We start from the raw sequence: 57,671 nt of genomic DNA, 5'->3' as shown, positions 1-57,671 counted from the left end.
GCAGTTTTTGATTCCGTAAACTTTCATATTTTTAATATTTAACACTTAGGTATTAGCTAATGGCTAAGCCCTACAGCTTTAACTACAGTTATTTATTAAAATTTGTCATTGTCAATTCCAAGCCTACCGTTACGAAACTCTTAATTGCTTCCACGGAATGTGCAATAAGTGCCGGTAAGTCGGCTTTTTCTTCTTGATCGAATGGTCCTAAAACATAATCTATTTGCCGCCCCTTTGGGTAGTTATCACCAATACCAAAGCGCAAACGTGGGTATTGCTGTCCTCCACAAAGGGCTTCGATATTTTTGAGTCCGTTATGTCCGGCAGCACTCCCTTTCGGTTTGATACGAACGCTTCCAAAAGGTATAGCTAAGTCATCCACAATAACCAAAACATTGGAAATAGGTATTTTAAGCTCATGCATCCAATACTTAACGGCCTTTCCACTCAAGTTCATATAAGTAGTGGGCTTAATGACATGAACGGTTCTACCCTTATGTTTAAATTCCGAATAAAAAGCATATTTCAAGGTAGAATACCCGGCACCAAATTCTTTTACGAGTTCATCCGCTACCATAAACCCTATATTATGTCTTGTGTCCGCGTATTCCTGCCCGATATTACCTAAACCAACGATTAAATATTTCATTTTTACCCTATAAAAAAAGCATCCGATGCTGATCACCGGATGCTTTTGGTAAATTCTTAAAAAGATTTTTATTTTTTACCAGCTTTAGCAGCTTCCTGTTCAGCTTGTTTTAATGCACGCGACATAATTACTGAAACGATCGTATCATCAGCATTGTTAAGGATTTTAGCATTCTTAACTTCCACCGCACCGACACGTACTGACTTACCTACTTCTAATGACTCCAAGCTTACTTCAATCACTTGAGGCATATCTTTAGGTAAGGCTTTTACACGTAATTTACGCAATTTCTGAACCAACTTACCTCCCATTTTTACACCGGGTGATGTGCCTGTCAAGGCAATAGGAATATTCATTGATACAGCTTTATCATCACTTAAAGCCAAAAAGTCAACGTGAATAATTTGATCCGTAAGCGGATGATATTGTGCTTCTTGAACGATTGCTTGATACTTCTTTCCGCTAATTTCAAGATCTACGAAATTAACTTCAGGTGTATAAATCAAAGGTTTCAAATCAGCTGCGGACACAGCGAAGTGATATTGTTCACCACCTCCGTAAAGAACAGCAGGCACCTTACCGGCGTAGCGTAATTCTTTTGCGTCTCTTTTCCCTACGTTCTCTCTAGGAGAACCGCTAATAGCAATTGATTTCATTTATTTGTATTTATTAATTTTTTATACGTCTAGAATATAATGATATACTCCGTTTTTCAAGGCTGCAAAGATAGAAAAAATTTTGATCGATTATCTATTTTGATCAAAAATTTTGAACAGATCACTTATTGATCCGTGCTCATTGATGTTTGTTATCGCACGTGCAAATAAGTCAGCCGTCGATAACACCTTGATTTTGCTGCTCTCTCCCTTTAAAGGAATTGTATCGGTAACGATCAATTCGCTTAATACCGAGTTCTCTACCGTCTCGTAAGCCTTGCCGGAAAGGACGGGATGCGTACATACAGCCCGTACGCTGCTGGCACCATTTTCCATGATGAGGGAAGCTGCTTTTGACAAAGTACCGGCGGTATCGCAAATATCATCTATTAACACAATATCTTGCCCCGTTACATCGCCGATAATAGACATTGATTCAATCTCATTCGCCCGCTTGCGCTGTTTATCGCAAATAACCACTTCGGCATTAAAGTATTTGGCGAAGGTTCGCGCTCGGTAAGAACCGCCCATGTCAGGCGAAGCTATTGTAAGATTGGGAAGATTCAGCGATTTTATATAAGGCACAAAAATGCTCGCCGCATCTAAGTGGTCAACAGGTATATCGAAGAAACCTTGAATTTGAGCGGCATGCAGATCCATTGTCATAATCCGATGAGCCCCCGCAGCTGTCAACAAATTTGCGATCATCTTCGCCCCTATAGCCACCCGAGGTTTGTCTTTGCGATCCTGACGGGCAAACCCAAAATAGGGCACCACTGCCGTTATATAGTGGGCAGATGCTCTTTTTGCAGCATCAATCATTAAAAGCAATTCAAATAAGTTATCAGTGGGCTGATAGGTAGACTGAATCAAAAATACGTCGCTACCACGAACCGATTCGTTATAAAAAGGCTGGAATTCACCATCACTAAAGCGAGACAAAGTCATCTCACCTAATTCCTTTCCATAAGCTTGAGAGATTTTTTGAGCCAGTTCTTTGCTACCAGATCCGGCAAATAATTTAACCGTGTTAAATTGAAGAGGCATGAGTGCGGGTTTGGTGTTTAAAAAAATTCGGGCCGTTTTAAAACGACCCGAGTTCTCTTTTGTTATGTTGCCCGACCAGGATTCGAACCTAGACAAACTGAACCAAAATCAGTTGTACTACCTTTATACTATCGGGCAATCCTTTGTGTTTATCAGCCTTCTGCCGTAAACGGAGTGCAAATATAAAGCGATATTCTAAATACTCAAAATATTTTATTCATTTTTTTTTCGCTTTTTTAGCACCTACTTGAATATCAAGCGGATTTTTTTCACTACCCCTTTTTTTACTTTTTACTTTTTAATTTTTCCTTTATATCAATACTAATACTTATTTTCGGCACTTAATTGTATTATAATGATATATTATGCGTTTATCCTAACAAGGTATGGGCATAAAAGAATGAAATAAACAATAGTAACTGATGGATTATAACAAAACAAACAATTTACTTGGATGGATAACATTTATGGTGTCCACCTTAGTTTATGTGTTAACCCTAGAACCTACAGCCAGTTATTGGGACTGTGGTGAATTTATCGCAGCGGCCTATAAGATGCAGATTGTGCATCAGCCCGGCGCCCCACTTTTTTTGATGTTGCAAAATATCTTTAGCAATTTGGCTTTCGGCAATAAAGAGTCCATTGCCTATTGGATGAACTTTGGGTCTGCTGTTTCCAGTGGCTTAACCATTCTGTTCTTGTTTTGGACCATCACCGCGTTAGCGCGTAAAGTACTATGGAGAAGCGGTACAGAACTTACACAGGGGAATCTCATTCAAATTATGGGTGCAGGCCTTGTGGGCGCTTTGGCTTATTCCTTTTCAGACACTTTTTGGTTTTCTGCTGTGGAGTCCGAAGTGTACGCTATGTCCTCACTGTGTACTGCTATCGTGTTCTGGGCAATCTTGAAATGGGAAGCTCATGCAGAGGAACCCCGTGCCGACAAATGGCTATTATTAATAGCTTATGTAATGGGGCTTTCTATTGGTGTTCACTTGCTCAATTTGTTAACCATTCCGGCATTGGCACTGGTCGTTTATTTTAAACGGGTTAAAAGTCCGACTAATAGCGGTGTTTTTAAAACCCTTCTTATCGGCTGTGTTATTGTGGCATTTGTACTATGGGGAATCATTCAGTACTTAATCAAGTTTGCCGCCTATTTTGACCTTTTCTTTGTCAACACATTGGGTCTGGGCTTTGGTACCGGTGTTGTATTCTTTGCTTTATTGGTAATAGGAGGCTTGACATTTGGCATATTCCACTCAATTAAAAAAGCAAAACCCCGGCTCAATCTTATTTTGCTGGGCATATGCTTTATTATTTTTGGATATGGTTCTTTTGCTATGATTTTAGTACGTGCAAAAGCTGATCCAAGCTTAAACAATAGTGATCCCGATAACGCATTTTCATTTTTGGGTTATCTTAATCGCGAACAATATGGTGAAGAACCACTATTGAAAGGACCCTACTTTACCTCAAAAATTATTGATCGGAAGGAAGGAGGCAACAGTTATATCAAAGGCGAAGAAAAGTATGAGAATATAGGAAAAAAATACAGTTATGTTTATGATCGCGAAACCATATTCCCGCGTATTTATAGTAATGATCCGGGAAGAGGGCATCCGCAATTTTACAGAAGCTGGTTAAACTTGGGAGAGAACGACCAACCGACTTTCGGAAACAACCTCAGTTTCTTTTTCACTTACCAAGTCGGACATATGTATGCCCGCTATTTTTTCTGGAATTTTGTTGGAAGACAAAATGATCAAAAAGGTGACGGCAGCTTCACCGAAGGGAATTGGATTACGGGTATCAAACCAATTGACCAAGCCCGCCTAGGTGGCCAGGACGCACTACCTGAATCATTAAAAACAGATCCCTCGAATAACAAATTTTATGGATTGCCTCTAATTCTAGGTATAATTGGCGCATTATGGCACTTTAAGCGTCATCAAAAAGATGCCGGTATTGTTGGTCTGCTCTTTTTCTTTACCGGTTTGGCTATTGTACTTTACCTTAACCAAACGCCACTCCAACCACGCGAACGCGATTATGCGTATGCAGGATCTTTTTACGCTTTTGCTATTTGGATCGGATTAGGCGTCATTGGCCTGGCTGATATGCTACAGAAGAGAACCAATGCCAAAACAGCAGGCATCGCGGCTACGCTCATTGGCTTACTCGCAGCTCCTGTTTTAATGGCGAAAGAAGGTTGGGATGATCACGATCGCTCTACTAAATATGTAGCAAGGGATCTCGCAAAAGATTATTTGCAATCCTGTGCGCCTAACGCTATTTTGTTTACATATGGAGACAATGACACCTACCCGCTTTGGTATGTGCAGGAAGTTGAAAATTTCAGACCCGACGTCCGCATTGTTAATCTTAGTTTATTGAGCGCAGATTGGTATGTACGCCAAATGAAAGAAAAAGTGAACGAAGCGGATGCCCTGCCTATCACTATGAAGGATAGTCAGTTTAAACAAGGAACACGTGATGGTTTATCTTTTATGGATGCCGGATTCAAGCAACCGATTGAATTAAGCTCCGTTCTGGACGTTTTGTTGTCCGACAATCCAAATGATCAAGTTGAATACCAAGATGGTAGTCGGTCAAATTATCTGTTTACCAAAAACTTTAAACTGACGGTAAATAAGGCTGACGTTTTGAAAAACAAGGTAGTTCCTACAAAATGGGATAATAATATTGTGGATACAATGGTTTGGACCTATAATAAGGATTTTGTATCTAAAGCAGAATTGGCCATGTTTGATATTTTGGTACATAACAACTGGAAACGGCCGATCTATTTTGCTACAACCGTACCTAACAGTAACTATTTGGGCCTTGACAACTACCTGATTAATGAAGGTTTCGCATTACGACTCATGCCGGTTAAATTTAATAAGACGGAAGAGCAGATGCGGATGGGAGAAACTGTAAATGTCGATGCCCTCTATGATAATACGATGAATAAATTTGTATGGGGCAATATGGCCAAGGCACGTTATCTTGATCATGAGTCTTATGGAATGCTTTCTTTGATTATCAACAACTTCAGTACACTTAGCCAGACTTTATATGAAGATGGACGCAAGGAGGAAGCTAAAAAGGTATTGGAAAGATGCTTAGCTGTGGTTCCGAAACGTATTTACTCACTTGGCCAATCAAGGGTGCTATATTTCTTGTCTCGACAATTGTATCAGGTTGGTATGACTGATAAAGCAAATGCACTCTTGGAACAAAATGGCAAATATGTAGATGAGCTTCTGCGGTATTACATCGCAATTGCAAACACAAAGCCCAATTTAGAAATGCAAAATATTCAAATCGGCACACAGATTATCTACAGTTCAGCGGAACTTGCTAAAGAGTATAAACAAAGCAAACAAGCAAAGTCTTTGGAAGACGCCTTAAACAATATCGAAAAGCTATTTTCGGGAACTCCCCAAGGCTAAGAAAAAAGCGCCTATCGCATTTGTCGATAGGCGCTTTTTTTCTAAGCAGCATAATTGAACAAGCTACAATCCTAATTTTTTAGCTATATCTTTAGGCAAGCCCCCTTTGTGCAACATAAACGCAGTGGTTTTAAATTGGACAAAGGCTTTGGTCACGTAAAGATAACCGTTATAATCGTTTGATACACCCCACGAATTTTTCACTATATAATACTCCTTACCATTTTGATCTTTGGCTAAACCCACGATATGCATTCCATGATCATCCGTGGTAGAATAATCGTCAAAAGCTTGTTGCCTCAAATCTTCCGTTATGGCCAGTTCAGGCTTCGGACCATTGAACATAGTTGCCTTCTCTTCCTCCGTCATTTTTTCATAAGCTTTCTCGGGCACATAAGCCACGCCGTTTTTCCAACTGAACCCTTTCTCACTTACATCTGTAGCCCAACCTACCGTATACCCATTTTTTAATGCATGATCGATAATAGCAGTGATATCGGTCATTGAAACATTATAAACTTGATCAAAAGACCAATTGTCCGGAATCAGAAGCGTAAATTTACTATAATAAGGATGGTCTTTAAAAGAAGAAAGCTCTATATAGTCATCCGCATTTAAGCCGATCACTTCTTTAGCAAAGGATTTTGGTGTATAACTTTTCCCTTTGTAATTGAACGTTTCAGGAACTTTCCCTAAATAAGTATCAATTGTATTGGTATAGGCACTGATCCAATTGGGCGTTAACTTACCATTCGGATTTTTCACAACCGCAGCTAATATAGCATCTGTCATCGCGCTCATTTCTGCCAACTTGTTCCCCTCCGTTCCATAATTTAATCCGGTATATACGTCACGAGGCACCGCACCATATTTACGATACATATTGATCACATCGTGCAGTTGCCCGCCTTCGCCCAAACTCAAACCACCATGTAAACGAACATAATTTTTGCCTTTCTCAATATATACATTTCTTGCGGTAAATAATTGAGATATTTCTACCGGCTCTCGCCCATTTCTGATCATTTCAGACTCAAGGAAGGAATTTCCTGAATAACTCCAACATGTACCCGATGACCCTTGATTCTTTACAGATGTATTTTGCAGGTTGATTACTTCTGTAAACTTAAATCCGAATTTACTGCTGTCGCTTCGGTTGTTCTGAAGCGCCTTCACCAGATTGTCTTGTGCAAAGCTCTGCCCACTGCCTGCGATAAAGAAGGCCGCGGCAACGACGAGCGTTTTCATATTAAATTTTAGCATGTGTGAAATATGTTTAGGGCCGTAAATGTAGAATTTTAGGAAACAAACTACAAGAAGAGGTTGATATATTGGAAGGTTCGTGGTAAAATGTGCTTATTCACGATACCCAAAAAAGAATAAAAGCCCTGTAAATTAATTACTTACAGAGCTTTGTAAAATCTTTATTAAGCTAACTTAGCGTTTACTGAATTTAAATTCCAAAAACGAGTCGTTATTACCTCCCGTATTTACGGGCATTTGTAAAGTAAATGTTTGCTCATCTGCATAAGCCAAATCCAACCGGTAACCTTCAGTTACATTTTTAGCTTTTTCTCCGGGATAAAGCTTTTTAAATTGAAATTGAGCCTCTCCCCCATTTTCAGGTTCATAAATCGACCAAAAAATGTCTCGTGTTGCACCAGGTGCGCAAAGTTCACCATCAGTTGAGAACGTAATGGTGCCTTTTCCATTAGCGATCAAGTTCCAAGTACTTCCTATAAAGCAATCAATCGGTGCTTCATCAAAAATACGCTTCACATTAGCGCCTGAGGGAAAGTTCTTTTTCTCAACACTATTAAGTACCCATTGTCCCTTCACACCTCTCTTCCATTGTCCGGAACTAGGCGAGGATGACGATACTGCTTGTTTCGAGGATGAACAACCAACGAAAAAGAACAGAAAGGGTACTAAAATTAAAAGTTTCAAAGTTGTTTTCATTCTTACTAGTTATTAATGGTAAAGTACTCACTAAAGATTACTCCGATTGCGATACGAATCGCATCCGATAGCCGTTTATTCTTTAGTGATAGATTTTAATCTTAATACAATAAAGTTGTACATTTGTTTCCTTTGTAAAGGTTTCAGTAATAAAAAACGCAACGCAAATATATAGCATTGTGCAGCTTTTTAAAATTATTATCGCTCGATTTAATTATAGGCAGCTGCAAAAAAATAACAAAATAAGTACATGAAGTCTAGTTCTAAGAAATCCATATCCAAAAATCATACCATAAGTAAATTTGTTTCCAAATTATTGGTACGCCTTTTTATCCTTATCCTGGCAGCAGCTGTTATCCCTGTTTTTGTAGACGATGAGATCGGCGCAAAAATGGAAACTACTTACGTGTATATTGAAAACAAATGGGTCTTTGTATTTCCGTTAATCTTATTTTTAAGCTTTTTAACCTTATTAATCTTAACAGGAAGGGCTCGCCACGAAAAAACAGACCTCAACTGGATGCTCTCGCTAAACACCTTACTTCTGATCATTTATGTAATCATGCTCTTTATCCGCTTAGCTCCTCTGATCTATAAATAGCCCCAATGACCAAACAGACACTCTGGACTACTTCCAAATTACTCTTAAAATTTGCCGTTACCGCCCTGGCCTTATATTTAGTATTTACTAAAGTAAGTTTGAACGACTTGAAGGAAGTTTTCACAAAATCTGACCCTTTGTTTCTCTTCCTTGGCTTTTTGAGCTTCTTTATTTCGATTGTTATCTCCGCATGGCGACTAAATACGTTTTTCAAAGGCATTAACCTCAATCTTCCGGAGTTATACAATTTCAAATTGTACTTGTTGGGTATGTTCTATAACATATCATTACCCGGTGGTATAGGTGGCGATGGTTACAAAATATACTTTTTGCGTAAAAAATATCAAGTAAAAGGAAGAAAGTTACTGTCATGCGTTTTTTTTGACAGACTAAGTGGTTTATGGGCTCTCTGTCTGATAACTGCTGCACTCGTTATTTTCATTCCAAAACTTGGCATTCCCAATTGGATCCCCATTCTCGTAGTCATCATCGGAACGATTATATATTATTTAATTATGCGCCGATTTTTTAATGACTATGCCTATTCATTTACTTTCAAGCACCTCAAGGCATTGGGTGTTCAATCACTACAGGTAATTTGCGCGATATGCATTTTGTATGGACTACATTTCGAAGGCAAATTCTCTCCTTACCTATTGCTCTTTTTGCTTTCGCAAATTGTTGCGGTGATTCCTTTGTCAATAGGCGGATTAGGAGCAAGGGAAGTCGTATTTATGTATGGGTCAGATTTTTTCCATTTAGACTCCCACCGTGCGATCTTGATCAGTTTAATATCATACTTTATATCAGCAATTATATCCTTGCTGGGCTCCTATTTCACCTTTCATCCGAAAGCCTTGGGAGAGGAAAAGCTTCCCGAAACCAATGAGATAGATTTAGCCGACTAAGGAAAAGAATATTAACTTTATATAAACATTTACAGCACTGGAATGTAGTGCATAGTAGGTGAAAACTAGTGTTAAATATGAATATAGTAATAACGGGTGCGAGCAGCGGTGTAGGATTTGAAGCCGTTTTGGAGCTAATCTTACGAAATGAACATCATGTCGTGGCTTTGGCCCGATCACATGATAAGCTAAAAAAGCTGTTCGAAATAGCTAAAGGTCTAAATCCCGATTGCAATATATATCCGGCAAGATTTGACATCGTCCATGATGACTATGAGTCGGGTCTGTTGCCGTTTATTGTAGAAAAAATAGGTCATGTTGATATATTAATTAACAACGCCGGGGTTCTCATCAATAAATCTTTTGAAGAAACGAGCACGATTGATTTTGCAGAAATGTTACAAACAAATGTTTTAGGACATGTAAAAATGATTAAGCACCTTTGTCCAATCATGCCGGCTGGAAGCCATATCTTAAATATCGGCAGCATGGGCGGATTTCAGGGTAGCGTAAAATTTCCAGGCCTGGCAGCCTACTCGGCGAGTAAAGCGGCACTTCATACACTGACAGAGTGCTTGGCCGTTGAATTTGCAGAGAGAAAGATTCACATCAACTGTCTCGCACTGGGGTCGGCACAAACAGAAATGCTTGAAAAAGCGTTCCCTGATTACCAATCACCGATTGCTGCTTTTGAAATGGGTAAATATATTGCGGATTTTGCATTGACCGGACATAAGTTTTTTAATGGGAAAGTATTACCGGTGGCGGTTACAACACCATAAAATGCAATGATGATCTGCAAGTTCTAGACGCTTGCAAGTCAGTATCAAAAGGAATTTTTGGACTTTAGTAAAAATCACATGAGAGTAAAAAAGTCATTCACAAGAATTATCATTATAACAATGATGTCCTTTTTAATTTTCGCTTGTCGAAACGAACAAGAGAATAAAGCTAATCGAACTAGCTCAGACACCGTTGATACAGCGAAAACTATTTCCTCAGCGAGCAAAACGCTGACCTTGCCCTTTATTGCTGTTGTTGACTCAAATACAACACGCATAGAGCTACAGGCGAATCCACAGAAGAGTAAAGTTCCTTTAAATAAAGAAGAACTTGCTGAAGCACTAAATATCAAATACCCTGAAATTAAATTAGAACTTGGAAAAACCAGTCACGATACGTTATTAGTCAATATTCCAAATGCTACTTTTTTGACGCAGCAAATGGGAACAACCGGTGCTCTTACTTACCTGGCAGAAGCAACGTATGCTTTTACTGACTTAGCAAATATTAAAGTGGTAAATTTTGTATTCAAAGAGGGGGATCATGCTGTTCCCGGCCCGTATACTCGTAAGAGTTTTAATACAAAAAACATTTAATTTTTATGCAATTGTCCCACTAGGACCGTAGCGGGACAATGCTCCGATAGCTATTCAGAATGCGTTTCCATCTTACGAATTGCCTGCACCTCATTGACAACGATTTCCGTGGCATATCTGATTACCCCTTCTTTATCCGTGTAGCTTCGATTGATTAATCTTCCTTCGATGGATATTTCACTTCCCTTATCCAAACTTTTTTCAACAAAGGAAGCTTCTTTCCCCCAAAAAACCAGTTGATGCCATTGAGTATCCGTTAACCATTCTCCTTCCTGATTTTTGTAACGCTCGTTGGTTGCAAGTGATACACGCGCTAAACATTTGTTATCGCCAAATTTTTTAATAACAGGTTTATTCCCTAAAAAGCCTGTCAATCTTACGCTGTTTTTTAAAGTGCTCATAATTATTGATTAATTTGAAAAACTGTATGTACCCACAAATTTCGCACAGCTCCATGATCTAGTCGTATAATAAACGGGTATATCCGTTTATATCCGTTTATAAACGGTTAAAGAAACCGAAAACGACCAATAAATCTTTCCGTGAGATCACTTATTGATTGCCGTGATTTCCTCCATTTTTTTTATGTTTGAAAAAAATTTTATTATCATCATGCAGGATCCCATAACGCTTACCTCGGTCGCAGAATTTCATAAAACATTTAAACATCCTATTCTTGAAGATCCCACAATTCCCAGTGAACAACGTTGCAAACTACGTGTTTCACTCATTGCCGAAGAATTGAAAGAATTAGAAGAGGCTATCCAAAACAACGACATTGTAGAAGTTGCGGATGCGCTTTGCGATATTCAATATGTGCTGTCAGGAGCTATTCTTGAATTTGGTTTAGCAGAAAAGTTCAAGACACTTTTTGACGAGGTCCAACGTTCAAACATGAGCAAAGCCTGCAAAAGTATAGAAGAAGCCGAGGCAACGGTACTTCATTATAAAAACAAAGGTGTCGACTGTTTTTACGAGCAACAGGAAGATCTATACTTGGTATATAGAACGGAAGACCGCAAGACCTTGAAGTCGATCAACTATTCTCCGGCCAACCTTAAAGGTATTATCGAAAGTTAACAGATCATTTGTTCTAAAGAAACCGGCTTACAAACGAGCTGTATTTTATTTATATTTTCCACCATGCAGAAAACACATCAATACCGACTTCAAACGGAATGGACGGGTAATTTGGGGAAAGGTACGGCGAACTATAGTGCATATGATAGAAGTTATAAAATAGCTGTTAATCAAAAAGTAGTTATAGAAGGCTCTTCCGATCCCGCTTTTAGAGGGGATCGTACTAAATATAATCCCGAAGAGCTTTTGCTCGCATCCTTATCGAGCTGTCATATGCTGTGGTATTTGCATCTATGCGCAGAGGCCAAGATAACAGTTCTAGCGTATACGGATGATGCGACGGCATCCATGATTGAAACAAATGAAGGTGGAGGCGCTTTCAGCGAGGCTCACCTTCACCCAAGTGTGATTATCGCCGAAGAAGATATGATAAAAATGGCAATCGCCCTTCATAAGAAAGCAAATGAACTTTGTTTTATCGCTAACTCAGTTAATTTTAAAGTACACCATCACCCTACGTGTTCAGTGAAACAGGGATAAATGATTCCCTTACTGTTATTACTGAATCGTTGCAGGAAACTATTGTCTTTCCTACAAATTTTACATAGCTTTGCTATTGTGGAAAAGACATTACAAGGTCATTTAGGGAAGATCTCCTTCTATACAATTCATCGTTGTATGGAAAGTTTTTACCGTTTTTCCAGTCTTAAGGAATTCCACATGCAAACCCCGGACTTCCCTTTCAAGAAATCCACTTAGTCTCGGGGAAAAATCACTTAGCATTCAATAATTTTTCTAAGCTCATCCTGATTGATGAGCTTCTGCAATTTCGTTCAATTTAATTTTGCTATCTATAAAACTATAAAGAATATGAATAATCTAAAAAATCAAGTTGTATTATCCGAGGAAGACTATAATGTACTCATCAAACACGTAAGACCTTCCAATAATCCCGACCAGACCATGTCGCTGGCTTATGAGTTAGGGCGAGCAAAGGTTCTTGCAAAAGATGCCATTGAAAAGGAACGGGTGAAACTCAATTCGCAAGTTATGGTAAAAGATCTCGATAGCCAAAACACCATGGTATTTCGTATCGTAACTCCCGACTTGGCCGATATGAAGCAACAGAAAATATCTGTTCTTACCCCCATGGGTTCTGCCCTAATCGGATTTAAAGAAGGTGATCAGGTAGAATGGAAAATGCCGATAGGTATAAAAAGATATGTTATATTGAAAGTAGAGTGAGCAAACACCGGATAATTTTCAGGATGAAATCGAAAAATTTAAATTGTTCAGTTTATTCATTCTCTAGTCGCGCCGTAGCATTCGTTGTTTATTTTGGTATATTGCAACATTCAGCCTATTGAGCAACACTAATCGCGCATTTAACTATGAATCGGTTTTGTTTAGATTGCCAGGAGCCTTTAATCGGTCGTTCAGATAAAAAGTTTTGCAACGATGCCTGCCGAAGTAATTTCAACAATAAACTGAAAACTCAAGATCAGAACTATGTTCGTCGCATAAACGCTATACTCAAAAGGAATAGGCGGATAATAATGGATCTCAATCCCAACGGAATGAAAAAGGTCCTCAAAGAGGACCTTTCAAACATGGGTTTTGATTTCAAACATTATACGCATATACTCAATACCGCCAAAGGAAGCAGGTATTTTTTCTGTTATGAATTTGGTTACCTATTCATCAAACAAGATGAAGTGCTATTGGTAAAGAACGAATCCTTACTCAATCAATAGACCGCGCTGTTTCGTTTCTTTCGTTAGCGACATATCCCAGCGTACCAATAGCCACTGCAGCAGTTACTAATGCAACGCCCCGCCCCTTTGTCTTCTTGTTAAAGAAAGTATCTCCTCTTTTGCTTTTAAAGCTTAAAAGATTGGCAGGGCTTATCCCGAGCTTCGATACTTGATTTACATAAAAATTCTGTTCGAAGACCATTCGTTTCGTTTTTTCGGTTTTATCGTCACGCACATACATTGTTAGATAGCTTCTGAGGGTAAGGGGTGTGTTTTCTTGCGTGTAATTTCTTACTTTAATTTTTCGCATCGCCCCATCAATCGTTGCAAGGTCGACACTTCTATAGCTTGAGTCAGCTATATTTTCATAAAACAAATTAGCGAGTTTCAATTTGGTCTGTTTTATCTTCGAATGAGGTGGTATAAATGTTAAGCTTTGCGGAACAGTTGCCGTACCGGCAAAGGCACCCTCACTTAGTGACGTACGCCAATCATCGAAAGTGCGGTAACTCGAACCGGTAGACAAACTGCGTCCCTTAATAACCAGGTTGTCTCCTACGTAACTGGTTGCTTGGTCACCAACAATCAATGCCGATCGCTGCCAGTCGATATAAAGGGGTTCCTTTAGTTTATTATATACGTCAATGGTAACCGGCGCGTTCTCTCCGAAAAAATTATAAGTAACTTGTACAGAATCGTTTTCAAAAACGAACACACCCGTTTCATCGTTCTTATTTAGATCAGGGCTATTTAATTTACTCACATAATAGGTCGAACAGGAAGAAAACAGAAATGTCAAACCAAGAAGGGAAAACAGTCTATTCATAAAGATACGATTTAATAATAAGTCTACGATTGCTTATTTGACGAGCTTTTACTACTTTAGTTTAATATCCTGAGACAAAAAATGAAATTTAGTTTTTTTGCATTACTTTTTCTAAGCCTTTGCCTATCATCTATTGAAGAAAGCCGCGCACAAGAAAAAACACCTGATACCTTACGTCAGTTACCTACGGCTTCCGTAAGAGCTTACTTAAGAACACAGCCCTATCTTCAACTGACAAGTTCTGTTGGTCTCATTGATAAAGAATTATTGAATTTGCAACAGGGGACCACCTTGCTACCGGCTTTTAACACAATTCCCGGTGTGCGCATGGAGGAACGCTCGCCCGGTAGCTACCGACTGTCGATCCGAGGGAGCTTACTGCGGTCTCCCTTTGGTGTAAGAAACGTTAAAATATACGTAGACGAAGTGCCCTTAACCGATGCCAGTGGCAACACCTATTTGAATTCCATCGACCCATCTACACTTCATAATATTACCATTTTAAAGGGACCAGATGGGAGCTTATTTGGTGCAAACTCAGGCGGAGTAGTTATTATGACACCGAATGGACTGCAAAGTAACCCCTCCACCACATGGGGTATAAGAGAAAGCGCAGGCTCTTATGGATTGTTCCATCATCACCTTACCGGCAATTATGTGGTCAACAACAAGTATAATGTAGGCTTAGATTATGCTTATCAACGATCAGACGGATATCGCGAAAATACCGCCAGTCATCGACACTTTATACAAACTGCCCAACGTTTCAAATATACCGAAAAGAACGAATTACGTTTTATCGGTCTATACTCCAGTATGGCTTACAGAACACCGGGAGGACTTACTGAAGCACAATATGCAGAAAATCCCAAGCAGGCAAGACCAGCCGCAGGCCCTAATCCCGGAGCTACACAACAGCAAGCAGCGATTTACAACAACACCCTTTTGGGAGGTCTTATTCACGATGCCTTCTTAACAAGTCATCTTAAGCACGTATTTTCTGTATTCGGATCGTATACCGATTTTAAAAATCCTTTTATAACGAACTTTGAAAAAAGATATGAACATAATTATGGAGTGCGTTCCTATTTCTCTTATACCGGCCAATTTCACTCAAATTTCACTTGGCAAGCAGATGCAGGCATAGAATGGCAGCAAAGTAAAGCCGATATACTTAATTTCGACAATAATGGAGGTGTGCAGGGAAAGGAACAAGCCGGAGACGCGCTTAAAAATTATCAACACTTTTACTTTGTCCGTTTTTCAGGCGACTTAGCAAAGCGGCTGAATATAGAAGCCGCCTTAAGTCTTAACTATTATAAATATGCTTACAAAGGTCTTTTCCCAGAGACCAATGATCAGTATCAAATAGTGGATTTTAAACCAACGTGGATGCCGAGGGTGGCAGCCTCTTATTTAATTACGCCAGCTATCAGCTGGAGAGCTTCTGTTGGAAGAGGCTTTTCTCCACCTACTGCTGCGGAAGTAAGATCCTCGGATAAAATTATTAACACCGCACTACAGCCGGAGACAGGTTGGAACAAAGAAACCGGCGTCAGATGGCAGAGCAGCAGCAATAGATTCCAATTGGATATTTCAGTGTTCAGCTATCGAATGCAGGATGCGATCGTACGTTTAAGCAATGAAAATGGAGAAGAGTTTTTTACCAATGCAGGAGGCGTTAAACAACGGGGTGTGGAGGCCGCTGTAAGTGCGTGGATCTTACAACCCGATACGCATCGGTTTATTAATGGATTGCGTCTTTCAAGCAACTTTACATGGAGTCACTTTAGGTTTGATGATTACCGCGATAATGGAAATAACTATTCCGGGAATAAACTAACAGGAGTACCCGGAGAGACTGTAGTGAGCGGAATGCACATACTTTTCCCAAAAAAATTCAGTTTTTATCTTCAACATAATTATACCTCTTCCATCCCTTTGAACGATGCCAATACAGCTTATGCAAAAAGATATCACTTAGTACAAAGCAAACTTAGCTGGGAAAAATCAATCTTCGGAACAACCAGACTCCAACTATTTGCTGGAATTGATAATTTATTGAACGAAAATTACAGCTTGGGAAATGACATTAATGCCTTTGGTGGGCGCTATTACAACGCAGCGATGCCACGCAATTATTATATGGGCCTGAATGTACAACTGTAATTGCTTGAGTCTAGGAAATTCGTCATATGCTTGGTAAATGGCGTAATTGTTAACTCTTTCACTTCTTTCTCAAAAAAATAAGATCTACACATTTTTTTGTTTTGATCGGATATATCGTATATTTGAAATATGTTCTACATAAGAACTAAAAAACCAGTTATAAGCAATTTTTAATAGACATTCCTTCACTACAAAAAATCCACTTTCGATTTTTTAACAAAAGTTTTGAAATACGGAATTAAGTCTATTATATTTGTTTATATGTTCTACATAATAACCAATTCCAATTAGTAAACTTAACACGATGTTATGAAGGTTCGTTTGTTATTCATTATTTTTTTGTATTGCACTGCTTTTGCAACGCAACTTGCAGTCGCACAAGACAGAAAGGTTACCGGCACTGTCAGTGGGGCTGACGGAAAGCCGTTAGAAGGGGTGACCGTCTCACTTAAGGGTTCGGCTGTAAAAGCCACCACGAATGAAGGCGGTGCATTTCGTATCGACGTTCCCTCTTCAGGTGGAACACTTGTTTTTTCAACCATTGGTTTTGAAACAAAAGAAACTGCAATCCCGGCTTCCAATGAAGTTATCATCACGCTGACCGAGACACATGAAAATTTAGATGAAGTGGTAGTGGTTGGTTATGGTACACAATCCCGCAGAACAATTACTTCGGCGATTACAAAAATTGAAGGAGAAGTTTTGCGAGACATTCCCATCAGCACAGTGGGAGAAGGATTGAGGGGGAAAGTTGCCGGCGCACGGGTGTATCAATCTAACAATACGCCGGGAGCAGATGCCGTTTTTCGGATACGTGGGGGCTCGTCCATTAATAAATCAAACGATCCGTTAGTCTTGGTGGATGGAGTAGAACGAGCTTTCTCGGGGATCAATCCCAATGATGTTGAATCAATTGAAGTACTGAAAGATGCTGCTTCGACTGCCATATATGGATCACGCGCATCCAATGGGGTCGTGCTGATTACTACGAAAAAAGGTTCAGCTTCACAAACGCCAATGATCACTTTTGACGCAAGCCTTGCATATCAGGAGCCGGAAACGCTAATTGACTTCATGAACGCGCGCGACTATATCAATACGGTAAGGCCCGCTGTGGCCTTGAGTCCGACCCCTGAGTACAACAACGCCTCGGGATATTCGGCCAGTTCGGGCAATGATGAAAATTCGCTTTATTCCACTCGATACCTAAGGGAGGGTGAAGCTGTGCCTGCAGGGTATCATTCGATGCCGGATCCATTGGATCCAAGTAAAACTTTAATCTATCAGGATAACGATTACCAATCGCTGATGTTCCGCGAAGCGCTTTGGCAAAATTACTACCTGGGTGTAGATGGCGGTAATGAATTTCTTCGCTATGCAGCGAGCGGAGGTTATACGGATGACGCGGGCGTAGCCTTAGGGACCGGTTATAAACGTTATAGTGCGCGCGCAAAGACTGATGTAAAAATATCCGATCGACTTACGCTGAACACCGTTTTTGACTTCTCATCAACACAGTCAAGTCAGTTCGAGAACCAGATGAACGTGATTGCCAGAGGCCTAGCCACTCCCCCTACCCAGAAAGTATACTATGCTGATGGACGGCCAACACCTGGCTATAATGCCAGCTCGCCAAACCCGGTTTGGTGGGACTACACACGGGATGTAGCAAATAAAGACAAACGACTTTCGTTGATTGGAGGATTAAATTACCGGATTTTAGACCAATTAAAGGCCAATATTCAAGTTTCTAATTATAGCCATGTAACGCAATATGACTATTTTGAGAAAGCTCACGAATTCAGTGGCCTTCGGACCACTAAAGCGGAATTCGGAGAGCTGGAACGAACAAAACTGGATGCCTATCTTTCTTATGACGAGACTTTTGACAGCAAACATACCGTGTCCGGAATGGCAGGTTACTCTTATCAGGTTACAGATAACAAAGGATTTTCCGCCAGCGCCACGGGCGCTAGCTCGGATAAAGTACCCACACTTACTGCCGGGCCGAACAAAACCGGTGCGGACAGTAATTTTGACAAACAGGTCCTTATCGGTTATTTTGGGCGGTTGTCTTACAATTTTAAACAAAAATACCTGCTGATGGCCACCTTCCGAATGGATGGGTCGTCCTTATTTGCAAAAGAAAATCGCTGGGGCTTTTTTCCGGGTGTATCCGGTGGTTGGATTATGTCGGATGAAAATTTCCTAAGAGACAACCGATTGATTAACTACCTAAAGTTGCGGGCAAGTTACGGGCAAACAGGTAATAACTCCATCGGATTATACGATGCCCTGGGTCGCTTCGCCACCGATGCACGATATAACGGAAATGCGGGTATTCTGCCGAATATTATGCAAAACAGAAAACTGACTTGGGAAACCTCTACGCAGTTCGATGCAGGTTTCGATCTGAATGTTGTTAACAGTCGGATTTCAATCAGCGCCGATTATTTCAACAAAATCACGGAAGATCTTCTTTTCAGCATGGAGCTGCCCAATACTTCCGGGTTTAATAATGTGCAAACCAATGTCGGTAAGGTACGGTTCTATGGTTATGATCTTGAATTGTCATCACGAAACATTCAGACGGATGCCTTTTCGTGGGATTCTAAGCTTACCTGGAGCTTTGTCAAGAATAAAGTACTTGAATTGCCCGACAATGGCCGTGATCGGAATCGTATCGGTGGAATCACTTTATCGGATGGGACAGCTTATGGTGGTACGGCTGAAGGGGAACCTTTGTATAGATATTACGGTTATATGGTAGATCATATCCTTCAAAACGCCGAACAAGCGGCAAATGCACGATATGATGAGAGCGCTCGAGGCTGGGATCCTGCAGACGGAAAGAGCGTTCGCGGACGCAAGCTGCCCGGCGACTATGAATGGGTGGATCGTAACGGTGATGGACGAATCAATAATATGGACCAATTTGAGCTAGGCGTAACGGTGCCACACACTACCGGTGGATTGAACAACTCCTTTTCTTACAAAAACTTTAGTCTAAATATCTTTGTGGATTGGGCATTGGGTCATTCCATCAACCATAATGCGTATATGCGCTATTTCATGAATACCTTCGCCAACAATTATACACTTGTGGACAGAGTGAAGGAGACATGGAAGCAAGAAGGTGATGACACGAAATATGCCCGGTTTACGGCGAACGATCCGGATGCCGGTAATTCGAACTTTTCGAGAACGTCTAACGTCTTCAATTACAAAGGAGATTACCTCTGTATCCGGGAAGTAACCCTACAATATCGTCTACCCGAGAGCGTTTTCAGCAAATTGGGGGTAAAAAGCATGGTTCTTACCCTTTCCGGCAATAATCTGCATTATTTCTCCGCTGTGCGGGGCACGGGCATTTCACCGGAAGTAGGCGCTTCTACTACGTATAGTAATGCCAGTGGCAGTGCATATTACAACTATCCTCCAATCAGAAGATTTTCGATTGGCGCTAAAATCACCCTGTAAATCTAAACATTATGAAAATCAAACGATATTATCTAATCTCTATAATGGTCAGCTCGCTCGTAATGCAAGCATGCCATGACAAATTGGATGTTGATCAAAAAAGCGCTATTACAGCCCCCGCCATGTGGGCGGATGAAGGGGATGCCACTGCGGCAATGTATGGCGTGTACAATAAAATGCGTTCCTCTTTTGCGGATGCTTATATTTTCTGGGGAGAGTACCGATCTGGCCTATGGGGAAAGGGTTTGGCCACCAATGCAACTTATAGTGACCCGTTTACCAATCAATTGAACAGTTCACACACGCATGCTAACTGGCAAAACCTGTATACGACAATCAACGATTGCAATCTTATCCTGAAATATACGCCTACCATTTCCTTTGCTGACGAAGCAGACAAGAACAAGGTGCTAGCCAACGCGCTATTTGTTCGCGCGTTTTGTTATTACTGGATTGGCCGCGTTTGGGGAGATGCGCCTGTATTAATCGATGGATTCGAGTCCGGTGAACAAGAAGGCCTCTATCCTTCCCGAGAGCCCGCCGACCGTGTGTTCGAGCAGGTGAAAGTCGACCTGGAAGCGGCTAATTCGCTCATGCCTGAAAACGTGACCGACCGCAATTTAGCATCAAAGGGAGCGATCAATCTATTGCAAGCAGATTACTATTTGTGGATCGCTAAGGTGAGGAACGGAGGTGATGCAGCCTTAAATTCAGCAAAGCAAGCCATTGATGTCGTTTTGAACAACTCCAATTATACATTAATGAATGATTTTTCAAGTGTGTTCAAAAACAAACTTAACCAAGAAATCATATTTGCATGGAGCTTTGTAATGGATGAGTATACAGGCGGCTATCCTGCGGATCACCTAGTACCTTTACAATACATATCGGCACAATACATAGAAAATCCGATTAAGGTAGGTAGTCATCAACAATGGATTTTCTTAACGGATGAATATAAGGACTTCCTGTCGGAAAATGCAGATGATCAACGGACAAACGTAAGTTTTGAAACTTTTTTTGATGAACCGAAGAATGCAACTTTTCAATGGATCAATAAGTATGCGGGTAGCTGGCAGAATCAAACTCGCGTTTTTGATTCGGACATTATCGTTTACCGATACGCGGATGCCTTACTGATGAGTGCCGAAATTGAAAACGCTTTGGGTAATTCGGCCCTGGCGATTGAACGGCTTAACGCCGTTAGCCTACGAGCTTATGGTATAACTAATTTTTATCCTACTATATTATCAAAACAGCAAGTAGATCGGGCGATTCTGAACGAACGGAAGAAAGAGTTCGTAGCTGAAGGGAAAATCTGGTGGGATCTGATTCGATTTGGTGTTGTGTTCAGCGATGTTCCTAGTTTAGTAGGTCGCGAAAACGAACAGAATATTCTCCTTTGGCCGGTTCACAACAACTCGATTAACACGAATCCCAACATTATCCAAACACCTGGCTATTAATACAAGTATAAAAATAATCTACTTTTGAGTTAATCGCTAAATTAGAGGGTATGATGTCCGAGATCAAGAAAATGACTACAGTTATCATTACTATGCTGGTATTGATGGTAGTTCCAAATCTTTATGCACAAATATTACCGCGGTCGACAACTGCTAAAAAAGTCAATGTTTTATTTATAGCCGTTGATGATCTAAGAAATCAGTTGGGATGTTATGGTGATTCAGTGATCATAACGCCTAACATTGACCGTTTAGCAAAAAATGGCATTGTTTTTAACAATGCCTATTGCCAACAAGCTGTTTGCGGGCCTTCGCGTGCCTCTTTATTAACTGGACGACGGCCTGATGTAACGAAAGTTTGGGACTTAGAGACCCACTTCCGCAAGGCCCTTCCAAATGCAGTTACACTACCGCAATATTTTAAAGAAAACGGCTATCAATCGCTGTGTGTTGGTAAAATTTATCATGATCCTGCAGCTTCGCAAGATTCGATTTCATGGTCGGCTCCTGAGATCATGGCAGTAACGGGTACTGTTGGACATAAATATGTGCTTAAAAAAAACAGCAAAGCCAAGGGGAAAGCGGCAGCTGTCGAATGTGTAAATGTACCTGATAGTGCATACGTTGATGGTATGGTATGTAATGCTGCCATAAAAGTTCTTAGAGAGATTAAAGATAAACCCTTTTTTCTAGCGGTAGGATTTCGCAGGCCGCATTTACCTTTTACGGCTCCAAAAAAATATTGGGATTATTATAAACGAGATGAAATCCCTATGCCACAACAGCCTGCACCGCCTCAAAATGTACCTGAAATTGCCTTACATAATTCCACAGAACTGAGAGGTTATACAGACGTTCCGGACGAAGGACCAATACCTCCGGATAAAATTCGTCAATTACGCCATGGCTATTATGCCAGCGTCACGTATACCGATATGCAAATCGGTAGACTGTTAGATGAACTGAACAAGCAAGGTTTAATGGATAACACGATCATTGTGCTTTGGAGCGACCACGGTTATCACTTGGGTGAACTCGGTCTTTGGTGCAAAAGCACGAATTTTGAGTCGGATACCCGCATCCCATTGATCATTTCCGCACCTAATATCAAAAATAAAGGTGTATATACCGATGGCATTGTGGAGTCGGTCGACCTGTACCCCACCTTAGCTCAACTGGCAGGTTTGTCCATTCCCGACGAATTAGACGGGCTCAGCATGGTTCCATTAATGGAAGCTCCGGAAAGACCTTGGAAAAAGGCGGCCTTTAGCCAATTTCCACGCCCCTGGATGTATAAAAACCTACCTAGGGTGATGGGTTATTCGGTACGTACAAAAGATTTTCGTTATACCGAATGGCGTAATTTTAAAAATGGCACGATTGAATTCACAGAACTTTATCGTTATCAAGCAAATGGCCGATTAGAAGAAAAAAACTTAGCGGCAATGAAGCAATACGATAACATAAAGATCACACTGAAACAGTTGTTAGATGACGGATGGCAGAAAGCACTTCCGGTTAAAAATCGATAGATTAAGAACCATGAGTATTTACAAAATATCATTACTAATTTATGTGTTTGGCATTTTTTTCCATCTGTCTATGGCTAAACCGGTTATCCAAATTGAACAGACACAATTTCAAGTTCCAATTTTAATTGGAAAACCGGTAAACCCGGTACTTCGGATCAAAATTACCATAGAGGGCACAAAACCGCATCAGCTTAAAGCTCTCTCCTTGCAAACACAAGGCACAACAGCTATTCAAGATTTAAATACTGTAGAGGTATACTATACAGGCAAAGACACGCTGTTGAACAAAATGTCGACAGCACTGAAGCTCTTCGGTAAAAAAGCCAATCCTAAAGCCAATATAACCCTAGAGGGTGATACGGAACTAAATCCGGGAATACATTATCTTTGGGTCACCTGTCGTCTTACTGATCAAGCCAATTTGCTACATAAAATAGCTTTCCAATTAGAAGATGTACACTTTAATGAATCCACCGATGTGAGAATAACCGACCGTCCAATAATGGAACAACGCATCGGCATTGCCATACATCAGCGCATGGAAAATGGCATACATACCGCACGCATTCCTGGTTTGGCCGTCACTCCCAAAGGGACTTTGCTTGCCATTTTTGATGCCTGCAGAGAAAGCTCTCGCGACTTACAAGGAGATATAGATATCGGTCTCCGTCGAAGTACCAATGGTGGACAAACCTGGGAGCCTCTAACAATTGCAATGGATATGGGCAAATGGGGAGGCTTACCGGAAAAATTTAATGGTGTATCAGATGCATGCATACTTGTTGACAAAAACTCAAATACCATTTACATTGCAGCATTGTGGATGCACGGTATTATCGACAAAGATGGACAGTGGGTAAAAGGTTTAAAGGAAAACAGCGACCATTGGAACCATCAATGGAAAAACAAGGGCTCTCAACCTGGATTCGGGATAAAGCAAACATCACAATTTATGCTGGTTAAAAGTACCGATGATGGTAAAACTTGGAGCAAACCGCTGAACATTACAAAAATGTGTAAAGAGAAAGATTGGTGGCTCTTTGCTCCGGCACCTGGTAATGGCATTGTATTGAACGATGGTACACTGGTTTTTCCCACTCAGGGTCGTGATTCTTTAGGCACGCCATTTTCAACCATCACATATAGTAAGGATAGCGGAAAAACATGGCAAACCGCCAAAAGAGCCTTAAATGAGGTAGCGACGACTGAATGCGCCGTTGTACAACTTGCAGACCGATCGCTTATGCTCAATATGCGGGCTAATAAAAACAAAGGCGAGATAGGCTCCAACAACGGCCGGGCCGTTTGTGTAACCCGTGATATGGGCAAGACATGGACTCAACACCCAAGCGCTTTTCATGCACTGCCCGAACCGGTTTGTATGGCGAGCTTGTATAAACATTCGTTTATGGATGCAGGAAAACAACGGCATCTTTTACTGTTTTCCAATCCAAACTCAAAAACGGATAGAGATCACTTAACGATTAAAGTTAGCACTAATGACGGCCAAACATGGCCACAAAAATACTGGGTGCTTTTGGATGAATGGAAAGGCAGAGGATATTCGTGTATTGCCGCTGTGGATGAACAACATATTGGTATTTTATATGAAAGTAGTCAAGCCGATATGGTCTTTCAAAAAATAGCTGTAAGCGAATGGCCTGAAAAATAGCCATCATCACGTTAAAAATCGTGAATTTTAATGAGAAACCCTCTTAGGTGTGCCTTGCTGAAGATATCGCAATATGTACTGTGCTACTTTTGTTGATGCGCCAGGCAGGCCCATCCGTTCATGCAGCGACTTGTATTGCGCAAGCATCTCTTCCCGATAAGCCTTATTGTTCAGTAATTGATCCAATTCTTCGGCAATGGTATGATGATTAGCTTCCTTTTGTATCAATTCTTTAACGATCTCTTTATTCATGATCAGATTAACCAAAGAAATATAATCGACTTTGATCACCATCCGCCCGATGACGATGGACAACGCATTTGCTTTATATACAACAACTTGCGGAACGTTTAGCAGAGCCGTTTCTAACGTCGCCGTTCCACTGGCAACAACTGCTGCTTCTGCATGCTGTAATAAATCATATGTCTGTCCGAAAACGAGCGGTATATTATCATTATCTAGAAATTGCCTGTAAAAATGAGTATTTAAGTTAGGGGCACCCGCTATTACAAATTGGTGCCCCGGAAAAAGTTTAGCGAGCTTCACCATTTCAGGGAGTAGCTTGCTTATCTCCATTTTTCTACTTCCAGGTAGCAGTGCAATTATTTTTTTACCTTCCAATCCATAACGCGCTTTAAATGTCGTGTCCGGATGATGTAAGGTGACTGCATCTAATAGCGGATTCCCTACATAATCAACGTGCATGTTCCAGTGTTTATAGAAATCGACTTCAAAAGGGAGGATACAGAACATATGATCAACGATACGTTTGATCTTTTTTACCCTACCTGTATTCCAGGCCCAAACTTTCGGCGAGATATAATAGAAAACCTTTATATTATGTTGCTTAGCAAAGGACGCAATCTTCAAATTAAATCCGGGAAAATCAATCAGAACCAAGGCGTCAGGACGGTATGCGAGGAGGTCTTTTTTAACAATTTTTAAGTTTTTAAGAATACTTTTTAAGTTCAATAACACTTCAACAAAACCCATAAAGGACATGTCCCGCACATGTAAAACGGCTTTCTGTTGGCTCGCTTGCTCCATACGATCTCCCCCCACAACCCTAAATTGGACATCTGAGCCCTGTTGTTTCGCTAATTCGCGGATCAGATTAGCTCCATGTAAATCACCGGAGCTCTCGCCCGCGATAATATAATATTTCATATCAATCGTGTATCCTATTTAAACCTTTATGCCACCTTTGAAATATAAAATCAATATCAAACCAATAAAGGTGATCCCCATAACACTTCCACCTGTTTTCGAGGCCTGCTGTTTATAACAATACCTGACTATAAGTAAATTTACTGCCCCCGCAATGGCATACAATGTCAGCGGTTTGTCTGCAAACTTACTACCTAAGCTTGTATATTCATTAAATAAAAAAGCAATTAAAGGAGCAATAGCACCTAACAAAATGCCAAGCAGTGGGTTATTCTTTTTTAACATATTTATTCAGCTATCAGCTGCTCGTTAGTCAGTCTCAGTTATAGCTACAAGTCCATCGGCCCATCATCACATTGGCTTATGAACTCCTCAACTATTGTCCTACTTAATAGCTCAACTGTTTAACTTCAACAAAGCTATACATCAAACGACCACGAATTCAGCTGAGGGATAGCATGGTGTGCAGTCATATCAAATTGCACAGGTACCAAAGACGCAAAGTTATGCTTCAGCGCCCATACGTCCGTATCTTCTCCCCTATCGTTCAACACGAACTTACCGGTAAGCCAATAATACGGCCGATGATAGGGATCGATACGTTCTTCAAATTCCTCCGCCCATTTTGCATCAGCTTGTCTACATACCTTCACTCCTTTAATCGCGCCTTGAGGGAAATTTACATTCAACAACGTTCCCAACTGAAGGCCGTTCTTTAAGACTTGGCTTGCAATTTCCCGTACAAATGGCCTGCAATTTTCAAAATCGGCATCTAAATTATGATCGTCATAAGAAAACCCGACAGACGGTATACCTTCTATAGCGCCCTCAACGGCTGCTGACATGGTTCCGCTATATAATACGTTGATTGAATTATTTAGTCCATGGTTAATACCTGATACACAAAGATCCGGCTTACGTCCTTTGAAAATCTTGTTGACCGCTAACTTCACACAGTCTACGGGCGTTCCGGAGCATCGATACATCTCAACATGAGGATATATATTTACCGGATCAACACGGAGTGGTTTACCTATGGTTATGGCATGTCCCATTCCCGACTGAGGGCTTTCAGGCGCAACAACTGTTACCTTTCCCAACATTTGCATTTCTTCCATTAACACCTTAATGCCGGGTGCCGTAATCCCATCATCGTTTACTACCAATATTGTTGGCTTTTGCTTTGTCATGTTGCGAAGATACTAAACCTTGGTTTATAAATATAACCAAAGCTGGTTGATTCCAGATTTTGCCGATCTCATAATAAGGTAAAATGAACTATTTTTTAATCAACTTTTTTCATCACTCGTTAGTTTTTAAAGGCATTCAAGCTTTCCCTACGGGAAGGTTTCTTGACAAAAAGTTGAACAAAAGCCAAGGCTATGTAGGCTACCTTGCAACTGATTGCAAAAGCATTTACGGCGCATATTGGAGCCGTTTCACTTCCTCAATCCGCTTGGATATTGCAAGGTGAACGATTGTGCACATGCTTTGCTGCTCGTTGCGTCGGTATCCTCCAAGGCCATTCTTCCGGCACACAGGGGCACATTCCGCTAAAGATAATACGTCCGATTAAACGTAAAAGCTCTTTAAATATCGCCTAGAAATTTGCGGCTTGCATGTTGATGCACTCCCGCAACGAATAAAAGTGACTAAAAAAATAGTTCCTTTATTAGGAACGAATACGGAATCCAACATCTGGCTATATATAACAAGAGAGGATGACATCTATTGCCATCCTCTCTCTTATTTAAAGTACTGAACGTAAAGCCTACAGGTTATTCAACCAATCCACCACCTGATCTCTTGTTTTTCCCGTCTTCTTTTGCAAACGCCCAATTAACTCATCTTCCTTCCCCTCTTCATACAATAAATCATCATCGGTTAAATCGGCATAAGCCTGTTTTGCTTTACCCTTAACTTCGTTCCACATTCCTTTTAGCTTCAAATTGCTCATTTCGACTAGTTTTTAATAAGTAAATAATTTTATTCTTTTCTAGTTAAACAAGCATGGAAGCAAATTGTTTTAGCAACTTCAAAAGTCGTTGCTTAAAAATACGGTTATTGACCTATCCACGTAAGGCTTCCGCACCCTTCTTTATTTCTTCAACTACTTCCGGATCTAACAAAGTAGTCGTATCACCGAGATTTGAAGTGTCACCTTCCGCAATTTTGCGAAGGATCCGTCGCATGATCTTCCCTGATCTGGTCTTTGGCAACCCGGTAACAAACTGGATTTTTTCCGGTTTAGCGATGGCTCCAATGATACGGGAAACGGTTTTATTAATATCTCCCCGCATTAAATCAGCATCTTTTAAATGATCTCCTGCAACGACAAAGGCATATATTCCTTGTCCTTTAATTGCATGCGGATACCCCACAACGGCTGATTCCACTACATCGCTGTGACGGTTTATGGCATCTTCTACCTCCGCCGTTCCGATACGATGTCCCGAAACATTCAGTACGTCATCCACACGGCCGGTAATACGGTAGTACCCATCCTTATCCCGCAAACAACCATCCCCTGTAAAGTACATATTTTCGTAAGTAGCAAAATAGGTTTTTCTACAACGTTCATGATCGCCGTATGTTGTTCGTAACATGCCCGGCCAAGGGAATTTAACGCATAGATTACCGCTAACATCATTCCCTTCTATTTCCCTCCCATTTTCATCCATTAAGGCCAATTGTATACCCGGTTGCGGAAACATGGCGTAACTCGGTACCGTTGGTGTAATTCCTGCGATCGGACTAATAATAAAACCTCCCGTCTCCGTTTGCCAATAGGTATCTACGATAGGCGCTTTTCCATGACCTACTTTTTCATCGAACCATTTCCAGGCTTCTTCATTAATGGGTTCACCGACCGATCCCAGGGTTTTAATGCTGCTCAGGTCTTTACCCTCCACATATTCGTCTCCGAAACCCATCAATGAACGGATAGCAGTTGGTGCCGTGTATACAATATTAACCCTGTGCTTTTCAACAATATCCCAAAGACGTCCCGCATCCGGATAGGTGGGAATTCCCTCAAACATTAAGGAGGTGGCACCCTGCGACAAAGGGCCATACACGATATAGGAGTGTCCGGTAATCCAGCCTATGTCCGCCGTACAGAAATACACGTCTCCCCTTTCATACTGAAAAGTATTTGCAAAAGTATAGCCGGTATAAACCATATAGCCGCCGCATGTATGTACCACCCCTTTCGGGCTTCCTGTTGAACCGGATGTATACAATATGAACAACATATCTTCTGCATCCATCTCCTCTGCCGGAAAATGGGGGTTGCCCTGTGTCTCCACTTTTTTAATCTCGTCTTCCCACCATACATCACGGCCTTTTATCATCGAAACGGGCGTGCGTGTTCGCGTCAGAACGATCACTCTTTCCACTGATTTACATTGTCCCAAGGCATCATCTACAATGTCTTTTAACTCAATTACTTTTGTGCCTCTAAAACTGCCATCTGCGGTAATCACCAATTTACATTGCGCATCATTGATCCGATCAGCAATAGATTGAGCAGAAAATCCACCAAAAACAACCGAATGAACTGCTCCAATACGAGCACACGCCAATACGGCAATTGCTAGCTCAGGCACCATAGGGAGGTAGATACAGACGCGATCGCCCTTAACAATGTCGTTGTTTTTTAATACGTTGGCAAACTGCTCAACATTGAAAAGTAATTGTTTATAACTTAATATACGATAATTTTCGTTCGGATCGTTCGGTTCCCAAATAATAGCGGGTTTATCTCCCAACTCTTGGATATGACGATCCAAACAGTTCTCGGTAATATTCAATTTCCCACCTTCAAACCACCTAACATCCGGACCTTTAAAATCCCAGCTTAATACTTTATCCCACTTTTTACGCCATTTAAACTCTTCTGCTATGCCTGACCAAAATTCCTCCGGCCGCTCGACGCTCTTTTTGTACGTTTCCTTGTAATCCTCAAATGACCTAACTTTTAAATTCATTGGTTATTAATTTAGTTTAGTTTATCGTTTATTCCCTTAGTGCGTGATTAGAATGGAAAGAATCAGGAACTACCTTTTGCATTCTAAACGGTTAGCTTTTTAAATATATTTGATTTTTTGCACCCAAGTTAATAATCTTTGTTGCCCTTTCCAAGGGACTATGTACAATTTAATCAAGCAGTTATCCGATTCGGCCAATTATTATTTATATTCAGCCAAGCACATTTTGAAATAACAGAAAAGGGAAAAACGAGCCGACTAATCGTCGTACTCTCCGAGTAAGGCGTACCATCCGAACACAAGCAATCCACCACTTATAATCGGCATTAACACAAAGGTATAAACAATCGCCGGCACCAAGTCTTCGGGTTTTTCACTTTGAAATTGGGGGATAGCCTGACTTACTATTAAATAATAGCCCGAAACAACGGCAAGCACGATCCAAAGAACACCTAAATATTTTTTTATGTAACGCATAGCTAATTAGATTAACAAAAACAACTACTCGGTCTTTTTATTCGATAAATAGACAATCCCAATAAGGAAGCTCACTCCTATGATAATAATAGGATACCAAAGTCCTTCTAAATACGGTTTGTCAAAAGGCAATGCTTTTCCGGCTGCCTGCGCAGCATCGTTAGCAGATTGAGCTTTCGCAACCAGATAAGTCGCGACAGTAGGCATCAATCCACCAAAAACACCATTTCCTATATGATAAGGTAAAGACATGGAGGTATAGCGGATTTTTACAGGAAACATCTCCACCAAAAAGGCAGCGATTGGACCATATACCATGGTAACATATAAAACCTGCAAAAATATGAGTCCAATCGCTATCCACATATCCTTTGTGACCAATTTAATAGAAACAACATCCTCTCGATGAATAATATGGCCATCGATAGGATCCAAGTACTGTCTGCTAATTTCATCCTTCTGTGTGCCATCCTCATACACTCTGTGTATTGTAGTAACCAACCTCTCTTTTGCGCCGAAATCCCCATCCGGTACAGGCTCTCTCTTCATTGTATTTTTCAACGCATCTATTTGTTCCTTTTTTTCTCCTACATCTGCTAACTGATACAATTTATCGAAAATTGGCCGATAGGTAAGAATAGCCAGTAGCATCCCGGTCATCATTACAATCTTTCGACCAATTTTATCGGATAACCAACCAAAAAAGATAAAGAGTCCTGTACCTAAAAAAATAGCGATACCTAATATATAGTTTGTTTGGTCAAAATCGACGTGGCAAACTCTTTGCAAAAATGAAAGTGTATAAAATTGTCCGGTATAAAATACCACACCCTGCCCCATCGCTGCTCCAAACAGCGCCAAAAGCACAAATTTAAAGTTGTATCGGTGGCCAAAAGACTCTTTAAGTGGGTTTTTAGAAGTTTTACCTTCCGCCTTTACCTTTTTGAATAAGGGCGATTCATCCATATTCTTTCGGATAAAGTAGCTCACAATAACCATTAATATCGAGATCAAAAAGGGTATCCGCCAGCCCCAGTCCATAAACGCTTCATTGGACATGCATTTGCGGGTTAGCAAAATAACAGCAAGGGAAATAAATAAGCCGAAAGAAGCTGTTGTCTGTATCCAGGATGTCCTTTCTCCCCTCCGATGTGGCTCGGCATGTTCCGCGACATAAGTAGCTGCTCCACCATACTCACCGCCAAGTGCCAAACCCTGTAAAAGTCTAAGTAGTAAAATTAAAATGGGAGCTAAAAATCCAATGGTTTTATATTCGGGGATTAATCCAATAGCCACGGTCGATAAGCCCATCACCAGCAGTGTTACCATAAAGGTATACTTCCTACCGATCATATCGCCTAACCTACCAAAAAAGAGAGCCCCGAAAGGTCTGACAACAAACCCCGCTGCAAAGGTCGCTAATGTCGATAGGAAAGCCGCCGTTGGATTATCTGCCGGAAAAAATTTCGTCGAGATAATAACGGCCAAACTGCCAAAGATGTAAAAATCATACCATTCGATAAGTGTTCCCAGTGAAGAGGCTCCAATAACTTTCCATAAGCCTTTAGTAGTAGTCGGTTTAACCGATAACGGTTCGTTCATAATTCAATAATGGTTTAAAATAAGGTTTTATTTCCTAGGCATTGCCCTTTTGCAAAGTAATAATAATACCGGAAATAATTACTTTCAGTAAGCGTTTTTTTGTTTAGAATTTATCGGCGTAGACAGGATCGTGTTGTTCGATTACTGAACTTCATAGCGATTATTTATGTATCTTTTTATGTAAGGCAGAAAATAGTTAACAGGCGACATTATCAATCTGTTGAATATTTGGATTTATTCAATAACTTCACGTTACGGAATGATAGCTATGGTGCTAATACCTATAAAATACGGGTAGCCGACGAATCTCTTCATATCCTAACGCAATCATCTATTTGGACGGTGGCAATGATGAACTGCTTTTTTTATAATCCTTTAAAAAACACTTGCATAAGAAAAAACATTTTCAGATATTTGCAAACTCTTTGAGAAAATTGTTTTTTAAAATAGAACGAACATCATATAGTCATGTCAAGAATTTGTGATTTAACCGGTAAAGCAGCAATGAATGGATATAACGTTTCTAACTCAAACGTTAAAACCAAACGTAAATTTTACCCAAACCTTCAAACTAAAAGGTTCTTTATCCCGGAAGAAAACCGTTGGATTACGTTGAAAGTTTCAACTTCTGCAATCAAAACCATCAACAAAAATGGTATTACTGCAGTTATTAATAAGTTCATAAAAAAAGGATACGTTTAGTTCCTACGTTATCACGCATAGTGATCTATCGATCCTGTTAAAAAATATCCCGCAGAATTGCGGCATTAAGACAAATAACAATGGCTAAAAAAGGTAATAGAGTTCAAGTAATCTTAGAGTGCACTGAACATAAAGAAAGTGGTTTACCGGGAATGTCTCGTTATATTTCCACCAAGAATAAGAAAAACACTACTGAACGCTTAGAGTTGAAAAAATACAACCCTGTACTTAAAAAAGTAACCGTTCATAAAGAGATTAAATAAATCTTTGATAACAACAGCTCGAAAGAGCATAAAAATAAAAGAAAATGGCTAAGAAAACCGTTGCAACCCTTAAAACCGGTAAAGGTAAAGATTACACGAAAGTAATTACTGCGGTTAGATCACCGAAAACAGGTGCTTATACTTTTAAAGAATTAATTGCTCACAACGATCATATCAAGGATGCAGTGGAAGCTGCAAAAGAGATTGTTGCCGAAAGCAACGCTTAATTTATTAAGTTGAGAAATAAAAAAGCCGTTCCGATAACATATTGGAAGGGCTTTTTTTGTTACCGTCCTTCATCAATGATCGGCTATTGGCCGGCACGTCATCACCATTTAGCGGAAAGCTGAGATCTTGATACTGAGCAAACAATAAATTACGGTCAATTTAGTACCTTTACCAACAAAAACTAGATTCTGGCATCTTAATATTATGGGATTATTCGATTTTTTCAAGAAGAAAGAGCAGACCCCGGAAGCGCAGGAAGCGCTGGATAAAGGCTTAGAAAAAACCAAGGAGGGTTTCTTTACGAAAATCACAAAAGCAGTGGTAGGGAAATCAACCGTTGATGAAGAAGTATTGGACGATCTGGAAGAAGTGCTAGTTACCTCAGATGTAGGTGTTACCACCACCTTGAAAATAATCGAGCGCATTGAAGACCGGGTAGCCCGCGATAAATACATCAATACTTCGGAACTAAACGGAATTCTACGGGAAGAAATACAAGAGTTATTAGCCGAAAACAACAGCAACGATTTCGAGAATTTTGAATACGGCAACCATAAGCCTTATGTTATTATGGTTGTTGGTGTAAATGGTGTTGGTAAAACTACAACCATTGGAAAACTCGCACATAAACTGAAACAAGCAGGGAATAAGGTCGTTTTGGGCGCTGCCGATACCTTTAGGGCGGCCGCAGTCGATCAAATAAAACTGTGGGGAGAAAGAGTGGGCGTTCGCGTCGTTGCACAGGCCATGGGTTCTGATCCCGCTTCCGTGGCTTTTGACACCATCCAATCAGCGGTAGCAAATCAAGAGGATGTCGCTATTATTGATACTGCCGGGCGTTTGCATAATAAGCTTGCCTTAATGAATGAGCTGACGAAGATCAAAAACGTGATGAAAAAAGTGGTACCGGGTGCACCGCACGAAATACTACTTGTACTTGACGCATCCACCGGGCAAAATGCCATCGAACAATGCAAACAATTTACCCAAGCAACTGATGTCAACGCATTAGCATTGACAAAACTTGATGGAACTGCCAAAGGCGGCGTTGTCATCGGGATTTCGGATCAATTTAAAATACCGGTAAAATACATCGGTGTCGGCGAAGGAATAAACGATTTGCAATTATTTAATAAAAAAGAATTTGTGGATTCCCTTTTTAAATAGGGATAGTAGAAGAATGAGAACAAAAAAAATAAACAACTTACCATCGAAACCACGTGTCAATGTCATCACACTGGGTTGTTCAAAAAACATTCACGATAGTGAAGTGCTTATGGGGCAACTTCGTGGTAATCAGATGGAAGTTGTGCATGAGGCTAATAATATTTCTAAAAACGACATTGTCGTTATCAATACTTGTGGATTTATCGATAATGCCAAACAAGAATCTATCGATACCATTCTGCAATACAGTGCGTTGAAGGAAGAAGGCAAGCTGGAAAAAGTGATTGTAACGGGCTGCTTGTCAGAACGGTATAAACCTGAACTGGAAACGGAAATCCCGAATGTGGATGCCTATTTCGGAACCAACGATTTACAGCAGCTATTAGCAAGTGTAGGCGCTGATTATAAGCACGAGCTATTGGGTGAGCGGATGTTAACAACCCCTTCGCATTATGCCTATTTTAAAATCGCCGAAGGTTGTAATCGCCCCTGCTCCTTTTGTGCTATTCCTTTAATGCGTGGAAAACATATATCGAAACCCATCGAGGATTTAGTTAGCGAAGCGAAACACCTGGCAAAAAACGGCACAAAAGAGCTTATACTAATCGCGCAAGATTTGACCTATTATGGTTTGGACTTATACGGAAAAAGAAACTTAGCGGATCTCTTAAGAAACTTATCCGATGTGGAAGGTATTGAATGGATACGTTTGCAATACGCCTATCCGTCAGGTTTTCCGATGGATGTATTGGATGTGATGAATGAAAGGCAAAATATTTGCAATTACTTAGATATGCCTTTGCAACACATTGCTGATAATATGCTAAAATCCATGCGCAGGGGAATTACCAAACAAAAAACGATCGACTTGGTAAATGCAATTCGCGACAAAGTACCGAATATTGCGCTTCGTACCACGTTAATCTGTGGCTACCCGGGAGAAACAGAACAAGATTTTGCTGAAATGATGGAATGGGTCGAACGTACTCGATTCGATCGTTTAGGATGCTTTACCTACTCTCATGAGGAAAAAACGCATGCTTTCTCTTTAGTTGATGATGTACCTCAGGAAGAAAAGGAATCGCGAGTGGAGCAAATTATGGAAATTCAACAGGGTATATCTTACGAAATTAACCAAGAGAAAGTCGGAAATACGTATAAGGTCCTGATCGACCGAGTAGAAGAGGGATATTTCATTGGCCGCACAGAATATGACTCGCCGGAAGTAGACAACGAAGTATTGATTGCAGCAAATAACAATTATGCGGCTGTGGGGAGATTTGTTGATGTTCGCATCGATAGAGCTGAGGACTTTGATCTTTACGGAACCGTCAAATCCTAAGGATTTATTAAATTGACGATAAAAGGACGAAAACAATCGGTTTTATAAGTTATTATTGTAGCTATATTATGTGATTGCCGACGGCTGATTGCTGAAAGCCTATATAAAACATGAAAGCAAGTTATATTAATTACAGCGATACCAATAGTTTTTCCGAAACGCTCTTAGCGTATATAGCACAAGATAAAAAACTAACACCCTTCTTGGGCAACAGTCCGGATATTGCCGGTTTTGAAAAGCAAATTAATCAGAAGAAAGCGAATCGGACTAACCGCAAGGTATTGGTAAATACACTCAGAGATCAATATAGCGCTTTCCACAATCTTCCATTAGAAGTTAAAAACAACATCAACCTACTGGAAGAAGCGAACACTTTTACGATAACCACCGGACATCAGCTAAACATTTTCACCGGTCCTTTGTACTTTATCTTCAAAATTGTCAGTACGATCAAATTGTGCAAGCAATTAAAAGAAAAGTTCCCTGACTACCATTTTGTTCCTATTTATTGGATGGCGACAGAAGACCACGACTTCGCTGAGATTAACCACACCCAATTGCAGGGCGAATTGATTAAATGGGACATCCCTGCTCAGGCTGCCACGGGTCGAATGGAAACACTATCCATGGCACGTACCGTGAAGAAATACCAAAAATTACTTGGCTTAAGTCACAATTCAGATAAGCTAGCCAGACTGGTTGAAGAAGCGTACTTGCAGCATACCAACTTGGCTGACGCTACCCGCTATTTAGTGAACGGTTTGTTCGGAAAACACGGGTTGGTTGTAATGGATGCTGATCATCGCGACTTAAAAACGCTTTTCGCTCCCTATATCAAAGAAGATATTCTAGAACAACGTAGTTACCACAATATTACACATACAACGGAGGCCTTAGAGAAAGCTGGTTTCGAAACGCAAGTTCATGCCCGAGAAATCAATTTTTTTTACTTGACGGAAGAGTACCGGGAACGGATCGTTCAAACAACATCAGGCGATTTTGAGGTATTGCACCATAATTTATTCTTCTCAAAGGAAGAATTAGTAAAAGAAATTGAAAACCACCCTGAGCGTTTCAGCCCAAATGTGGTGATGCGGCCGCTCTATCAGGAAGTTGTTTTGCCTAATCTCTGTTATATCGGCGGCGGTGCAGAAATTGTGTACTGGTTGCAATTAAAGAGTAATTTCGATCATTATAAGGTGGACTTTCCCATTCTACTTCCTCGTAACTCTGCAATCGTATCTAATGAGCATCTCGACTATAAAATTTTTAGGCTCAATTTAACATTTAAAAGTCTCTTTCGCGACGCAAACGAGTTAAAAAGAGAATATGTACGTATACACTCAAAACATCGCCTTAATTTAAATGATGAGTGGCTTGAGATGGAAGCTATATTTGAACGTATTAAAGAAAGAGCCACTAAGATTGATCCTACCTTACGTCCCAGTGCAGAGGCTATAAAAACCAGGTTATGTAAAGCAATCAATAACCTCGAAAAGAAATTTGTTAAAGCAGATAAACTGAACTTTGAAGACGCTGTATCACAGATAGACAAAATAAAGGAGAAATTTTTTCCAAACGGTGGACTTCAAGAGCGGGTGGAGAATTTTGGATTACTCTATGTGAAATACGGTGACGAGCTCATAAACGATCTACTCAAATTCTTCAACCCGCTGGATATGAAGTTTACGATATTGTATTAGTTATTGGTTATTAGTTATTGGTTATTAAGTGTTAGGTGTTAACCTAAAATTTGAATTTTGAATTTTGAATTTTGAATTTTGAATTTTGAATTTTGAATTTTGAATTTTTACTTAAAAAATGAACATCGAAGAACTAAGGACATATTGCCTAAGCAAAAGAGGAGTGACGGAAGGATTCCCCTTTGGTCCGGACACGCTAGTTTTTAAAATCGGAGAAAAAGTCTTTCTTTTGACTGGCCTTGATGCACAACCATTATCTTTTAACGTAAAATGTGATCCCGAACGAGCTATTGAGTTACGAGAACAGTATCCCTCAAGTGTTCTTCCCGGTTATCATATGAATAAAAAACACTGGAACACAGTACAAGCAAACGGGGAGCTCTCCTTTAAGCAGCTTACAGAACTCATCGACCATAGTTACGAACTCGTTTATAACAGCCTTCCACAACGAATCAAAGAGACGTTGTCGTAACAAAAACATATACATTCATATATTTAACATTTCGCCCGACACTTTTAACATTTTCTCCGTTAATTTTAGCTAACAAAACGCCTTATTATGGAGAAGACCTACAAAAAGTTGAACGATCTTATTGGTTGGCTATGCGCATTTATTGCGACCTTCATCTACTTTCTTACTAAAGAGCCAACCGTTAGTTTTTGGGATTGTGGCGAATTTATCGCCGCTGCTTATAAACTGGAGATTGTACACCAGCCTGGAGCACCCCTCTTCCTAATGTTGCAAAATATTTTTTCCAACCTTGCATTGGGCGACAAAACATCACTGGCTTACTGGATGAATACAGGTTCTGCTGTTTGCAGCGGCCTTACGGTGTTGTTCTTGTTCTGGACTATTACCTCATTGGCGAAAAAAATACTTGTTACTGAAGACCATTCACTATCTCTGCTAATCACAGTCAAGCTTTTAGGAGCTGGTATAGTAGGTTCTCTGGCCTTTGCTTTTTCAGACAGCTTCTGGTTTTCAGCGGTGGAAAGCGAAGTATATGCTTTGTCTTCTTTATGCACGGCGATTTTGTTCTGGCTTATTTTGAAGTGGGAAAACCACGCACATGAAGTAAGGTCATCAAAGTGGATTGTCTTAATCGCCTATATTATTGGGCTATCCATCGGAGTACATTTACTAAACTTGTTAACTATTCCCGTACTTACCCTGGTAATTTACTTCAAGAACGCAAAGCAAATTACGACAAGAGGAATTATTAAACAGCTCGGTATTAGCTTTCTTCTACTAGGCGCTATTTTATGGGGTGTCATACAATATTTAATTAAAGCGGTCGCACAATTTGATGTTTTCTTCGTCAACAACTTAGGACTTGGGTTTGGAAGTGGCATCTTCACCTTTATCATATTATTGGTTACAGCAATCATTCTTGGCATTCGCTATTCCATTAAATACAATAAGGCTCAACTAAATTTGATACTACTTTGTTTCTGCTTTGTGCTCTTTGGATATAGCTCCTTCGTTATGGTATTTGTTAGAGGGACAGCCAATCCTGCGCTCAATAATAATCATCCCGACAACATTTTCTCCTTCCTAGAATACGTAACGCGTGATCAATACCCTCGCAGCCCATTAATCGTAGGTCAGTATTTTGATTCCAACCCGATCGCCGTAGAAAACGGAGCACCGATTTATAGAAAAGACGCCGAGAAGTACACCATTGTAGGACATAAATCAGAATATACCTATGATCGCACGACATTATTCCCACGCGTGCACAGCCAAAAGGATAGCGATTTTTACAAACATTGGCTTCGTTTAGCAGAAAATGAACGTCCAACGTTTTGGAGCAATTTGCAGTTTTTCACAAGCTATCAAGCAGGCGTTATGTTCTGGCGTTATTTTATGTGGAATTTTGTTGGAAGGCAAAACGACGAATCGGGACAATTCGGCAATCTTACGGATGGAAATTGGCTAAGCGGAATTAAAGCGATCGATCATATGCGTTTAGGAGGCCAATATGATTTACCGTCATCTGTTAAGCAAGATCCATCTCGCAATCACTTTTATTTTCTTCCACTACTACTGGGCTTAATTGGTTTAGGGTGGCACTATCAGCATAATAGAAAAGATATGAGTATCGTATTGCTTCTTTTCTTTTTCACTGGATTGGCAATCGTTCTTTATTTAAACGACACACCTATGCAACCACGCGAACGTGATTATGCTTATGTAGGGGCTTTCTACGCTTTCGCTATCTGGATTGGCCTTGGCGTTATTGCATTGACTAGTCTAGCTAAGAAACGATCGTTGGTTTTCTCAACAACGCTCCTCTGTCTACTCGCCGTTCCGTTTTTATTATTATACCACGGCTGGGATGATCACGATCGATCGGAAAAGTATACAACTAGAGATCTATATGCGCGCAATTATCTTGCATCTTGTGAACCAAATGCCATTTTATTTACTTATGGTGATAACGACACCTTCCCTATTTGGTATGCACAAGAGGTAGAAGGAATTCGTCCGGATGTCAGGATTGTTAATATTGGCTATCTGAATTCTGATTGGTATTTAAAGCAGATGCGCAAAAGGATCAACAATTCAGCGCCCTTGCCTATAGACATCGAACCCGCAAAAGTAGATAAAGGTGTAAGGGACTATCTGGTATACGAGGATTACCATATTGACAAGCCGGTGGAAATTAAAGATTTATTAGACATTATGTTGTCGGACCATCCCGACGACAAATCTGATCGCACCGGAGAAAATTTTCTACCTACCAAGAAGATGAAGCTGATGGTAAATAAGGAAGATGTAATGAAAAACAAGGTGGTACCAAAAGCTTGGCAAGACTTCATAACCGATAGCATGGAATGGGATTTCAATCGTAACTATATCACCCGTGGTGACTTAGCAATTTTGGATCTTTTGAAAAATAATGCGTGGAAGCGTCCCATTTATTTTGTCAAAATTCCACCAAGTGAAACCCTGGGATTGGACAAATACTTCGTAAACGAAGGACTGTTATACCGATTAATGCCGGTAGACTTAGCTAAAACCAACACCAAAGCAACTGCCGAGGCTCCGGTCGATACGCAGCACACCAATAGGTGGGCTATGTATCATAACTTGATGCATCGATATAACTGGGCGAATGTGAATAAGTTAAATTACTTAGATCCCCTTACCCGGAACATCGTTCCGCAATACACGAACAATTTTAATATTTTATCTCGAGAGCTCCTGGAAGTTGATCAAAAAGCAAAAGCCAAAGATGTCGTCAATAAGTGTCTAGAGGTACTTCCAAAACAGGTTTTAAGTATGAATCAAGCGATTGACTATTATTTTATATCGGATACCTTATATGAAGTAAACGAAAAAAATAAAGCAAATGAGCTTATGAAAAGAAATGGCGACTATATTATAGAGCAGCTCAATTATAATTTAGCAATCGCAAAAGATAAACCAAATGTTATAGACGAACGTAATATTCGCTTAGGCATGGGCCTCTTGAATGCTATGCTAGACAATTCCAAAAAATACAAACAGATGGATATGGAAAAATACTTAGGTAACCAGTACGCCATGCTCGAAAGAAAAATAACAGCAATTAGCCAATAGGCTAATTGCTCTTTTCCCGTATCTTCTTGTAGATCTTAACAGCTATCATCAGCATGGCAGCAAATAGTACCAGACCTACCACGCCATATATCCAGTTTATAGCGCTTTTTAGCACCACCGTAAAAACGATAGCAAATAATAAAACCGTTGCTAATTCATTCCATAATCTAAGTTTAATGGAGGTCCACTTGCTCGTTTCTCCCGCCAGCTGAAACATAATTCGTTGGCAAATAAAATGATAGACAATCAATCCTAAAACAAAAGTAAGTTTGACATGCATCCACGGTTGAGACCACCAAGCCGGATTCAGGTGCATCATCACCGCTGCAGCAATAATGGTTAAATACATAGATGGAGTAGCGATAATCCACCACAACTTGCGTTCCATCAAAACGAACTGCTTATGTAAAATGTGGTACTCGTTTTCAGACTGCTGTTTTGCTTCTGTATGGTAAATAAATAGCCTGACCATATAAAATAGGCCCGCCATCCAGCAGACAACAAAGATAATATGTACAGCCTTTGCGTATAAATACATTTTTCCGTTATTAGTTGTTAGTTATTAGTTGTTAGAAATGTATGTCTTTTATGATAATGATTAAACCAGAATATCAAATCTAGGACGAATAACAAATAACCAACAACAGACAACAAAAAACTTAATACCTGAACTCCTTTACTACATCAATTGCATACTTTACGTTATCAAAAGGAATATCCGGCATGATGCCATGTCCTAAATTGAAGATAAAACCTTCCTCACCACGCATACGTTCGAAGAGATGTAAAATTTTTTTCTTTATTACCGCTTTGTCAGCATATAAGATAAAGGGATCTAAGTTACCCTGTACGGCTATTCCTTTCGGCAAATTGTTTTTTATTTGTTTCAAGTCTGCGTTCCAGTCGACCGAGATCACATCCGGTTTCGCCTCGGCCATAAGTGGTGCAAACACCGAACTTCCCTTACAGAAAGAAATAACCGGTATATCTTTTCGATCAAGTTGCGCAATAATTCCCACATTATATTGGTGAGAAAATTCGCTATAATCATCCCATGATAATGCAAGTGCCCAACTGTCAAATAGCTGCAACGCATTCACTCCGGCCTTTATCTGCATGTTCAGATAAGTAACCGTCACATCAGCAATCTTCTTTAACAATTTATGGGCTAATTCCGGCTGGTTGTTCAAAAAAAGCTTAGTAAGCTTAAAATCTTTGGATGATCCACCTTCGATTAAATAACTTAGAACCGTAAAAGGGGCCCCGGCAAAGCCTATTAAAGGAATTGCTCCATTAAGTCGTTGTTGAATAACCTGAATAGCATCAGCTACATATTGTAGTTTATCCGCGACGTCGGTTTGCAAGGCATCGATATCGCTTTCATTTCGTACCGGATTTGCAAATTTAGGCCCCACTCCCTGCGTAAAACTCAATTCACCGCCCATCGCTTCCGCCGTTACCAATATATCTGAAAAAAGAATAGCTGCATCAATTCCCAACAAATCGACAGGCAGCATGGTTACATCCGCCGCTATTTCAGGCGTCTTACACATTTCCAAGAAAGAATATTTATTTTTTATATCCCAGTATTCTTTCATAAATCTGCCCGCTTGCCGCATCATCCATACCGGGGGGCGTTCTGTTGGCTGCGAAAAAGCAGCTCTGATAAATAAACTATCTTTTATAGCTGTGGTCACGTTATTTTGGTATTTCGTTTTCTATTCTATTTACAATCTGGGCAATTCGACTACTCACTTCCAATTCCTTCACCTTTTCCAGATACGTCTTCACCCGATCATAGTCTTTCTTCATTAAGTTGATATTCGCCAGGTTTACAAAAATCAGTGCCTTATCACTTTTCCGTCGAAAAGGCAATCTACTGGCAATTTGGAAATGTCTTTCCGCACTATCATAATTAAGTAATTGCAGATCCAAGCTACCGCTGATAAATTCATAGTAATTTCGTCTCCTCTTTCGCAGATGATCAGGATTCTTGATATCGGCCAAAAGGTTACGCGCTAAATCATATTGTTTCTTCTTAAAAGCCTCAGAAGCCAAGAGTACAGTACCTTCTCTATAGTAACTCCATATCGTATAGCCGATCAAACAAACCATTAAGGCTGTCAATTGGTATGTCTTTGCATACACCGTATAGGCTAATAGCAATAAAGCAAGCACGATAACACCTAGTCGAGCTTTTGAAGTCATCATAGGCTAATGTGTCTTGTTATCGGTAAACTTATAACCAACACCTCTGATCGAGTGGAAATAGATCGGGTTTTTCTGATCTGGCTCAAAATACTTACGGAAGGTCAAAATAAAGTTATCGATAGTGCGTGTTGAAGGATACACATCGTAATTCCAAACGGTTTCTAAAATCTGCTCGCGGGAAACGGCTTCATTTCTTCGCTCGATTAATAACTTAAGGAGCATCGTTTCTTTTTTTGTTAAAGCGGTAATCGTTCCGTCGGCGTGGTGTAACTCGAACGAGTTGAAATAAATCGTTTTGTCGCCGATTTGATAAGAATTTAACTCTTTCAGGTCGTCACCTTTCATGCCTCTTCTCACTAAATTGCCCACTCGAAGGATAAGTTCTTCCAGGTTGAAAGGTTTAACTAGATAATCATCAGCACCTTTTTTTAAACCGGTAATACGATCTTCGCTTGTATTCTTGGCCGTGAGGAACATAATGGGCACTTCTGTATTTTCCAGTCGAATAGTCTCAGCAACTTGGAATCCATCAATTTCCGGTATCATGACATCAAGGATGATCAAATTAAATCGTTCTTCCTTGAACTTTTTAAGTGCCTTTTTTCCATCTGTAGCAGTAGTTACTTTATATCCTTCCAATTCAAGATTCAACTTGATGGCTTCGAGCAAGTGCTCTTCATCTTCTACGAGAAGTATGCGTTGTTTTGCTTGCATAATCAATTAAATGTTACATCAAAAATGCTCCCTGTAGGAGTGTTATTTAATACTTTAATTTGGGCGTTGTGTTTATCTAATACTGATTTTACAATGTATAACCCTAATCCCGTACCTTTAGTTTTACGGGTATCTTCACTCCCTACACGATAAAATTTATTAAAAATACGTTTTTTTTCCTCATCATTAATGCCTATTCCTAAATCAGCCACTGAGAACCGTATCTGCCCATCTTGTTTATACAGTCGCACATTAACATGTGCACACGGTGGCGAATATTTGATAGCATTCTCAATTAAATTGGTGACAACTGAAGTGATAGCCAGCTTATCACCGACAAAAAAAATGTTTGGCTGAATATCCGTTTTAATAATCTGGGAGGTGCAGGAATGTACCTGCAATCGATCAGCTATTCGTCCGGTCAGCTCAGAAAAATCAAATTCCTCTTTTGGAATACTTTTGCCTACACTTTCCAGTTTAGTTGCTAGCAGCACATTTTCCACTAAATCGTCTAGACGCTCAATATCTTTTAGAGAATTTGATAGGAATTGATCCCGTTGCTCTTTATTCAGATCACGTTTTAATATGGTTTGTATATACAATTTAATTGAAGCTAAGGGCGACTTTAGCTCGTGTGTAACGGAAAGAAGAAAGTTATGTTGTTGTTTATGTGTTTTATGCTCGTGTACGAAAGCTCTTTTCAGCTTAATAGCACCCACCAAAAAGATGGTCATAAAAATAAACCCCTCACCTATCACCATGCCTTTTCGTAATGGCTCCAGTTCCATTAAAAGCATTCCCCACCATACAATCTGCGCTATTGCATAGAAGACAAGAAAATAAAATAAAAACAATGGCTTTCGCATACCTAATTAGTTGTTAGTTGTTAGTTGTTAGTTGTTAGCTAATTCAAGCTTATAAGCTAAAGGCTAATACCTAAGTCCTAACACCTACTTAAACACCACATCCAAGCTTTCAAATATAGCCCTTTTCGCTTTCTCTAGTTCTATTTTCGAATGGGCAGCCGAAACAAAACCAACCTCATAGCCCGAAGGTCCGAGGTAGACACCTCTATTCAGCAATTCCCGATGCATTACCTTATATTTATCCATGCTTTCTGCTTCAATATCAGATGCGGCCTGGATATTATCTTTATCAGTAAAGGCAATCCAAAATATAGACCCTACGTTAAACACACGTACCTTATAATTTTTTGCGCTTGCATATCGTTGTATGGAAGCTGAAAATTCAGCTGACTTCTTATTTAATTCTTTATAAAATCCGGGTTTATTCAGTTCGCTTAGCTGTGCAATCCCCGCAGCCATCGCAACTGGATTGCCGGATAAGGTGCCTGCCTGGTAAACGCCGCCGTCAGGTGAAATATAACCCATAATTTCCTCCGAGGATCCATAAGCGCCAACAGGCATCCCTCCTCCAATTATTTTTCCGTAGGTTATAATATCCGGATGCACGTCGTAATAAGCCGCTGCGCCTTCAAATCCCAGACGAAAACCGGTAATCACTTCATCAAAAATAAGTAAACTCCCGTGATCGCTTGTTATCTTACGCAGAAATTCGATATATTCTTTATTCTGCATCAATAAGCCGTTATTTGCAGGGATTCCCTCAATAATAACAGCTGCAATTTCTTCTTTAAATTCAGCAAAAGCACGTTCCAAAGCCTCTTTATCGTTCAAGCCGATTACCACTGTTTCATCGGCAAATGCTTTAGGCACACCTAAAGAGGAAGTCTCACCAAAAGTTACCAATCCAGAGCCAGCTTTTACCAATAAAGAATCCGAATGCCCATGGTAACAGCCCTCAAATTTAATGATCTTATCCCTTTTGGTATAGCCCCTAGCCAAACGGATGGCCGACATAACAGCCTCTGTACCGGAACTGACAAATCGTAGCTTTTGGATATATTTATTATTTTTTAGAATTAACTCCGCTAATTCATTTTCCAAGGCTGTTGGTGCTCCAAAACTCAGCCCATGCTGGAGTGTAGAAATGACGGCTTCCCTTATTTTGGGATGATTATGGCCAAGAATAAGCGGACCCCAAGAGCAACAGAAATCTATAAACTGATTTCCATCAGCGTCCCACAAAAAACATCCATCGCCTTTCTCAATGAATAAAGGGGTGCCGTATACCGATTTAAAAGCCCGCACAGGCGAATTTACGCCACCCGGAAAGTACTTTTTTGCTTTCTCAAACAAAATTGCAGACTTCTCGCGCGATATGTCTGCTTTAGACCCGGCCACCCGTACCTCTTCCTCATTTCCCGAAAACATTTTTTTTATGGAATCTAACATGTTCGTTATTTGTTGAAACGTTAAGTAGTTGAGTTGTCTAGACGTTAAGTAGTAGAGTCGTTAAAACGTTAAGTGGGGTATTCATCATTCTTAACCACTTAACTACTTCCCTATTTAACTACTCAACATTCCATTAAATCCACTGCTGCTCTACCATATCTCTAATATGATAAGTGGTAATTATACGAGCACCCGCACGAGCAAAAGCATACATGGTTTCCATTACAATTTTTTGCTCGTCTATCCAGCCGTTTTGCGCAGCTGCTTTAACCATTGCAAATTCGCCTGAAACATTATAGCATGCCAAAGGCAAAGTGGTTTCATCCTTGATCCTACTAATAACATCCAGATAAGCTAAAGCCGGTTTAATCATTAGCACATCAGCGCCCTCTTGCTCATCTAAAAAGGCTTCTCTTAATGCCTCATTAGGATTTCTGAAATCCATCTGATAAGCCTTTCGATCTCCTTTGCTTGGAGCACAATCTGCTGCTTCCCTGAATGGACCATAATAAGAGGAAGCAAATTTTGTTGCATGCGACATAATCGCTACGTTTACCTGGTTATTTTCATCCAGTGCCTTTCTGATTGCACTAATTCTGCCGTCCATCATATCGGAAGGAGCTAACATATCCGCCCCGGCCTCCGCATGCGCAAGTGACATTTTTGTTAACACGTCGATGGTGGCATCATTCTGAACATAATCATGTTCTAAAATCCCACAGTGTCCGTGTGTCGTGTAAGAACATACACAGACATCCGTTACAATATATAGATCTTCACCAAAAGCTTCTCGAAGTGCTCTGATGGCTTTAGGAACCAGCCCATGGTGATCATAAGCCGTGTGTGCATCCGCACTCTTCTCTTCTCCAACCCCAAAAAGCATGATTTTATTAACGCCCAGTTTCAATCCAATTGCTACGTCCTCTATCAGTTTATCAATAGAAAAATGGTGTATACCCGGTAAGGAGGGCAAGGCATGTTTTATTTGATTTCCTGGAACGATAAAATAAGGATATATAAACATATCCTTTGACAGATGAGTTTCTGCCACCATCTCCCTCACAATTGGATTTTTACGTAATCTACGTTGTCGATAAATCATTTTCTTTTTTTTAATCTTAATCTCTCAAGACAAATCTCGTAGCTTTACAAGCTAAACACCAGGTATTTTCGAAAGAAAAAGGGAGGTGCTCGTACACGAAGCTTTTGAGATTTTTCTTGTTACAAAGATAAGCATGAAAATGTGCGATTGAAGTAGCAAAACATATTATAGCAATGGGGTGACAGTTCCTGATGAATCATTTTTCGTTGGCTTTCCCTTACTGTAATTCAGTGCAAAAACTGCTTCTGCCAACCCTAGCTCGTCAGGTGAGAAAGGCAATGTGTATTGAACTCCTATCTCCTCGAGCTTTTTTCCTGTAGAGTTACCGATACTGATCACTTTCTGCCCCGGCTCTACCAAGTTATCTTTAAAGTAGGCTTCAACATTGGTTGGACTAGTAAAGATTAGGACATCCGCTCCCGAGCCTTCTACCTGCTCATCAATACGCGTTTCATAAACCGGTAAATCAATAACCTTCGTATCGGCAGTTAGCCGACTTTGAATGGTTTGCAGCGAACCTTTTGCGCGAGGAAATAGTACTGTAGAACCTGCTGCTACTTGGGCGAAGGCATCTCCCACTTTTTCCATTTCAATCCCCTCGGCTTCTCCAGTGAACGCAGGTATAATCCCATGGCTTCTTAAAGCTTCTTCGGAACCCCGACCAACTACGGCATATTGCACATGTTTACTAAGTCTCGGTTTAAGCTTGAAAAAATTTTCGATTCCATTTTTACTACTAAAAAATACCCATCGAACATATTTGAGTATATATGGATCCAAGGTATTTATAATGGAAAAAATTTTAATGAGCGATCGCCCTTCAACTTTTATATGATGTTGTTCCAAGGACCGCTTCAGAAAAGAGGTGTCAGCAAGTTCACGGGTGATAAAAACGGAACTTGGCAATTTTCTATCCGGATCAAATTTCTCTACAATCTCTTCTGCCAAGCCAGCAGCACTTTCCGCTTTAAGATATAAACGTGTAGGAAAGCTTTCTCCGTCTTTAGCTTTTGCAGTCCAAACTTCATAACCGGTTGTAGTTTTCCGACAGTAACAACCTAATGGCATATGACATCCTCCTTCAAAAAGGTTAAGGACTTTACGCTCTACTCCTATAGTTTCAGCCACATCTTTTTGATGCAGTTTTTGCAAAACTTCATACAATGTATGATCGGATTCACGAATTTGAATAGCTAAAACGCCCTGAGCAGGAGCCGGAATAATTTCCGTTGGAGGTATGATTTCCACATGAAACTCGCTTAAATCTAATTTCAAACGTTCAACACCCGCTTTTGCCAACATGATAGCATCATATTTTTCATCACGCAACTTTTGTAAACGAGTATTTACATTACCTCGTAAATCTTCGATTTCCAAATCCGGTCTGAAAGCCAACAACTGTGCTTTCCGCCGATTGGAGGAAGTGCCAACAATGGCGTTATGTTTAACGGATAATCTTTTCTTAAGATCAACGCAATCTTTCAGAATAATCAATAATTCTGAAGGATCTTCTCTTTCAGATACCGCTGCAATTCTTAATCCAGGTGGATTTGCAGTAGGAAGATCTTTGTGCGAATGTACGGCAATGTCGATTTTTTCAGCAAGCAGTTCTTCTTCCAATTCTTTCGTAAAAAAACCCTTGCCTTCTAATTTATCTAAACGAAGATGCTGTATATTATCTCCCTGTGTTTTAATAACTTTAAGCTCTGCTTGTACGCCAATTGTAGCTAAACGATCTTTCACATGGTTAGCTTGCCACAAAGCCAAATCGCTACCTCTTGTTCCAATAATAAGCGTTCTGTCCACCTTTATAATATATGTTGCAATTGTAAATAATCCATTTTCTAACCCTCATTACCCAACTCAACTTTTATTCCGCCCTTGGAATACTCCCTTTATTCGTCCACTATCTATTCATTGAATCCATTCAGCGCAGCTAGAATCCGATGCTTCAATTAAAACACTTCACTAAATGCCAAAAAAGATGGTGTATTGTTAGATAACCATCTTTAATTGCTATAAAAATAAAAAAAATAATGTGATAAGCTAAAAGCAATGTGTAGAAAGAAACCCTACCCCCTAATTTTCTGCCGTCTCTTTGCTTTTTGCGATTAATATTTCCTTTGCAAGCACCATCGGACCGCTGATATATTTTTTCTCCATATAGTTAATGACCTTTTCCAAAACCTCTCTGGAACTGGCATCCAAGGAATTAAGCTCGTTAGCAAAGACCGTATTCAATGCAAAAGATTTTATTTCCTTCACTCTTTCGGGTACTTGGCGCATGGCTATTTCTACCTTTCGCTGTTTTAAAATAGGTAAAAACTCAGCAACATTGTTTTCAATAATTCTTTCCGCATGGATAAGTTCGTTATAACGTTCCTGAAGATTCTTATTCGCAATTGCCTGCAAGCCGCTAACTTCTATGTAGTGTATTGCGTTTTCAGCAAGTACCTCCTCCGAAACATCGTTCGGGATTGCCAAATCAACGACTATCTTCTTGGATGTCTCCCCATTTAGCAAACTGGCATAAATAGACGGTGTGATAACAGGTTCTGTAGAACCTGTACAGGTAATCAGTATATCAAATCCTTCCTTATAGTGCCTTAACTCGCTTAATGGAAAGGCTCGGCCATTTAACTCTTTCGCTAAACGTTCCGCTTTATCCATTGTACGGTTGAATACTACGAAGTTTGAAAATTTATGTTTTTGTAGGTATTTTGAGATATTTTGGTTGGTTTCACCTGCGCCTACTAATAAGATACGGGGATTATCAGTGAACTTGAGATCTCTTAATTTACGATAGGCTAATGATACAACGGACACCGGATTACGGGAGATCATGGTATGTGTATAAACCTCCTTAGCCGTCTTCACCAAACTGTTCATCATTAAGCGCATAAAATCACCCGTTAATCCCCCTTTACGACATCTTTCATAAGCTCGTCGAACCTGCGCTAATATTTCTTTTTCTCCGACAACTAAACTCTCCAAAGAACAGGACATCCTAAATAAATGATGTAAAGCATCCAGTCCTTCATAAGTAGTCACCTGATTAAGAAATTGATCAAATTGTTCATCAGGCACACAAAAATTCAATCCACGCAAAAAGTTCTTCACGAACTCACTTGTTAAGGTATGTTTTCCATGAAAAACGAATTCAACCCGATTGCATGTGCCTACGTAAAAAATCTCTTCGATGTCAAAATTGTTTTTGACGTTAATCAATCGGCTTTCAAGCTCTTCATTACAAATAACCAAATTGCCTAAATCTTTTAGGTCAACGTGCTTGTGTGTAAATGCTATTACTTTAAGATGCTCCAAGGTCTCTTTACCCTCTCTATATTATACTGTCGACAAAAGTACATCTATACGCTTGTTACAGTGTCAAAACTTTGTCAAACACAGCTATTTAGAATGTTTTTAAATAATAGGAATTTCAAAAGTTTAGCTTCTGAGGCCCGGCATCTAATCACACCTTATACCTAACTCCTTATACCTTATACCCTATACCTTACACCCTATACCTTACACCCTATACCCTATACCTTACACCTTATACCCTATACCCTACACCTCTCTTCTCACCCTCCTCATAAAACAAAAAAACCGTTCCTATAAATAGAAACGGTTTTCTTTACCTTTAGATCACTTATTTTGTTGCTGGAGTGGTAGTAGTAGGCGTCGTGGCTGCCGGTGCTACCGGTTTCGCATTTGGATCGATTCCTAACTTCGTTTTTACTGCAGCACTAATATCATCTCCTCCCTCAAAATATAAAACAGATTGTTGTGCAATATCTAGGATATAGGCATAACCTTTTTCCTTTGCCACCGCTTGAATAGCCTTTTCTGCTTTTTCAAAAACCGGTTGGAACACCTCTTCTCTTTTCGCACCTACTTCCTGTTCTGCCTTCTGCTGCACCTCTCCCATACGTCCTTCCATCTGCTGGATTTCTGTACTTAAGGTTTGCAATTCTTTATCTACTGTTTCTTTATTAGCTTCGCTTCTGGTTTTTTGCTTGTCCATAAATGCTGTGATCTTTTTTTGACGCTCAGCATCCATTTGTTGAATCTCAGTACGTTTAGTACCTACAAAAGTTTCCAATGTTTGATTGGCTGTTTTGTACTCCGGCATTAGAAGCAAAATCTCCTGTGAATTCACGTGTCCAATTTTTTGTTGTGCACTCACAGCGCCAACTGTTAAAAATAATCCTGCAGCTACTAAAACCGACTTAAATAAATGTTTCATTCGCAATTTTAATTTTGTTGACTCAACAGAGCCGTCTATAATTTTTGTTTAAGTTAATTACATTTTACACAACACAATCCGTAGTAGGCAAAAGCTCAGCTACGGATTTGAAAATTGGTGCAATTTTAAGCAAGTATTCTCTATTTTGCAAGTGCCTCCGGTTTATAACCCAAGCGAGTGATTACATCATTGCTTTTATCCAACCTCGGATTAGAGTACAAGAATGTCACTTCACTTCCTTTATCGAGTACCACGTCTAGATTTTGGCTTTCGGCAACCGCTTGTATGGCTTTGGAAACACGCTCTTGTATCGGCTTGATTAGTTTAAGGCGTTCCTTGTACAGATCACCTTCAAAGCCAAAAATTTTCTTTTGAAACTCTTTAGTCTCACGTTCCTTCTGCACAATCTCGTCCTCTCTTTTCTTTCTCATCTCATCGCTCAACATCACCTGATCTTGTTGATAAGCCTTATACATTCTTTCTATGCTGCTGTACCGAGCATCCACTTCCTTTTGCCATTTTTCGGACATATCTTCCAGTTGCTTCTGCGCAGAAACATATTCCGGAATGTGCTTTAATATGTATTCACTATCTACATAAGCAAAGCGTTGAGCGAATGCAGAAGCGCCGGCAATAAATATAAAAGCTAACGTTAAGAATATTTTTTTAGTGTTCATATGATCATTTCTTTATGTTCTTTCAGACTCGGCTTTTCAGCCAAGGTTTAACCTGACTAATCGGGATGAAAGACCTCATCTTTTCTTAATGAATGCCAAATATAATACCATTCCTATATTTTAGATATAAAATTTAACATTTTTTAGCAATTCTTTTGGCATCAAGATATCAGTATCAAGACTAAAGTATCAGGTATCAGCACAAGTCTCACCGTCTTTTCCACTCCCTTACATTATCCTGTTTCTTATGTCTATATCCTACTACTTACGTCTGATGTCCTATTACTAGTTAAATCCTCCCATCTGTTGCATAATACTGAACGTGAATGGTTGGCGCCATTGGCTTCTATCAACCCCCGGTATAGGATCGAAGGCATGTCCATAATCAATTCCTAATAAACCAAATATTGGAAGGAAAATGCGCGCCCCTATACCCACCGAACGACGCACCTTAAACGGATTGAAATCTTTAAAGGCATCCCAGGTATTACCCGCGTCAGCGAATCCAAGCAAGAAGACCTTCGCCTGCTCATTCATCATGACAGGGTAACGCAACTCCATCTGATAACGTGTATAAATCGGGCTACCGGAGTTTCTTGCAATTTGAATATCCTGGCTGTTTGTTTTCGTTTCCGGTATCACGTAACCATTGGCATAACCGCGCATGGCAACTACTTCAGAACCTTGTAGAAAGTCGAAGCCCATCATACCATCCCCCCCTAACTTAAAGCGCTCAAAGGCCGAGGTACCGGTAACTTTACTATAAGAGCCAATAAATCCAAATTGAGCTTGAGCTTTAAATACCAGTTTACCCACAACCGTTTGAAACCACTGCGAATCAAATTTCCATTTGTGATATTCTACCCAACGATAACGGATATGATCCGGCGCCGTAGGATAATTGATATTATTAAACAAAGAATAAGGAGGCGTTGCCTGTATCGTGAAGCGCAAATTCGATCCGGAGGTAGGGAAAATCGGATCGCTCAGCGAGTTCCGGCTTATCTCTTGCGTTAAGTTAATATTATAAGATGTACCATTTCTAAACAGGAAGTAAGCATCGTAATTACGCAACTTATATTGTTGTAAGTTTAACGAATAGTTTACCTGAAAATAATAGTCGGGCCATTTTAAACGCTTACCTAAGCTAACCGTTACACCGTTCATCCGGATTTTGGGGGTACTCTCCGTAACGTTCTCGCGGCCGGTATAATAATCGTAACCGCCATAGGCCGACATAGAAGTAAAGGCACTTATACCAAAATAAATCGGTTTCTTCCCTCCTAGCCAAGGCTCAGAAAAAGAGAAGCTATAGGATTGATACGATTTACCACTCGTTTGGCCTCTCAAGCTTAGCTTTTGCCCGTCTCCACGAGGAAGCGGTTTCCAAGCTTTTTTATTAAATAGATTTTTGGTAGAGAAGTTATTGAACGTTAAACCTAAGGTACCGATAATACGTCCCGCTCCGAAACCTCCAGACAATTCCACTTGATCGGAAGGTTTTTCAGCTACCGTATATTCAATATCGACCGTTCCATCGGCTGGGTTTGGCTTCGGCACCGGTGAAGTCTTGGATTCGTCAAAATTACCTAAGGTGGCAATTTCACGGATATCCCGCATGATATTCGTCTTGGAGAATTTTTGTCCCGGTTTCGTTTGTAATTGACGCCGAACCACTTTATCGTTTGTCACGTCGTTTCCTTTTAGCACAATCCGATTGACATCATATTGTGGTCCTTCATACATACGCATTTCCAAATCAATGGTATCCCCATAGATTTTTGTCTGCACAGGATCTACCTGGAAGGTCAAATAACCATCATCCATATAATAGGCAGAAACATCGGCTCCTGTTTTGGATGGGCCTAACAATTTGGTATTCAATTTCTCTTCACTGAATACCTCTCCCTTTTCTATCCCCAAGATCTTGCTAAGTGTTTCGTCGGTATATTTTGCGTTACCCGACCAGGTTATGTCACCAAAGTAATACTTTGGCCCTTCATACACATCAATGTCAATGCGAACATTTTTTCGATTCAACTGGGTAACAGAATCCCGAACAATGGTTGCATCGCGATAACCTTTACTGCGCATCTTCGAAATAAGCGCCTCTTTACCCTCAGCATATTTTTCATAGTTAAATTTACCGGGGCCCCAAAACCGCCACCACCTCTTTTGCTTCACTTTTTTCAGGTATTTATGCATTTTCGCATCGGAAAATTCTTTATTACCGGTGAAGTTAATTTCTTTCGCTTTTACTTTTTTATTTTTCTTAACTGCGACTTTTAGAATTTGGTTATTTGCTTCTGTTGTATCTTTTACTTGCGAAATGTTAATATCAGGATATAAATAGCCCTTTTCCCTAAGGTAACGTTTAATCGTATTTCGGGTGGTATTCAGTAAGTTTTCGTTAATGATTTTCCCCGTATTTTCGTTTAGTCGCTTTCTAACCTCCTCTGTTTGACTTTTACTCAAACCATCCAGGTCGATACGCGTTAAACGCGGTCGTTCTACCACGTCAATATTAAAAAATACAGTATCACCCCGAACCTGGTCTATGGTAAGTTCAATATTATCGAAAAGCCCTTGCGACCATAGGTTCTTGATTGCGTTGGAAGTTGCTTCTCCGGGTACTTCAATACGATCACCGACAGAAAGTTTCGAAATCGTCAATAATACATCGTTATCTAAAAACTTAGTACCACTTATTGTAACACCTCCAATAATATAATCCTTTGGATTCAAGTAGCCAGACCCACCCGTTTGCCTAGACGAATTACCTACTCGAAGTTGTGCTGAAGCAATTTGCGCTCCTATCAAACAAAAACCTATTAAAAGAAAAAGTCGCTTCATTGAAATTATTTATCGCCGCTAAAGTAAAATAAACAGTTGTTAATTTTTGTTAAACTATTTTTTTTCAAATTTTGAACGTTAGCTTTTGATATTTTGATATATATAAAGTTAAAATACTTATTTTAATTGTTCGCTGGTTAAGCCGAATCTGCGCTCTCGATTTTGAAACTCAACAATAGCGGCATACAGGTCATCCCTTCTAAAATCCGGCCATAATTTACTGGTAAAATACAATTCAGCGTAAGCTAATTGCCATAGTAAGTAATTACTGATGCGCTGTTCTCCGCTTGTGCGGATCATAAGTTCGGGATCAGGTAGAGGATAAGAATTAAGATGCTGAGCAAACAGGGCTTCGTCGATATCGTCAGCTTTCAATAAACCCTGTTGAACAGACTGTGCTATTTTTTTTGCTGCGTCTGCAATCTCCCAGCGGGAACTGTAGCTCAAGGCCAGCGTCAACGTACATTTGGTATTGGACGCCGTTTCTTCCATACACTGTTTCAAGTGCGCTAACGCTTTAGCAGGCAACAGATCGAGATTTCCGATCGCGTTTAGCTTCACGCCATTTGCCATCAATCGTTTTGTTTCTTTACCAATTGAAGACACTAACAACTCCATAAGGGCGGCCACCTCCAATTTCGGGCGGTTCCAGTTTTCAGCAGAAAATGTATATAGGGTTAAAAAAGGCACACCGATTTCCACAGCACCTTCTAAAACATCTCGCACCGAGTCCACACCACGTTTATGGCCAAACACTCTCAACTTACCGCGTTCTTTTGCCCAGCGTCCATTTCCATCCATAATGATGGCTATATGTCGCGGCAACTTACTGCGATCTATCAGTTCAACATTAGTCATCGTAAGCTAATTCTTCTTTATATAAACAGGACATCCTGCCCTAAATATCGCATATGTTACCGTAAAGGTGGCTAACATATACGTGTCTTTTTGTCGGCCATCACCTCGCTGCGTTCCCACGAGCATTTGCTGCGATGGATCAATAAAATACAGCCGTTGATTGAGCTCTTCATCCCCCAACCTGTTTCTTCCCGGCACCCAATCAAATCCATTTATGTAATCTCCACTTATATCATCTATGTAATCGGTAAATGCTATGCGATATCCCAACTCCACTCCAATTGTCCAGGGCCCGCGCAGATTATAACGAAACCCTACGCCAAAGGGAATACTAAGCGCATGCCTTTTGTAATCAACACCTTCCGTTTGATAATCGTGTAGATTTACTAATTCTCCGTCAAAATTATAGTTCTTTGGCTGAAAATGAAAACCTCCAATACCCGCAAACAGATAAGGAGTATAAGAAACCCGACCATATGACGGTTCAAATTTAAAAAAATTAAACTCACCTACTAGCGATGCCTCATATATTGGTGATTTAAAATACAGTTGCTGCTGTCTTACAAATTCGTTGGAATTGGAAGCTCCATCACCCTGTGTATTGGCGCGAAGAAAATTAAACCGCACTGCCCAATTTCTGCTTAGGTTTTTTCTCACGAGTAAACCAAGCGTCCAGTCATTTAACTTAAGCGGATTAGTAGGATTCAATTCTCCCATATAACCTGACATGCCCCCACTAAGCCCAAACTCCCAGTCCTGAGATCTTCCTACATTTGTCACAAGAAGCATAACCGCAACTAGCAGCGATGTATTTTTTAGCATAACGTGCATGCATCTCCAATAAAGGTGGTAAAGATAAGAGAAATTTTATATAAGCGGTTAGGTTTTAGCTATTAGTTATTGAGTGGTTATTAGTTATTGAGTGGTCCATGGCATCTTCAGCCTTCGGCAATCGGCACTGCCTGTTTTAGTTACCCATGTTACTTATTCCCCATTGGCTCATTAACCGGCTGTCAGCTTTCGTTCGCATTGGACCCTCATTATCACATTAGTAATTATCATATTGACTAATTAATAAGTTTCTTACTCAACTACGTTACTATTTTCACTAATAGTTCCTCGTGTCCAGCCCCCACAAAAGTTTATGGCGTATGGTACTAAAAAAACTTTCTTGCTTTAGCCGAATCAGATTAACAGCATAATTGGCCTTCCGTATATGGATCGCTGTCCCGGTATTGACCGTTTCAGTTGTTGAATCATAAGAAAACAAAAAAGAGTCGCTTCTGCTTTCGACTTCGATACGGATCGTGCTACTGTCTGATACCACGATAGGTCTGACATTTAGGTTATGAGGTGAAATAGGTGTAATGATAAAGTTTCCCGAGCCGGGCATTACAATTGGCCCACCGCAGCTCAATGAATATGCAGTAGAACCCGTCGGGGTCGCGATGATAAGTCCATCCGCCCAATAAGCATTTAACAGTTCGTTATTTACATAAGCATGAACCGTTATCATGGCAGAGCTATCTTTTTTAATGATTGTAATATCATTTAAAGCAAAAGCTAATTGCCTCCCATCCGGTTCCGGCCCATTACCTTTATAGGTAGCGAGCAAGACCCTCTTTTCGATATCATAATTCCCGCTAAGCAGTTGGGCAAGCGCATGTTCAATTTTGTCTTTATTGATACTTGCCAAAAAACCAAGTCGTCCAAAATTTATACCGGTCACCGGAATACCGCTATCACCGATAATGGAAACGGCTGCCAACATGGTTCCGTCACCGCCAAGGCTCAACATAAACCGGGTATCACCGGGAAGGTCTGTATAAG

The 57,671-nt window shown here is 40.2% G+C and carries 52 protein-coding genes and 1 tRNA gene (2 of these 53 cut by a window edge); 22 read left to right on the top strand and 31 right to left on the bottom strand.

Translation table 11 applies throughout. The features are described from left to right. The 5 genes from M1D52_RS06370 to M1D52_RS06350 all read right to left on the bottom strand — a co-directional run. Window positions 1–27: the 5' portion of an arsenate reductase gene (locus tag M1D52_RS06370; protein WP_130856490.1), read on the bottom strand. It extends 318 nt beyond the left edge of the window; the window shows 27 of its 345 coding nt (coding positions 1–27); its start codon is at window positions 25–27; its stop codon lies off the left edge, out of view. A 61-nt stretch (window positions 28–88) separates the two neighbouring features. Then, a complete protein-coding gene (gene pth / locus M1D52_RS06365; protein WP_437391859.1) occupies window positions 89–649 on the bottom strand; it encodes an aminoacyl-tRNA hydrolase in 561 nt (186 codons plus the stop codon). Between the two features lie 68 nt (window positions 650–717). After that, window positions 718–1,305, bottom strand: coding sequence for a 50S ribosomal protein L25/general stress protein Ctc (locus M1D52_RS06360; RefSeq protein ID WP_013668341.1), 588 nt, complete (start codon window positions 1,303–1,305; stop codon window positions 718–720). A gap of 90 nt (window positions 1,306–1,395) precedes the next feature. After that, complete coding sequence (locus M1D52_RS06355; RefSeq protein ID WP_013668342.1) at window positions 1,396–2,352, bottom strand: ribose-phosphate pyrophosphokinase; 957 nt, start codon at window positions 2,350–2,352, stop codon at window positions 1,396–1,398. Window positions 2,353–2,419: 67 nt separating this feature from the next. Further along, a tRNA-Gln gene (locus M1D52_RS06350) sits at window positions 2,420–2,490 on the bottom strand. Between the two features lie 284 nt (window positions 2,491–2,774). Here M1D52_RS06350 and M1D52_RS06345 point away from each other — a divergent pair. Then, on the top strand, window positions 2,775–5,810 hold the full coding sequence (locus tag M1D52_RS06345; protein ID WP_130856489.1) for a glycosyltransferase family 117 protein: 3,036 nt from the start codon (window positions 2,775–2,777) through the stop codon (window positions 5,808–5,810). Between the two features lie 63 nt (window positions 5,811–5,873). On the opposite strand, the gene M1D52_RS06340 is transcribed toward M1D52_RS06345, so the two are convergent. Together M1D52_RS06340 and M1D52_RS06335 are read right to left on the bottom strand one after the other, a co-directional pair. Next, entirely contained in the window at window positions 5,874–7,073 is a 1,200-nt protein-coding gene (locus M1D52_RS06340) for an aminopeptidase C (protein WP_457941725.1), read from the bottom strand. A gap of 174 nt (window positions 7,074–7,247) precedes the next feature. Beyond that, entirely contained in the window at window positions 7,248–7,769 is a 522-nt protein-coding gene (locus M1D52_RS06335; protein WP_013668345.1) for a hypothetical protein, read from the bottom strand. A gap of 250 nt (window positions 7,770–8,019) precedes the next feature. On the opposite strand from M1D52_RS06335, the gene M1D52_RS06330 reads away from it, so the two are divergent. The 4 genes from M1D52_RS06330 to M1D52_RS06315 all read left to right on the top strand — a co-directional run bounded on the left by M1D52_RS06330 (window position 8,020) and on the right by M1D52_RS06315 (window position 10,657). Then, window positions 8,020–8,370: a hypothetical protein gene (locus M1D52_RS06330; RefSeq protein ID WP_013668346.1), complete on the top strand. Its 351-nt coding sequence runs from the start codon at window positions 8,020–8,022 to the stop codon at window positions 8,368–8,370. A gap of 5 nt (window positions 8,371–8,375) precedes the next feature. After that, window positions 8,376–9,278 carry a lysylphosphatidylglycerol synthase transmembrane domain-containing protein gene (locus tag M1D52_RS06325; RefSeq protein WP_437391858.1) on the top strand — a complete coding sequence of 301 codons (903 nt, stop codon included), beginning with the start codon at window positions 8,376–8,378 and terminating at the stop codon, window positions 9,276–9,278. 77 nt (window positions 9,279–9,355) lie between these two features. Next, window positions 9,356–10,060, top strand: coding sequence for an SDR family NAD(P)-dependent oxidoreductase (locus M1D52_RS06320; protein WP_013668348.1), 705 nt, complete (start codon window positions 9,356–9,358; stop codon window positions 10,058–10,060). Window positions 10,061–10,138: 78 nt separating this feature from the next. Further along, entirely contained in the window at window positions 10,139–10,657 is a 519-nt protein-coding gene (locus M1D52_RS06315) for a hypothetical protein (RefSeq protein ID WP_437391857.1), read from the top strand. 50 nt (window positions 10,658–10,707) lie between these two features. On the opposite strand, the gene M1D52_RS06310 is transcribed toward M1D52_RS06315, so the two are convergent. Further along, a complete protein-coding gene (locus M1D52_RS06310) occupies window positions 10,708–11,058 on the bottom strand; it encodes a single-stranded DNA-binding protein (RefSeq protein ID WP_130856485.1) in 351 nt (116 codons plus the stop codon). A 211-nt stretch (window positions 11,059–11,269) separates the two neighbouring features. On the opposite strand from M1D52_RS06310, the gene M1D52_RS06305 reads away from it, so the two are divergent. From M1D52_RS06305 to M1D52_RS06290, 4 genes are all read left to right on the top strand, one after another. Beyond that, window positions 11,270–11,737: a pyrophosphohydrolase domain-containing protein gene (locus M1D52_RS06305; RefSeq protein ID WP_013668351.1), complete on the top strand. Its 468-nt coding sequence runs from the start codon at window positions 11,270–11,272 to the stop codon at window positions 11,735–11,737. Between the two features lie 63 nt (window positions 11,738–11,800). Continuing rightward, window positions 11,801–12,277, top strand: a complete 477-nt coding sequence (locus M1D52_RS06300; protein WP_013668352.1) for an OsmC family protein — start codon at window positions 11,801–11,803, stop codon at window positions 12,275–12,277. Window positions 12,278–12,607: 330 nt separating this feature from the next. Next, window positions 12,608–12,982: a GreA/GreB family elongation factor gene (locus tag M1D52_RS06295; protein WP_013668353.1), complete on the top strand. Its 375-nt coding sequence runs from the start codon at window positions 12,608–12,610 to the stop codon at window positions 12,980–12,982. Window positions 12,983–13,314: 332 nt separating this feature from the next. Next, entirely contained in the window at window positions 13,315–13,491 is a 177-nt protein-coding gene (locus M1D52_RS06290) for a hypothetical protein (RefSeq protein ID WP_242627217.1), read from the top strand. Here the strand turns inward: M1D52_RS06290 and M1D52_RS06285 are convergent. Continuing rightward, a complete protein-coding gene (locus M1D52_RS06285) occupies window positions 13,481–14,317 on the bottom strand; it encodes a hypothetical protein (RefSeq protein WP_013668355.1) in 837 nt (278 codons plus the stop codon). The two genes, M1D52_RS06290 and M1D52_RS06285, sit on opposite strands and share 11 nt — an antisense overlap. 81 nt (window positions 14,318–14,398) lie before the next feature. Here M1D52_RS06285 and M1D52_RS06280 point away from each other — a divergent pair, with 81 nt between their 5' ends. The 5 genes from M1D52_RS06280 to M1D52_RS06260 all read left to right on the top strand — a co-directional run bounded on the left by M1D52_RS06280 (window position 14,399) and on the right by M1D52_RS06260 (window position 24,636). Beyond that, window positions 14,399–16,486, top strand: a complete 2,088-nt coding sequence (locus M1D52_RS06280) for a TonB-dependent receptor (protein ID WP_437364550.1) — start codon at window positions 14,399–14,401, stop codon at window positions 16,484–16,486. Between the two features lie 309 nt (window positions 16,487–16,795). After that, a complete protein-coding gene (locus tag M1D52_RS06275) occupies window positions 16,796–19,966 on the top strand; it encodes a SusC/RagA family TonB-linked outer membrane protein (protein WP_437391855.1) in 3,171 nt (1,056 codons plus the stop codon). A gap of 11 nt (window positions 19,967–19,977) precedes the next feature. Continuing rightward, on the top strand, window positions 19,978–21,432 hold the full coding sequence (locus M1D52_RS06270) for a RagB/SusD family nutrient uptake outer membrane protein (RefSeq protein WP_437391854.1): 1,455 nt from the start codon (window positions 19,978–19,980) through the stop codon (window positions 21,430–21,432). A gap of 50 nt (window positions 21,433–21,482) precedes the next feature. Further along, window positions 21,483–22,964 (top strand): sulfatase, encoded by a 1,482-nt coding sequence (locus M1D52_RS06265; RefSeq protein WP_377611536.1) that lies wholly within the window; start codon window positions 21,483–21,485, stop codon window positions 22,962–22,964. 70 nt (window positions 22,965–23,034) lie between these two features. Then, window positions 23,035–24,636 (top strand): BNR-repeat neuraminidase N-terminal domain-containing protein, encoded by a 1,602-nt coding sequence (locus M1D52_RS06260; RefSeq protein ID WP_437391853.1) that lies wholly within the window; start codon window positions 23,035–23,037, stop codon window positions 24,634–24,636. A gap of 27 nt (window positions 24,637–24,663) precedes the next feature. Here the strand turns inward: M1D52_RS06260 and lpxB are convergent, their stop codons facing one another. From lpxB to M1D52_RS06225, 7 genes are all read right to left on the bottom strand, one after another. After that, on the bottom strand, window positions 24,664–25,803 hold the full coding sequence (lpxB, locus tag M1D52_RS06255; RefSeq protein WP_437364541.1) for a lipid-A-disaccharide synthase: 1,140 nt from the start codon (window positions 25,801–25,803) through the stop codon (window positions 24,664–24,666). A gap of 18 nt (window positions 25,804–25,821) precedes the next feature. Next, the gene (locus M1D52_RS06250) at window positions 25,822–26,088 is read right to left on the bottom strand and encodes a hypothetical protein (RefSeq protein WP_013668362.1); all 267 of its coding nucleotides are present in this window, start codon (window positions 26,086–26,088) and stop codon (window positions 25,822–25,824) included. A 134-nt stretch (window positions 26,089–26,222) separates the two neighbouring features. Further along, window positions 26,223–26,993: a 5'/3'-nucleotidase SurE gene (surE, locus tag M1D52_RS06245; RefSeq protein ID WP_013668363.1), complete on the bottom strand. Its 771-nt coding sequence runs from the start codon at window positions 26,991–26,993 to the stop codon at window positions 26,223–26,225. 581 nt (window positions 26,994–27,574) lie between these two features. Then, on the bottom strand, window positions 27,575–27,760 hold the full coding sequence (locus tag M1D52_RS06240) for a CsbD family protein (RefSeq protein WP_013668364.1): 186 nt from the start codon (window positions 27,758–27,760) through the stop codon (window positions 27,575–27,577). 112 nt (window positions 27,761–27,872) lie between these two features. Next, window positions 27,873–29,792 (bottom strand): acetate--CoA ligase, encoded by a 1,920-nt coding sequence (acs, locus tag M1D52_RS06235; RefSeq protein ID WP_013668365.1) that lies wholly within the window; start codon window positions 29,790–29,792, stop codon window positions 27,873–27,875. 258 nt (window positions 29,793–30,050) lie between these two features. Beyond that, complete coding sequence (locus M1D52_RS06230; RefSeq protein WP_130856478.1) at window positions 30,051–30,269, bottom strand: DUF6814 family protein; 219 nt, start codon at window positions 30,267–30,269, stop codon at window positions 30,051–30,053. 24 nt (window positions 30,270–30,293) lie between these two features. Then, entirely contained in the window at window positions 30,294–31,871 is a 1,578-nt protein-coding gene (locus tag M1D52_RS06225; protein WP_437391851.1) for an MFS transporter, read from the bottom strand. Between the two features lie 468 nt (window positions 31,872–32,339). Here M1D52_RS06225 and rpmB point away from each other — a divergent pair, with 468 nt between their 5' ends. The 8 genes from rpmB to M1D52_RS06185 all read left to right on the top strand — a co-directional run bounded on the left by rpmB (window position 32,340) and on the right by M1D52_RS06185 (window position 40,862). Continuing rightward, complete coding sequence (rpmB, locus tag M1D52_RS06220; protein ID WP_013668368.1) at window positions 32,340–32,573, top strand: 50S ribosomal protein L28; 234 nt, start codon at window positions 32,340–32,342, stop codon at window positions 32,571–32,573. An 80-nt stretch (window positions 32,574–32,653) separates the two neighbouring features. After that, window positions 32,654–32,836 (top strand): 50S ribosomal protein L33, encoded by a 183-nt coding sequence (gene rpmG, locus M1D52_RS06215; RefSeq protein ID WP_013668369.1) that lies wholly within the window; start codon window positions 32,654–32,656, stop codon window positions 32,834–32,836. A 44-nt stretch (window positions 32,837–32,880) separates the two neighbouring features. After that, complete coding sequence (locus M1D52_RS06210) at window positions 32,881–33,063, top strand: DUF4295 domain-containing protein (protein ID WP_013668370.1); 183 nt, start codon at window positions 32,881–32,883, stop codon at window positions 33,061–33,063. 205 nt (window positions 33,064–33,268) lie between these two features. After that, window positions 33,269–34,231, top strand: coding sequence for a signal recognition particle-docking protein FtsY (ftsY, locus tag M1D52_RS06205; protein WP_013668371.1), 963 nt, complete (start codon window positions 33,269–33,271; stop codon window positions 34,229–34,231). Between the two features lie 13 nt (window positions 34,232–34,244). Further along, complete coding sequence (gene rimO, locus M1D52_RS06200) at window positions 34,245–35,573, top strand: 30S ribosomal protein S12 methylthiotransferase RimO (protein WP_437364534.1); 1,329 nt, start codon at window positions 34,245–34,247, stop codon at window positions 35,571–35,573. 110 nt (window positions 35,574–35,683) lie between these two features. Then, on the top strand, window positions 35,684–37,276 hold the full coding sequence (gene bshC, locus M1D52_RS06195) for a bacillithiol biosynthesis cysteine-adding enzyme BshC (protein WP_437364532.1): 1,593 nt from the start codon (window positions 35,684–35,686) through the stop codon (window positions 37,274–37,276). A gap of 118 nt (window positions 37,277–37,394) precedes the next feature. Further along, window positions 37,395–37,748, top strand: coding sequence for an MmcQ/YjbR family DNA-binding protein (locus M1D52_RS06190; protein ID WP_013668374.1), 354 nt, complete (start codon window positions 37,395–37,397; stop codon window positions 37,746–37,748). 87 nt (window positions 37,749–37,835) lie between these two features. Then, window positions 37,836–40,862, top strand: a complete 3,027-nt coding sequence (locus M1D52_RS06185; protein ID WP_437391850.1) for a glycosyltransferase family 117 protein — start codon at window positions 37,836–37,838, stop codon at window positions 40,860–40,862. A 1-nt stretch (window position 40,863) separates the two neighbouring features. Here M1D52_RS06185 and M1D52_RS06180 read toward each other — a convergent pair whose 3' ends face one another. The 15 genes from M1D52_RS06180 to M1D52_RS06110 form a co-directional block, all read right to left on the bottom strand. Beyond that, window positions 40,864–41,400 carry a CopD family protein gene (locus M1D52_RS06180; RefSeq protein ID WP_437391849.1) on the bottom strand — a complete coding sequence of 179 codons (537 nt, stop codon included), beginning with the start codon at window positions 41,398–41,400 and terminating at the stop codon, window positions 40,864–40,866. Window positions 41,401–41,521: 121 nt separating this feature from the next. After that, the gene (gene hemE, locus M1D52_RS06175; protein ID WP_437393121.1) at window positions 41,522–42,547 is read right to left on the bottom strand and encodes a uroporphyrinogen decarboxylase; all 1,026 of its coding nucleotides are present in this window, start codon (window positions 42,545–42,547) and stop codon (window positions 41,522–41,524) included. Window positions 42,548–42,560: 13 nt separating this feature from the next. Beyond that, on the bottom strand, window positions 42,561–43,073 hold the full coding sequence (locus tag M1D52_RS06170) for a tetratricopeptide repeat protein (protein WP_013668378.1): 513 nt from the start codon (window positions 43,071–43,073) through the stop codon (window positions 42,561–42,563). A gap of 3 nt (window positions 43,074–43,076) precedes the next feature. Then, window positions 43,077–43,787 (bottom strand): response regulator transcription factor, encoded by a 711-nt coding sequence (locus M1D52_RS06165; RefSeq protein ID WP_013668379.1) that lies wholly within the window; start codon window positions 43,785–43,787, stop codon window positions 43,077–43,079. A 2-nt stretch (window positions 43,788–43,789) separates the two neighbouring features. Continuing rightward, window positions 43,790–44,653, bottom strand: coding sequence for a sensor histidine kinase (locus M1D52_RS06160; protein ID WP_013668380.1), 864 nt, complete (start codon window positions 44,651–44,653; stop codon window positions 43,790–43,792). Between the two features lie 84 nt (window positions 44,654–44,737). Continuing rightward, entirely contained in the window at window positions 44,738–46,102 is a 1,365-nt protein-coding gene (gene hemL, locus M1D52_RS06155; RefSeq protein ID WP_437391848.1) for a glutamate-1-semialdehyde 2,1-aminomutase, read from the bottom strand. Between the two features lie 133 nt (window positions 46,103–46,235). Further along, window positions 46,236–47,204, bottom strand: coding sequence for a porphobilinogen synthase (hemB, locus tag M1D52_RS06150; protein ID WP_437391847.1), 969 nt, complete (start codon window positions 47,202–47,204; stop codon window positions 46,236–46,238). Window positions 47,205–47,369: 165 nt separating this feature from the next. Continuing rightward, entirely contained in the window at window positions 47,370–49,010 is a 1,641-nt protein-coding gene (gene hemC, locus M1D52_RS06145) for a hydroxymethylbilane synthase (RefSeq protein ID WP_013668383.1), read from the bottom strand. Window positions 49,011–49,283: 273 nt separating this feature from the next. After that, window positions 49,284–50,528, bottom strand: a complete 1,245-nt coding sequence (gene hemA / locus M1D52_RS06140; protein WP_013668384.1) for a glutamyl-tRNA reductase — start codon at window positions 50,526–50,528, stop codon at window positions 49,284–49,286. Between the two features lie 328 nt (window positions 50,529–50,856). Beyond that, window positions 50,857–51,453, bottom strand: a complete 597-nt coding sequence (locus M1D52_RS06135) for an OmpH/Skp family outer membrane protein (protein ID WP_013668385.1) — start codon at window positions 51,451–51,453, stop codon at window positions 50,857–50,859. Between the two features lie 140 nt (window positions 51,454–51,593). Then, entirely contained in the window at window positions 51,594–52,130 is a 537-nt protein-coding gene (locus M1D52_RS06130; protein ID WP_013668386.1) for an OmpH/Skp family outer membrane protein, read from the bottom strand. Between the two features lie 285 nt (window positions 52,131–52,415). Then, window positions 52,416–54,983 (bottom strand): outer membrane protein assembly factor BamA, encoded by a 2,568-nt coding sequence (gene bamA, locus M1D52_RS06125; RefSeq protein WP_013668387.1) that lies wholly within the window; start codon window positions 54,981–54,983, stop codon window positions 52,416–52,418. A gap of 117 nt (window positions 54,984–55,100) precedes the next feature. Further along, on the bottom strand, window positions 55,101–55,841 hold the full coding sequence (locus M1D52_RS06120) for an isoprenyl transferase (RefSeq protein ID WP_437391846.1): 741 nt from the start codon (window positions 55,839–55,841) through the stop codon (window positions 55,101–55,103). A 6-nt stretch (window positions 55,842–55,847) separates the two neighbouring features. Next, the gene (gene porG / locus M1D52_RS06115) at window positions 55,848–56,663 is read right to left on the bottom strand and encodes a type IX secretion system protein PorG (RefSeq protein ID WP_041387795.1); all 816 of its coding nucleotides are present in this window, start codon (window positions 56,661–56,663) and stop codon (window positions 55,848–55,850) included. A 286-nt stretch (window positions 56,664–56,949) separates the two neighbouring features. Then, a protein-coding gene (locus M1D52_RS06110) for an NAD kinase (RefSeq protein WP_437391844.1) crosses the window boundary here: on the bottom strand, window positions 56,950–57,671 show its 3' portion. It continues 169 nt past the right edge of the window; only the last 722 of its 891 coding nucleotides appear in the window; the start codon falls outside the window, past its right edge; its stop codon occupies window positions 56,950–56,952.

This window comes from Olivibacter sp. SA151 (assembly GCF_054130995.1).
This window is presented reverse-complemented; position numbering and strand designations above follow the sequence as displayed.

Bases quoted from the DNA above. Each gene is read 5' to 3' on its own strand.
- pth (WP_437391859.1), bottom strand. From the start codon at position 649: ATGAAATATTTAATCGTTGGTTTAGGTAATATCGGGCAGGAATACGCG.
- M1D52_RS06360 (WP_013668341.1), bottom strand. From the start codon at position 1,305: ATGAAATCAATTGCTATTAGCGGTTCTCCTAGAGAGAACGTAGGGAAA.
- M1D52_RS06355 (WP_013668342.1), bottom strand. From the start codon at position 2,352: ATGCCTCTTCAATTTAACACGGTTAAATTATTTGCCGGATCTGGTAGC.
- M1D52_RS06345 (WP_130856489.1), top strand. From the start codon at position 2,775: ATGGATTATAACAAAACAAACAATTTACTTGGATGGATAACATTTATG.
- M1D52_RS06340 (WP_457941725.1), bottom strand. From the start codon at position 7,073: ATGCTAAAATTTAATATGAAAACGCTCGTCGTTGCCGCGGCCTTCTTT.
- M1D52_RS06335 (WP_013668345.1), bottom strand. From the start codon at position 7,769: ATGAAAACAACTTTGAAACTTTTAATTTTAGTACCCTTTCTGTTCTTT.
- M1D52_RS06330 (WP_013668346.1), top strand. From the start codon at position 8,020: ATGAAGTCTAGTTCTAAGAAATCCATATCCAAAAATCATACCATAAGT.
- M1D52_RS06325 (WP_437391858.1), top strand. From the start codon at position 8,376: ATGACCAAACAGACACTCTGGACTACTTCCAAATTACTCTTAAAATTT.
- M1D52_RS06320 (WP_013668348.1), top strand. From the start codon at position 9,356: ATGAATATAGTAATAACGGGTGCGAGCAGCGGTGTAGGATTTGAAGCC.
- M1D52_RS06315 (WP_437391857.1), top strand. From the start codon at position 10,139: ATGAGAGTAAAAAAGTCATTCACAAGAATTATCATTATAACAATGATG.
- M1D52_RS06310 (WP_130856485.1), bottom strand. From the start codon at position 11,058: ATGAGCACTTTAAAAAACAGCGTAAGATTGACAGGCTTTTTAGGGAAT.
- M1D52_RS06305 (WP_013668351.1), top strand. From the start codon at position 11,270: ATGCAGGATCCCATAACGCTTACCTCGGTCGCAGAATTTCATAAAACA.
- M1D52_RS06300 (WP_013668352.1), top strand. From the start codon at position 11,801: ATGCAGAAAACACATCAATACCGACTTCAAACGGAATGGACGGGTAAT.
- M1D52_RS06295 (WP_013668353.1), top strand. From the start codon at position 12,608: ATGAATAATCTAAAAAATCAAGTTGTATTATCCGAGGAAGACTATAAT.
- M1D52_RS06290 (WP_242627217.1), top strand. From the start codon at position 13,315: ATGAAAAAGGTCCTCAAAGAGGACCTTTCAAACATGGGTTTTGATTTC.
- M1D52_RS06285 (WP_013668355.1), bottom strand. From the start codon at position 14,317: ATGAATAGACTGTTTTCCCTTCTTGGTTTGACATTTCTGTTTTCTTCC.
- M1D52_RS06280 (WP_437364550.1), top strand. From the start codon at position 14,399: ATGAAATTTAGTTTTTTTGCATTACTTTTTCTAAGCCTTTGCCTATCA.
- M1D52_RS06275 (WP_437391855.1), top strand. From the start codon at position 16,796: ATGAAGGTTCGTTTGTTATTCATTATTTTTTTGTATTGCACTGCTTTT.
- M1D52_RS06270 (WP_437391854.1), top strand. From the start codon at position 19,978: ATGAAAATCAAACGATATTATCTAATCTCTATAATGGTCAGCTCGCTC.
- M1D52_RS06265 (WP_377611536.1), top strand. From the start codon at position 21,483: ATGATGTCCGAGATCAAGAAAATGACTACAGTTATCATTACTATGCTG.
- M1D52_RS06260 (WP_437391853.1), top strand. From the start codon at position 23,035: ATGGCTAAACCGGTTATCCAAATTGAACAGACACAATTTCAAGTTCCA.
- lpxB (WP_437364541.1), bottom strand. From the start codon at position 25,803: ATGAAATATTATATTATCGCGGGCGAGAGCTCCGGTGATTTACATGGA.
- M1D52_RS06250 (WP_013668362.1), bottom strand. From the start codon at position 26,088: ATGTTAAAAAAGAATAACCCACTGCTTGGCATTTTGTTAGGTGCTATT.
- surE (WP_013668363.1), bottom strand. From the start codon at position 26,993: ATGACAAAGCAAAAGCCAACAATATTGGTAGTAAACGATGATGGGATT.
- M1D52_RS06240 (WP_013668364.1), bottom strand. From the start codon at position 27,760: ATGAGCAATTTGAAGCTAAAAGGAATGTGGAACGAAGTTAAGGGTAAA.
- acs (WP_013668365.1), bottom strand. From the start codon at position 29,792: ATGAATTTAAAAGTTAGGTCATTTGAGGATTACAAGGAAACGTACAAA.
- M1D52_RS06230 (WP_130856478.1), bottom strand. From the start codon at position 30,269: ATGCGTTACATAAAAAAATATTTAGGTGTTCTTTGGATCGTGCTTGCC.
- M1D52_RS06225 (WP_437391851.1), bottom strand. From the start codon at position 31,871: ATGAACGAACCGTTATCGGTTAAACCGACTACTACTAAAGGCTTATGG.
- rpmB (WP_013668368.1), top strand. From the start codon at position 32,340: ATGTCAAGAATTTGTGATTTAACCGGTAAAGCAGCAATGAATGGATAT.
- rpmG (WP_013668369.1), top strand. From the start codon at position 32,654: ATGGCTAAAAAAGGTAATAGAGTTCAAGTAATCTTAGAGTGCACTGAA.
- M1D52_RS06210 (WP_013668370.1), top strand. From the start codon at position 32,881: ATGGCTAAGAAAACCGTTGCAACCCTTAAAACCGGTAAAGGTAAAGAT.
- ftsY (WP_013668371.1), top strand. From the start codon at position 33,269: ATGGGATTATTCGATTTTTTCAAGAAGAAAGAGCAGACCCCGGAAGCG.
- rimO (WP_437364534.1), top strand. From the start codon at position 34,245: ATGAGAACAAAAAAAATAAACAACTTACCATCGAAACCACGTGTCAAT.
- bshC (WP_437364532.1), top strand. From the start codon at position 35,684: ATGAAAGCAAGTTATATTAATTACAGCGATACCAATAGTTTTTCCGAA.
- M1D52_RS06190 (WP_013668374.1), top strand. From the start codon at position 37,395: ATGAACATCGAAGAACTAAGGACATATTGCCTAAGCAAAAGAGGAGTG.
- M1D52_RS06185 (WP_437391850.1), top strand. From the start codon at position 37,836: ATGGAGAAGACCTACAAAAAGTTGAACGATCTTATTGGTTGGCTATGC.
- M1D52_RS06180 (WP_437391849.1), bottom strand. From the start codon at position 41,400: ATGTATTTATACGCAAAGGCTGTACATATTATCTTTGTTGTCTGCTGG.
- M1D52_RS06170 (WP_013668378.1), bottom strand. From the start codon at position 43,073: ATGATGACTTCAAAAGCTCGACTAGGTGTTATCGTGCTTGCTTTATTG.
- M1D52_RS06165 (WP_013668379.1), bottom strand. From the start codon at position 43,787: ATGCAAGCAAAACAACGCATACTTCTCGTAGAAGATGAAGAGCACTTG.
- M1D52_RS06160 (WP_013668380.1), bottom strand. From the start codon at position 44,653: ATGCGAAAGCCATTGTTTTTATTTTATTTTCTTGTCTTCTATGCAATA.
- hemL (WP_437391848.1), bottom strand. From the start codon at position 46,102: ATGTTAGATTCCATAAAAAAAATGTTTTCGGGAAATGAGGAAGAGGTA.
- hemB (WP_437391847.1), bottom strand. From the start codon at position 47,204: ATGATTTATCGACAACGTAGATTACGTAAAAATCCAATTGTGAGGGAG.
- M1D52_RS06135 (WP_013668385.1), bottom strand. From the start codon at position 51,453: ATGAAACATTTATTTAAGTCGGTTTTAGTAGCTGCAGGATTATTTTTA.
- M1D52_RS06130 (WP_013668386.1), bottom strand. From the start codon at position 52,130: ATGAACACTAAAAAAATATTCTTAACGTTAGCTTTTATATTTATTGCC.
- bamA (WP_013668387.1), bottom strand. From the start codon at position 54,983: ATGAAGCGACTTTTTCTTTTAATAGGTTTTTGTTTGATAGGAGCGCAA.
- M1D52_RS06120 (WP_437391846.1), bottom strand. From the start codon at position 55,841: ATGACTAATGTTGAACTGATAGATCGCAGTAAGTTGCCGCGACATATA.
- porG (WP_041387795.1), bottom strand. From the start codon at position 56,663: ATGCTAAAAAATACATCGCTGCTAGTTGCGGTTATGCTTCTTGTGACA.